This window comes from Streptomyces sp. TSRI0281, from assembly GCF_001905125.1.
GTDB lineage: Bacteria > Actinomycetota > Actinomycetes > Streptomycetales > Streptomycetaceae > Streptomyces.
Map to the genome: position 1 here is coordinate 451873 of NZ_LWLE01000034.1, position 56981 is coordinate 508853.

Here is a 56981-nt window from a genome sequence, read left to right on the forward strand (position 1 = left end):
CAGATGGTGTTCGACCTTGGCGTCCCGGACCCGGACACGGCACCCGAGCCGGAACCCCTGGAGACCGACGTCCTGTTCTGACCCCACCCCGCGAAGTGATCAGAGACCGGGCCTGAGCTGGGAGAACCACTCCGGGAAGTGATCACTGGGTTGGTCTATCATCCGCCGCTGCACTCAGCCGGATGATCTGCCATCGGGGTTCCCATGATCAATCTCGTAGAACTCGCCGTCCTCGCGTGCGCCGGATACCGGGGGACGCAGCTCCTCGTCCATGACTCGATCCTCGACCTGGTGCGCGACCGGGTCGAGGGCTGGTTCGGGAAGCGGCCCGAGTCCAAGGCCCGCGAGATGGTCGTGACGCTGATCTCCTGCGTCTACTGCACCGGCTGGTGGGTATCCGGCGCAGTCCTCGCCACGTACCTACTCGCAACCGACCGGTGGCACGACGCCCCACTCCTGGTCCACGGCCTGGAGTGGCTGGCCGTCGCCGGCGCCGCAGTCGCGATCAACCGCTGGGACGACTCCCTCAAGGACCACTGATGGCGCAACCCGGCCGCACGCTGACGGCCGCCGCGTCCCGGTACACCAGCCGGAAGATCCGAGGCGGAAAAGAGCACAAGACCCAGGGCTGGCAACTCAGGGCGTACGACATGTACCACCAGGTCCCCGAGGTCCGGTTCGCTGCCACCTGGATCGGTAGCGCGATGGCGGGTGCCCGCCTGTATGCGGGCACCCGCGACGACGACGGGTCGATCGACCAGGCACCGAAAGGGCACCGCGCCGCCGAGATCGTCGAACAGATCGCTGGCGGCAGCGACGGCCAGGGCAACATGCTCTCCGCCTTCGGGAAGCACCTGACGATCCCCGGCGAAGGGTGGATCGTCGTCCGCCCTAACAGTGAGGTGCTGTCGCCGTACGCCCCCGAGGACGGGCACGACTGGCGTGTCCTGTCCGTGAGGGAGGTCAAGCAGCAGGCCGGAAAGCTCGTCGCGGAGATCGATGGCGAGGACATCCCCATCGAGGAGGGCGACCCCGACGCCCTCGACACCGAGGGAGCCGTAGCGCTCCGCGTGTGGGAACCGGACCCCGAGCGCGCCATCGAGGCGGACAGCCCCGTGCGGTCGTCCCTGGACCTGCTGGAGGAACTGCTGCTCCTCAACTCCGCCGTGAAGGCCATCGCCCGGTCCCGGCTCACCGGGCGGGGGCTGCTCCTTATCCCCAAGGGCACGCGTTTCCCGACGAGCGGCGCGGCCGACGGCGCCGAGGACGATCTACTTGAGGTCTTCATGACGATCGCGGAGACCGCGATCCGTGACCCCGAGTCCGCCGCGGCGACCGTCCCGATCATCCTGGAGGTCCCCGCCGAGGCCATCGCCGACTTCAAGCACCTGTCGTTCGAGTCGACCTTCGACGAACTGGCGCTGAAACTCCGCGAGGAGGCTGTGCGCCGGTTCGCGGTCGGTCTGGATGTCCCCGCCGAGATCCTCCTCGGCCTGGGTGACGTCAACCACTGGGGCCAGTGGGCGCTCACCAGCGAGGCGATCCGTCTCGGGATCGAGCCGAAGCTCCGGACGCTGTGCCACGCCCTCACCCAGCAGTGGTTACGCCCACTCCTCGAAGCGGAGGGCATCGAGGACTGGCACCGTTGGCTCGTCTGGTTCGACACCTCCCCGCTCCGTGTCCGTACGAACAGGTCGGAGACCGCCTTGCAGGCACACGACAGGGGCGTGATCAGCGACGACGCTCTCCGCCGCGAGACAGGGTTCGACGACTCCGACGCCCCCTCGGAGCAGGAGATCGCCGACCGCAACAGCAGGAAGCAGCCCGCAGGCGAAGGCGCCGACCAGGCCGACGAGACGCCGCCGCCGAAGGTGGACCTGCCGGTCGACGAGAGCGAAGCACCGCCGGAAACGCTGCCCGCCTCGGCAGCCGGCCCCGCGGCACGCACCGGACTGCTGGATGCCGCCGACGTCCTGATCTGGAGCGCGCTCACCGCGGCCGGTAAGACCCTGAGGAACACCCCCGCCTGCCCGCGCTCCGAACGGGCCCGGTACCGGGACGTCGACCCAGCGACGATGCACACGCTGCTCCCGGTCGACTTCGACTCGACGACCAGGTGGCGGCTCCTCGACGGGGCGTGGGCCCGGGTCCCCGAGATCGCCCGCCGCCACCAGGTCGACCCGGAGTGCCTGACCGCGTCCCTCGACGACTACGTACGCGGCCTGATCGCCGCCGGGATCGGCCACGACTACGACCTGGTGTCCTCCGTCCTCGCCCCGTGCCTCGGGCTCGCCGCGTGAACCGGCCCCGCGGCCCTCAAGCCGCCCCCGTACACCGCTCGCCGTGGACGGCGTTCGTGCTCCACACCGACACCCCGGAAACCGGCTGGTGCACGGTCTGCAAGGCATGGACGCTCCTCACCGCCTGTCTGCTGCTCCTGACCCCTGACGGGGTGTCGGCGCTCGGTGCCCGCACCTGGTGCGAGGTGTGCGACGACCCCGACGTCCCGCTCCCTCCGAGGAGGATCGACCGTGCCTGACGACGGAGTGGTTCCGCTGGGGCACATTCGCGCCTCGCACCGGGTCCTGGGCTGGTGCTCGCTCTGCCCTGCGCACGATGCGCTGGACGAGCTGCTCGCCTGGCGCGACGACGCGTACACGGACCCGGCCGACGAGGCGAACCCGCCCATGGCCATCACCACCACGTACGGGGACTGCCGGGCGTGCGGTGCGGAGGAAACCGTCGTCACGTCCGTGGTGACCGTCCGGACCCGTACCGGGCGTCGCCAGGCCACCCAGTGGACGTACTGCCTGTACTGCGACGACGTTCCCAAGGAGGCTGCTGATGGGCAAGCGTGACGACCAGCTCGACCAGGAGGAAGCCGACTTCGGCCAGCTCGTCGCCCAGGTCCTCGTGGAGACGGCCGATCAGTTCGCCGCGTCCGTCGCCGACGCGACCGAGCTGGTCGCCGCGAGGTTCAGCGTCGGTCGGCTCGCCCGTATGTGGGGCAACCGCACCCGGAGCCTCGTGCGGCGGCTCTTGGGGACCGCCGAGACCGCCGCGGTGGCCGCAGCCGAGGACACCGGCACCACCCTCCCGGACGGGTGGGACGACCTGCCCGGCCGGTACGACGACGGGACCCTCCCCGACGGCATCGGCCAGTACGTCACCACGACGGAGCATCTGCTCCGGGCGGTCGGTGACCGGCTCGCCGACGCAGCCCGGAGGGAACTCGCCACCGGTGTCGAGGCCGGAGAGGGCATCGACCAGCTGCGGGACCGGCTGCGGGCGGCGTTCGCCCGGGACGGGGCGCAGCTCGGCCCCGGACGGGAGCAGCGGGTCGCACAGACCGAGGCGTCCCGGGCGTGGAACACCGCGACCTTTGCCGCCGCGCGGGCGGTGACAGGCCCGGACCGGCCCCTCGTGAAGCAGTGGGTCACCCGGCACGACGCGAAGGTCCGCGCCAGTCACAAGGCTGTCGACGGGCAACTCCAGTTCCTCAACGAGCCGTTCAGCGTCGCCGGGGTCTTGATGCAGACCCCCGGCGACCCGACAGCGCCAGCCGCGCAGGTCTGCAAGTGCCGGTGCCGCCTCGCAGTCGCCCCCGCAGAGCAGGGCGCCGCCTTCGAAGCGAAGACAGCAGTGCGCATTGACGTCTTGGAATCTGAGGAGAAGCGCGTGAACGATGCCCATGCCCCGTCCCTGACGGCCGCCGGAGGGCATACCGGCGCGATGATCGCGCTCGTCCCGTCCGTCGAAGACGCCGAGCGCCTGGCGCTCAGCGCCCCAGGTGCCGAGCCGGCCGACGAGCTGCACCTGACCCTCTTCTACCTCGGCGAGGGTGCCGACTGGCCGGAGGAGTACCGGACCGACCTGGTCGACAGCCTGCGCTCCCGGCTGAAGGATGGCTTTGACCGGCCGATCGCCGGGCGGGCCTTCGGCGCCAATCAGTGGAACGCGGACCGCGACGAACCGTGCTGGGTGTGGGCTGTGGGCGATGACCCGGACGTCGAGGGCCCGCCGCTGGAGTCCGCCCGCCTGGCCGCCATCTACGCGCTGGAGAACACGAGCCGTCAGCTGGCCCTCCCGGCCCAGCACAGCCCGTGGCAGGCGCACGTGAGCGCCGCGTACTCCAGCAGCCCGTCCCTGCTGACCGCGATGAACGAGCGGCTCGGCCCGATCACCTTCGACCGGGTCCGGGTCGCGTTCGCCGGCCAGTACACGGACATCCCGCTCGGCCCCGCCCCGCAGGAGGAACCGATGCCCACCGACGCCGAGGCGTTGAGCCCGCTGGAACCGCGCGCCTGGCACACCCCGGGCGACACGGCCCTGGTGTACGAGAACCTGGAGACCGGCGACGGCCGCGTGTTCCGGCCCGGGGCCCTGTACTGGGGTGCGGGCCCGTGGCCGCTCCAGTACGCCGACGAGATGCTCGGCGCCCACCAGGGAGCCGAACTGGCTGGCGCGATCCTCACCCTCGACCGCGACGGCGACCGTATCCCCGGCACCGGCGTCCTCTACCCGAGCCGCCCCGCCGGGGCCGACGCCCTGACCCTGCTGGAGGAGAAAGCCCCGCTCGGCGTCAGCGTCGACCTGGATGACGTGTCCGTGGAGTTCGTGAATCGGATTGTCACCGACGACGGCGCGGAGGAAGAGGGGGTGGTGATCCTCGCGGCTGCACTGCCGCACGCTTCCGTGCTGCGCCTCGGTGACGGCTCGTACTCCCTCACCGCGTCCTCGACGTCCGAGTGGATTTCTGCAGGGGCGTCGCTCTCCCAGACGGGGGCGCACGGGCGCATCCTCACCGGACCCGGCGGCCGGGTCGAGGCAGGCGCGGTGACCCGAGCCCTGACCCACCTCGGGCTGACGTCGACCGGTGCTCTGGTGACGGCGGCGGCCGGCGACCCCGACGACGAGGAGAACGGCACCGTCGTGCACCGCGAGTCGTCCGGCGACCTGCTGATGCGGGTGACCCGGGCGCGGGTGCGGGGCGCGACGCTCGTAGCGATGCCCGCGTACGACACCGCCCGCATCGTCCTCGTCGACGACCCGAACCCGGACCTGGCGGCCAGCAGCGACGACCAGGGCGACGAGGACCTGGCGGCCGGGGGCGGACCGTCCGCCGCTCACCTCCAGGTCGTGGCGTTCGTGAAGTCGTCCGCCGCACCGGTCGGTGCCCGCACCGTGTCCCGGGCGCTCGGCATGAAGATGGCGACCGCCCGAGGTCACCTGGCCCGTGCGGCGAAAGCCGGGCGGATCGTGCGGCTCGCCCCCGGCCTGTACGTCGGCCCCCAGCCCAAGAGCGATGAGGAACTGGAGGCGTCCGCGTCCGGCCAGCTCGACCTCCCGGTCGATGACGACCGCGACCGGCCATGGGACGGCGACGAGGCCAAGGCCCGCCTCCTGGAGCAGGCGACGCAGGACGGCACCGTGGACCCGGACCGGCTCGGTGCCGGGTTCCTGTGGCGCGACGACGACGCCGACCCCGCCACGGCCGGGGCGTACAAGCTGCCGTTCGCCGACGTCATCGGCGGGGAGCTGCGGACCGTCGCCGCCGGGGTGTACGCCGTCGCCGCGGCGCTCCAGGGAGCCCGGGGCGGTGTCGACATCCCCGAGGCGGATCTGGACGCGGTGAAGGAGCGGGTGGAGGCCCTGTACGGGCGGCTCGCGGACACCTTCGACGACCCGTCGATCATCCCGCCGTGGATGGACGACGACGGCGACCGCGACGGCGAAGACGACGATGGAGAGGAGACGGCGGCCATGAAGTCGCTCGTCGCGTCGGCGTGGGCCGCGATGCAGGATCTTCCGCCGATGCCCGCCGATTGGTTCCGCGAGCCGACCCCCGAGGAGTTGCCGACCGACTCCGGCGGCGTCCACTACGCGAACGGCCGCGTCTACGGGTGGGTGGCTCAACGCGGCGTGCCCCACGCTGCCTACCCCGGACGCAATCTGACGATCGAGAAGCTCGCCCGGGAAGGACTGGACTTCAGCCACTTCCTGCGGGCGCGGTTCCAGCTCGACGACGGCAGCTCCGTCAAGGTCGGCGCGATGACGATGAACGTCGGCCACGACGGAGACGGCGCGCAGTGCGACACCGCGGTGTGCCAGTTCGACAACTCCGGCACGGTCGGTGCGATCGTGACCGTCGGCATGAGCCGGGGCGGCCTCTGGTTCTCCGGCGCCGGGGCTCCCTGGCTGTCCGCCTGGGACCAGACGGTGTTCCGGGCGTGCCAGCCGAGCTATCACCTGCGAGGCAAGCGCGGTGGCGGCTGGGAACTCCGCGCCGTCCTCGACGTGCCCGTACCCGGGCACTCCTCGCCGCTCGTTGCGGCCGTGATCCAGCGGTCGAACCTCGCCCTGGCGGCGTCCGCCGCCGTCGTCGAGGACATGGAGGCCAGGCTCCGGACACTGTCCGGACAGGTCTCGGACACGGCCCCGGACACGTCCGGACAGGACGTGGACGCCGCCCCGTTCACCGCCGCTGAACTGCCCGGACATCGTCCGGACAGTGGTCCGGGCACGGCCCGGACAGTGCCCGGACAGCGTCCGCCGGTAAGCACCGAGGCCGACTCGCTCGCCTTGGCGCTCGTGTCCAGCGACACGTTCATCGACGGCCTCCTGGCGGCCATGGACCGCCGCCAGGAGCAGCGCGAAACCCTCGCCCGCGAGGAGACGGCGCGCCTCGCCGCGTCCGTCATCGCGCCCGCCCGAGCTGGCCTCACCACCGGCAAGACCACCCCCGTCATGGAAGGAGCAGTCTGATGGGCTGCGCTTGCGCGAAGAACCGCCAGAAGTTCGAGGTCGTCACCGAAGGGGGCGCTGGGAAGGTCGTATTCGGCCCGTCATCGGAAGCGACGTGCAAGGCCGTGTCCGGCCGGTACCCGGGCAGCATCGTCCGGGAAAAGGGTGCCGTCTCCAACACGAAGGCGGCCACGAAGTAGGCCCGGTGGGGCCCGCTTGGCGGGTCCACCCTCGGCCGGATCCGACGGGCAGCCACCACCCCCCATTCAACCCCCGAGTTGACATCCGATCAACCCTTGGGTTGAATGGGGGGTGGGTAGTCAACGACCGAGGGAAAGAAGGTCAGGTATGGGCGTGTTTCCTGCTTCCGAAACGGTGCCGGCGGTGTTGCGGCATGCCGAGGAACGGCGGGCGCAGCAGCGGCAGGCGGAGGCCGATCGGCGCGCTGTCGCGCTGGAGCGGTACGTCGGCGCGGTCGGCGGTCAGGCCGAGGCTGCGGAAGGGCTCGGGGTCAGCGTCCAGGCCGTTTCCAAGTCACTGGTCGCGGCGCGGCGTCGGGAGACGGGCGAGCCGCCGCTGGCCGGGCTTCTGGAGCTGGACCTGCTCAAGTGCGGGGCGCAAGTGCCGTCGATGCAGGAGTGGCGGGAGCTGGACCCCGGGCACCGGCGCGACGCGGCGGTGCGGGGTGCGCTGGTCTGGGGCGCTCTGGCCAGCACGCTGGGGCGGTTGCAGCGCGAAACCTTTGCAGCCGCCGAGTTCATCGCCGGGGTACACACCGGCCACCTCGACCCCGAGTTTCCCGAAGACGCGGCGGAACAGCCCTCCCTCGTGAGCGACGAGGACACGTTGGCCGCCGCGGAGGGGGGCGACCGGTCCCACGCGCTGACGTACGTGCTCAGCGATCTGGCGAGCACCCTGGAAAGCCGCGTACACGCCGCATGGCGGGCCCGGGACTGGTGGCAGGGGCAGGCCGATCAGCTCAACGAACTGACCGAGGACTGACACGACCGGCCGAATGTGAAATGAGTGAGATGGCCGATTCTTTGTGGCGAGAGGCCACAAGAACGATGAACCGCGCCGGTGTCGGCGCTCTGTATGAGCACCGCACCGATCACACGCAAGTCGTTGTGGTCGAGATCCACGAACCGACGGGCTACGTGCGGTGGCGACGGGCGAGCGGCCCCGGCTGGGGCGACCGCCACCGAAACCTGAAATGCGAGGACTTCCTGCGGGTATACAGGCTGAAAGAAACCGGCCGATGAGTGGCGAGAGGAACGGCACGGACGCCCGCGAAGTCCAGATGGCCCCGCACGTTCGAACCGCGAAGCGAGGCGAAGCGCCCGCTAAGATGCCACCCACGTAGTGCGACTGCTGGTTATGGGCCGGGTCTCCATCCATCTGGAGATCCGTCCATGGACTTCGAGCTTCCCGAAGACATCACTGCCCTCGACGACGACCAGCTCGCTGACGCTCTCGCCGGGGCCATCGCCGCGTTCGATGCGGGGTCTCGCGCCGAGACCATCACCACGAAAGATCTTGAGGGCCTGCGCTCCCTGAGCGACGGGGTCAAGGCGATCCGGGACGAGCAGACCGCCCGCCAGCAGGCCGCTGAGCAGGCCGCCGCCGAGATCGACGCCCTCGCCGCTTCCGTACGCGGTGACAGCATGGACGACACCACGGACACGGTGGCCCAGGTCGAGGAGACCGCGTCTGCCGAGCCCGAGCCGACCCCCGAGCCGGAGACCCCCGCGGTCACCGCGTCCGGCCGTCGCCCCGCGCTGAACCTGGCGTCCGTGCGCCGCCGGATGCCCCGCGTGCTGCCCCCGGACCCGAACCCGCGCCCCGAGATCACCGCTTCGGTCGACGTCCCCGGCTACTCGCCCGGACAGGCCCTCGACATGGAGGGCGTCACCGAGGGCATCATCCGCCGCGCGAACGCGCTCAAGACCGCCGGTGGCGGCGTCGGACTCACCGCCAGCTACCGGCTCCCCTTCCAGCCGGAGCTGATCGTCAACGACTCCAGCTCGGGCACCGAGGGCACCCGGGCGGTCGTCCTCGCCGGCGACCAGGCGCGGCTCAACGGCGGCGACCTGGTCGCGTCCGGCGGATGGTGCGCCCCGTCCGAGACCGTCTACGAGCTGACCGGGATGTCCTGCCCCGAGATGCTGTGGGACCTCCCGGAGATCCAGCTCGCCCGCGGTGGCCTGCGGTACTTCCCGATGCCGTCCCTCGACGTCGCGTCGATGACGTTCGTGCACACCGAGGCCGACGACATCAGCGGCGCCACCAAGGCTTGCTTCAAGATTCCGTGCCCGGACCCGGTGGAGGTGCGGTGTGAGGCGATCGGGGCGTGCCTGGAGGCCGGCATTCTGACGCAGCGCCACTTCCCGGAACTGGTGGCGTACTACCAGTCCCTTGCGATGGTCGCGCACGAGATCCGCATGAAGCAGGAGTTGTTCACGCAGGCCGTCGCCGCGTCGACCCCGGTCACGATCGCGGCCACGTTCGGCGCGTTCAGCGCCATGTTCGGGGCCGTCGCGCTCCAGGCCGCCGATATGACCGAGAAGCTGTCGCTCTGCGCGAACATCCAGGTGGAGGTCGTCTTCCCCTGGTGGTCGAAGAATCTCTTCTTGGCCGACATCGCCCGGCAGAACGGCGTCTCGGTCAGCGACATCGACGTGCAGAGCGTCGTCGCCGCGTTCGCCCAGCTCGGCATCAGCATCCAGTGGGCCCGCGGCCTGAACCCGGCCGTCCCGGACTCGATCGGCGGGCCCGACCCGGCGACCGCGTGGCCAGCCAGCATCCCCTTCCTGATCTACCCGGCCGGAACGTTCGAGGCCGGGCGCGGCGGCGAAATCTCGCTGGGCGTCATCCACGACAGCAGCAAGTTCCAGACGAACGACTACACCGCCTTGTTCACCGAGGAGTGCAGCGCGCTGATCGCCCGGAACGCGGAGGCGCGAGTCGTGACCGTGCCCGTCTGCGCGGACGGCCGTACCGGCCAGCAGCTCGGTATCGACTGCCCCATCGCCTGACCTGCCCCCTTCACACCCCGCATCGTGCCGGGGCCCGGCGACCTGACCCGGGCCCCGGTGCCCCATTTTGAACGGAGGTGAGCTGTGGCGGGCATGAGGAGATACGTCGAGGCCATCACGGGCGAGCCCCTTCCGCACGGCATCCTCGGTGCCTGCACCGATATCCGCGACGTCGAAGACACTCACGAACTCCTCGGGGTCGAGTGGCTGTCGCTGGGCTGCTGCCCCGTCAACGTCTGGCGGGACCCGTGCTTGGACGGCGAGTCGCCGGGCGACGAGTCACCGGGCGCACGCCCGCAGAAGGAGTTCTGTCGGCCAGCGACGGAGCACGCCGACCCGATCACCGTGTACGCCGGTGCCGAGTGCTCCACCATCGGGTGGACGTACGCGGAGGCCCGCGCCCACGCGGAGGCGTCGCTCGCCCTGGGGGAGCAGGAGGCCGTGGAGGCGGGTTTCTGGACGAGCACGCTGGCGATGACCGCCGTCGACCTGACCCCGGCTGCCGGGCCCGTGTCCGTCGCCCAGGGCGTCGCCGCCCTGGAAGGGTGTCTGGCCGAGTCCTACGGCGGGCGCGGTGTCCTCCACGTCCCCGCTGGGGCGGCGGCCCTCCTGGGCTGCTGCAACCTGCTGTCCGAGGACCCGGCTGGCAACCTGCGGACGCTGGCTGGGAACTGCGCCATCATCGGCGCCGGCTACAGCGCGATGAACTCCGGGCCGGGCGGGATCCCCGCCGATCCGGGCACCGCGTGGCTGTACATCACCGGCCCGGTCGTGATCCGCCGGGGCCCGGCTGAGACGGTCCCGGACCGGCCCCGCCCGTCCGTGAACACGAGGAACAACGACAGGCGCGTGTTGGTGGAGCGGACCTACGTCGTCGGCACGACCTGCACCGTATGTGCCGTACAGGTGGTGACTTGCACGTGAGGAAGCCCATGATCGAGGTCCAGCCGAACCCGGAGCAACGGCGCGCGTTCGCCGCGCACGCGGTCCTCCAGAAGCCGAAGTGGCGGACCGTCAGCCCCACGAGCTTTGCCGTCCCCGCGGACCTGTTCACCGCCCTCCCCGAGGAGCTGCTGATCGGCGCGGTCGTCGACGGCCACCGGTACGTCTCGCCCGACGAAGACGCCGCGCTCGGCAACCAGCCGTTCGCGAGACTGTTGGACTGCGGGAAGTGCTACGAGGAGGTCGGGGGAGAGGTCCACCCACACCCGGAGTGCCCCCTCGGTACGACGGCCGGCCTTGAGCTGGTGGGCGTCGCCACCGAGGCAGGGTTCCGGGAAGCCGTCCCTGGCGAGCCGGTGCCCGAGGTCCCCGCCGAGGCGTACGACGCGGACTCGGTGCCGCTCACCGCCGCTGACACCAGCGAGGCAGCGCCCTCCGGGGCACCGGAGGGTGTCTTCCCGTGTGGTAGCTGCGACCGCGACTTCACCACCGAGCGCGGGAGAGATACCCACGAGCGCATGAAGCACCCGGAGGCATGAGCCGTGCCCGTTGAGCCGATTCCCTGTGCTGCCCCAGAGACCGAGCCGCCGGTACCGCCGTGCTGCTCCCCGGGCCTGGCCTCCACTGGCCTGTGCCTCGCGGACGGGACACCGATCGCGGTCCTGGCCGTCACCGCGTGCGCGGACTGCGGCACCGATGCCGCCGCGCCGGAGGTTTCCGGCTGGCTGAACCTGCTGACCGGCACCTTCGCCGCTGGGCCGCCCCCGGTCGGCTCTGAGGCGTGCGTCGGTCAGCCGCAGCAGTTCGAGGTGGGCCAGTGGTGCGACCTCGACGCCGCGGGCGAGGTCATTGCCCCTGTCTTGGTGGAGTACGAGTACGACGACACCGGCCAGCTCATCGGCGTGCGGACCCTCACCCCGGCCGGTGACCCGTACGCCGTGGTCGGCACGCTGGGCATCTGCCCCGGTGCGGTCAACGACGTTGAGTACGTGGTCCTCTGCGACACGGGGACCGACGGCACCGTGACCGAGTTCCTGCGGCAGCTCACGCCGACCGGTGACGGCACCAGCAGCACATCGGACACCTTGCTCGACGGCACCACCGCTTATACCCCGGTCGGCCGCGTCGGCACCTGCGGGGGCTCCCTCGTCCCCTGCGGCACCGGCACCGGCGGCACGCCCGGGGTCTCCGGCCCGATCGTCTCGGGCAACGAGGAACTGTCCTCCGTCGCCCTGTCGCGGCCGATCAGCCCGGCGACCGAGCACGAGGTGCCCGGCATGGGCGCCCTCATCACCGGAGGCACCTGGCACCTGCCCGCGACGAAGTGCGGCGTCTCCACCAGCGGCCAGGACCACGGCCTCGGCGCTCTCCGTCTCCCGGCCGTGCCGCGCCCGCTCTGCGACGCGGGCACCGTCACGGTCACCATCCGGCTCAACTACGCCCAGGAAGGCCCTGACGCCGGTCAGGCATCCACGGGCGCCCTGTTCCTGATGTACCACCAGCCGGACGGCAGCGCGGTGCAGGCCGGAGGCCACGCGTTCCCCCAGAACACGCCCGCTGGGTCCTCCGGGACGAGGGAAGTCACGGCGACGATCCCCGCTGACCGCCTGGCGGTCGGGCAGGTGTACGCCGTCGTCAGTGCCGAGACCTGGCAGAAGAGTTTCAACGTCGCCGCGAAGTGCAAGGCGTGGACTTTCTCGGAGTGGTCTGCCGAGTTCGCCTACGACGTGACCGGATGCCCGGACCTCCCGCCCCCGCCCCTCGCACAGCTCGTCAAGGTCTGCCCGACAGACCCGATCCCGGTGACAGTGGAGCCGGGGAAGGACACCGAGGTCGCCGTCCTCTGCAACAACGACGAGGACGGCACGGTCACCCAGTTCCTGCGCGCCTACCAGGTCGACTCGGAGAGTGGCCAGGTCGGCGTCGTCGCCGACACGCTCCTGGACGGGACCACCCCGTTCGAGCCCCTTGGGCGGGTGGGCGTGTGCCCCCAGCCCTCCCGGGTCTGCGAGAGCCACCTCCTGTGTGACGTGGCCCCGCTGCCGGTCCAGGTCCCAGCCGGTGGGGGCACGACGGGCACCCTGCCCAACGGCGTCACATACACCCGAGCCGGCGGAACGTGGATGCTCGGTCAGCCCTGGTGGCTCATGAACCAGGCGACCCAGACGTGGACGTTCGACACGCTCGTGAGCGTCCAGTGGGGCGTTCAGATCCGCCGGAACATCGACTGCCTCGTCCTTCCCGAGGGCACTGAGGTGGTGGCCCTGGCCCCAGTCCATACGTACAACGCGGCGTCCCGGACCCTGTGCACCACGGCAGCGAGCAACAACACGTCGGTCTCCACGTTCCGGCATCCGAGCACGACAGAGCTCACCTTCAACGGCCCCGGCGTGGCCCCGTTCCTCGGGCGGATGATCGGGCTGGTCGACGTAGCCCCACCAACGATCCCCTTCCTGCGCACGACGTGCCGTGACAGCGAGGGCGACGTCCTCGACGTCACCGACACCACGCTGGACGGCACCACCGCCTACACCTCGACCGGCACCGTAGGTGTCTGCCACCCCCCGGAGGCTGAGCCGTGCGCCTCCACGGTGGAGACCCTGCGTCTGTGCGACCTCGACCCGACGGTCGAGCCCGGCGACGACGGGCGCCGCTGTGCCGTGCCGTTCCTCCGGCACCTGGTCCACGACTGCGCCGGCACCCTCGCCGAGACCCGCGACACCGCGATGGACGGCACCACGCCCTACACCCCGGTCGAGGTCGTGGACTGCGGAAGCGGCGGCGTGCCAGCACTGCGCGAACTGGTGTGGCCGCAGTCCGGGATCGCCGAAGACCCGGCGGGTACGGTCCAGCACGACTTCATCTACACGGTCACCAACCCGGAGACCGGCGAGGCCGCCCAGGTCCGGCTCCACGCCAGCAGCCCCGCCAGCGGCGCCTGTGGCGCCTACAATCCGGCCTCGCCCGTCTTCAACAACCCGACCACATACACCCTCACTCTGAGTTCAGCTGCTCAGGAGATGACGACGTTCCGCCTGGACCTCTTGGACTTCGACACCTTCGAGGGGGTCACTGGGCTGAACCCGCTCCCGTCCCGCGTCGAGGGCGACGTCACGTGGACCGGATCGACGATCAGAGCCAACGTCAGCAACACCACGGCCTACGTGTACTGGGACGCCCCGCCGCCCACGATCGCCTACCGGTACGGCAACACCGGCGGCGGCAACGCGTGCTCGGCTGTCCGCTTCCAAGGCACGACCCTCCTCCCTGACGGCTGCTGTGGCTGCGGCGACGGCACCGAGCCGTGCCGGGACACCTCCAGCACCCTTCTGTGCGACACCGCCGCGCAGGAGGCGCAGACGGTCTTCGACCCGTCCAGCCGACCAGGGGCGGACGGGTGGCAGGTCGTCAGCTACACGGGAGTTGACCCGGCAGTCCCCGCCGAGTCCGCGCTGCCGTACGACGCCCCGCACCCTGCCGGGAGCCCCGCCTTCATGGGGGCGCGGTCCGATCTCTACGCCGGGGCCGGACCGGGCTGGCCTGGGTACGACATCGCCCCGCACCGGTGGATCCTCCGCAAGGTCTTCGAGGCGCCGGAGGATGGCGTCGCGGTCGTCACGTCGGCAGGGTTCCGGGGCGACGGCGGGGCCCGAGTGCGGGTCAACGGCATCGACGCCGGCATGTATGGGCAGTGGAACCAGCCCGCCACCACCGGCACGGCACAGATGCCCGTCACGGCCGGGCCGAACGTTGTGGAGATCGAGGTCCGCGACGGGGCCGGCTCGAACTGGGTCCAGGGCCGCTTGGACATCGTCATGACCCGGACGGTGGAGTTCTTGCGCCGCCAGGTCACGGACTGCGAGACCGGCGCGGTCCTCTCGACCACGGACACCACCCTGGACGGCGAGCCGTACGAGGTGACCGGCGAGGTCGGCCAGTGCACCCCGGCCGCAGAGTGCTGCGAGCAGCCGCCGCCGGAGCTTCGGGTCGACGTCGAGGCCGACGTCATGTGCATCCGGGACGCGGGCGGAGACGTCACCGGGCAGGTCCTCGTGGAGCGGCTCTACGACGACCAGTCCGGAGATCGGACGGCGCAGCGCCTCACCGACCCGACCACCGGGAACGCGGTGGAACTCCCGGCGGGCGCCGAGCTGGTGCTCTGCCAGGAGCCCGCTTACCCGGATGTCGAGGCCCTCCAACTGTGCGACACCGTCGGCGAGGCCGACCCGGTGCCGTTCCTGCGGCACCTCGTCTACACCGGCGAGGCGACCGCCCCGACCGTCTTGGACACCCTGCTGGACGGCACGACGCCGTACACCGTGGCCGGGGCTGTGGGCGCCTGCGACAGCCCGTGTCGGGCGCACGTCGTGGAGGCGTGCCGGTGGGACGACACCGACGGCGACGGCGTCGGCGACGTCCGGTACGTCGAGCTGGTCTCGGTGGACGGCTGCACCGGCGTGCTCACCCCTGTCGGCACGTACTTGCCGGACATGACCGGGCCGTACGAGCCGGTTGCCCCGGTGGACGACGGGCCGGTGGCGGGTGCTCCAGCGGCGCGGGGCGTCCAGGCGCACCGGGTGCTGCTCCCGGCGGGGGCGAGCTGGGACGCGGCCACGGTGCCGCTGCTCCAGTCCGTCGCCGTCGTCGCGCACGGCACCGGGCAGGTCACCACGGTGGACGGGCCGAGCGCCCTGGCCGCTGGGGAGAGCATCGGATGGTCGGTTGCCCGGGACTCCGACGCCGGCCTCACCGGTCCGCTCACTGTGTCCGCGATCGATGGCCCGGTGGCCGTCGCCTGGACGCGGAGCGTGACGCTGTGAGCGGCACCACCGGCGGTATCGCCCTCCCCGGCCCGCCCGGAGCACCAGGAGAGCCGGGCGCTCCAGGAGGGCCGGGCGAGCAAGGCGCACCTGGAGCGCCTGGTGAACAGGGCCTGCCTGGCGAGCCGGGGGCTCCGGGCGGCCCCGGCGTCCGGGTGGAGCGCGTCCGCGCGGTCACCAACGCCACGGGGCAGGCAATCATTTCCTGGTCGCCGCCGTTCACCGCGCCGCCGGTCGTCACCCTCGCCGTGGAAGGGGGCGTCGGCTTCCGCGCGGTCCGGATCACCGCGAACAGCCCGGCCGGCACGACGGTCCAGGCCGACGGCGCCGCCGTCGTCGAGCTGCTCGGGATCTCCCTGCTGGCCGCTGCTCTTCCGGCGGTGGGCGTCACCGTCCATCTGATCGCCACCGACCCCCAGGAAGGGGGAGCCCCATGAGCTGCTGCGAGGAGCGCTCCTGCGACTGCGTCATCACTGCTGGCCCCGGCGCGACCGTCGACGGGGGCGGCTCCACCACCGACCCCTACGTCATCGGCGCGGTCGGCGGAGGCGGCGACCCGACCGTGATCCAGGCCGTCGACACCCCGACCGTCGACATGACCGTCACCGGCACCGGGACGACAGCGGACCCGGTCCAGGTGAGCGCCGCTGTCATCCTGGACCCGTCGCCGCCCGGCGGCGGTGACCAGCTGCTTCAGGCAGGCCCGGACGGGCTCTACCTGGAGTGCGAGCAGGTACGCGGCTGCATCAGCGCGGGGGACGGGGCCGCCTACGACCCGGACACCGGCGTCGTGTCCGCGCGGCCGTCGACCGACGCCGGGAACACTCTGGGCATCGGTACGGACGGCGGTCTCCTGGTCCCGCCCGGCGGCGCGGCCGAGCCGCTGGCGATCGGGTGTGGACTCCAGGGCGAGGGATCCACGGCCGCGCCCCTGGCCGCCTTCCCGATCGCGGGGGAGCAGCCGTGGGCGGATGACTGGGACTGCGACGCGGCGGCGAACTCGACGCTGAAGTGCGACCCGTCCAGCGGCGCGCTGTGGACGCCGCCGGAACACACCACTGCGGCGCTGACCCTCCAGCAGAACCACCCGATGGGCACACCGGCCATGCCCGCGACCGGCACCGTCGTCATCATCGACGCCACGGCGTGGTCGGAGGGCCGCTACGACCCGGACACCCTCAGCCTCTGCCGGGGCGTCTCCTTCAGCACGGAGTTCACGGGGCACGCCGAAATCTCCTGGACCGCGGGAGCCATCTTCGACGTCGCATACGCGGTATCGATCGACGGAGCCGGTGCCACCTCGCGGCTGATGTACAGCGAGCTGACCCCGCCCGGCCCCGCCGGACGCCGCAGGGTCACCTTCTCCACGGCTCAGGCCACCGTCCTGCCGCCGCACACCGGCTACGCGGTCCGCGTCTACCCGGCAATCCGGGTGACTGCTGGCACCGTGACGATCCACCAATGGATCACCGACACTCACCTGTTCGCCCTCACCCGCTAGGAGCCCTCGGTGCGCTACTACCTCTCCGACGACGGCGGCACCATGGCCGTCGACGGCGACACCACCGTCTTCCCCGTCGCGATCCCCGACGGCCACCGGGAGGTGACTGCCGAGGAGTACCACCAGGCGGCCGGCACGATCGCCGTCGCCCTGCCTGGGGACCAGAGCTGAGCGACCTCCCCGCACTCCTGACGGCTCGCCGCGCACCCGCCCGGCGAGCCGCTGCACTTTCCAGCCCCCCGCGCCGTGGGGGCGGCGGCTAGAATCGGAGCGCGCTGCTGGTTCTGGGCCGGGCCACCCATCTCATGGTGGAGGCCCATGTGACTGCCCCGCTTATCGCCAACGCGGACACCTTCCGCGTGACCCGCGTCAACGGCTGTGGCCGCCCGGTCTGCGGAGAAGACAACGCCTACGTCACTGACTGCTTTGCCTCCCTCGCGATGAACGCCAACATCGAAGAGGGCGAGGACACCAGCTTCAAGGGTGCCAACGGGCGGCAGTGCGGCTACAAAAAGGGCTGCCCGACCCTCAACGGCTACGACATCGAGCTGGTCTTCTACCAGGCATCGCCAGAGCTGATCGAGATCATGACCGGAAGTCCCGTCTTCTACGACCACGCCGGGCGCCCGATCGGTTGGGACGACTGCTCTATCGCCTGCCGCGCCGGGTTCGCCCTGGAATTGTGGGCGGACATCCTCGGAGAGGACGTGTGCCCGGAGGAGGAGACCGCCGAGGGCGCTTGGCAGTATTTCCTCATGCCCTGGGTCACCAACGGCATCATCGGCGACCTCGAACTCGGCTCCGAAGGCGTGAACTTCACCCTCACCGGATCGACCCGGGCCGGTGGCAAGTGGGGTGTCGGACCGTACGACGTGATGGCCCAGGACGCCGCAGGGACACCCGGCCCGATGCTGACGCCACTGGGCCAGAACTGTCACCGGCGCCCGTTCATCACGACGATCGCCCCGCCGGAGCCGTCCACGGAGTACCTGCCGGTCGAGGGCGACCTTTGCCTGGCCTCGTGACCGTGGGCGCTCCGCACATCGTGGTCCCCGTGCGGGAGGGGGGCGTCAACCGGCAGCTGCGCTATGCACTGCGGTCGTGGGCGGCCCACCTCCCGCACGGGCGGGTGTGGGTCGTCGGCTACCTCCCCCAGTGGGTGAAGACGGCCCGGCACCTGCCGCTGCACCAAGGCGGCACGAAGTACGAGAACACCACTGCGGCGGTCCGGAAAGCCTGTGAGAATCCGCTGGTGTCGGACCCCTTCCTGCTGTGCAACGACGACTTCTTCGTCATGCACAAGGTGAAGGAGATGCCGGTACTCCACCGCGGCCCGGTCCGTGAGGTCGAGGCGTACTACGCGGCGCGGGCGTCGGGGAAGTACCTGCGAGGGATGCGGGAGACGGCGGCGCTCCTGGGCGAGCACGGGCACCCGGACCCGCTGTCGTACGAGCTGCACGTCCCACTGGTCGTCGACAAGGCGCAGATGCTTCAGGCGCTCGACCTCGGCAGCCACCTGGACGTCGTGCACAAGCGGACCTTGTACGGGAACCTTGCCCAGCTCGGCGGGGAGCAGATCGCCGACGTGAAGATCTTGCACCGGGCGCCGACCGGATACGGGGCGCACAGCCCGTTCCTCTCGACGATGCCGGACTCCTTCGCGAACGGGCACGTCGGCCAGCACATCCGCAGGTGCTTCCCTGAGCCGTCCCTCTACGAGAGCTCGGGTAGGTACTGATGCCGCTCCAGATCGGGCCGTGCGAGCCCTGGCCGGTGGAACTGTGCTGCGAGGTGCCCGAGGGCATGGAGCAGGCCACGGTCGACCGGTGGACGCGCGTGGCTTCCCAGATCCTCTGGGGCCTGTCCGGCCGCCGGTGGGGGCCGTGCCCGGTCACCGTGCGCCCGTGCCGCCGTTCCTGCGCCGACATGGGCTTCCCCAGCTTCCAGGCCGGGACGAGCACGGGCCCGTGGATCCCGTACATCGGGACGGACGGGCAGTGGCGCAACGCCTCGACATGCGGCTGCAAGTCGGACTGCTCGTGCGGCGAGCTGTGCGAAGTCGACCTGCCGGGCCCCGTGTACGACGTCGTCGAGGTCCTGGTCGACGGCGAGGCCCTGGTGCCGGAGGCGTACCGGGTCGATGCCCCCGGCCGGCTCGTCCGTACGGACGGAGAGTGCTGGCCGGACTGCCAGGCGATGGAGCTGCCTCCGACCGAGGAAGGCACGTTCGCCGTGACGTACCGGTGGGGGCTTCCCCTCGACGACGCCGCGATTGCCGCCGTTTCCGAGCTGACGTGCCACCTCCTCAAGGGCTGCGCCCCCGCGGGCTCCTGCGGCTGCAAGGTCAACCGGAACCTGACCCGGATCTCCCGCCAGGGCATGGAGATGGAGATGCCGGACCCGATGCTCCTCTACCGGGACGGCTTCACCGGCCTCCCCCTCGCGGACATGTGGATCAGCATGGTGAACCCGTACCGGATGACGAGCCCGTCACGGGTCTACAGCCCGGACTACAAGCGGCCCCGGGTGACGACATGGCCCTGACGCCCTTGGTGATCCACGACCTGACCGAAGCGGTACTCGGCTGCGTGTGCGTCGCCCTCGACACCACCGCGGCGACGGTCGACGGTCAGCCCGGGTGTCCGTCGTGCCGGACCTGCGTAGTCCCGGGAGCGGTCGCGTGGGACTCGTGCGACGACCCGTGCAGCGAGACGGCGACGGGCGGGCAGCTCACCGTGTCCGTCGCACGGCTATACGCCTCGTCGGACGTCGCTTTCCCGGCGGAGTCCAGCAGCGTGCAGGGCGTACGCGGCTGCATGCCGCCACCGATGACCGCGGTGGAACTCGCGGTGACCCTGCTCCGATGCGCGCCGACGTTCACCGAGCACGGATGCCCGCCAACGTGCGAGGAGTTGTCGGCCGCGTCTCGGGTGCTGCACATCGACATGGTGACGGTCTACAACGCGCTGCTGTGCTGTCTGCCGGGGACGGAACAGCGGCGGCGTGGACGACGGTTCGTGATGGGGGCTCAGCGGACCATCGGGCCGCAAGGCGGCTGTGTCGGCCTGGAGCAGCGGGTCACCGTTGCTCTACCTGGGTGCGCGCCCTGCCCTGATGGGGAGTCGCCGTGATGAGCCGTGGGTGGCATCGGCGGGGGTGAAGTGCTCCGCTGCCACGCTGTTCGGCGTCCGCGTCAGGTGAGCAAGCGATCTCAGCACATCGAGAATTCCCTCACCGGAACGGATCGTTACCAGAGCGATATATTGGCCTTGATTGATCTTGCTTCTTGAGTCGGCGGGGGAGTTCCCGCCCGGGAACTTGTTCTGCAGTAAGGAAAGTTCCTCTACCCCCTGCTCTGTGCAGGCCAGGGGTGCGCGGCTCTATCTGGCGCTGGAGGGCCCACCCTGTAATGCGCTGACCTGCGCTTATCTGGGATTGGGATCGCTAGACGTTCGGGCGTGATTCCGTCAAGCTGGCCTGGCGTTCGGGTAATCCGACCCGGCGTCAAGTGCGGCCCGCCAAACGTTTCCTGATGCTGTGGTAGGGATCAAGGAACCGCCCGGCGGGCCAGAAGGGATAACGCATGGGCATCCTCCGCTTCTTTATTAAGTATGCACGTCTCGAATTCTTGCCACTCGCTACGTCCGTCGTAGTCGGCGTGGTGTTCCTCGGTCTGATGCTGGCGCTCTGCGGACCGATCGTCTGGCTGCTGCCGGTCGAGTTGGCCGAGGTGCTCGCCGGGGCGATCGCCACCTTCCTCGCGACGACCCTGCTCGGTGTCGTCGCCCTGGTGGTCCAGCGTCGCCGCTGAATGAACCGAGCCCCCCGTCAGCTTCCGCGTGACGGGGGGCTTGGCGCTCCAGCAGAAGCTGGCGCACCTGGGGCTCAGGGTAGTCGGCTGCTTGCCGAGCGTTAGGTCGATACTGTCTCCTGACGCAGCTGGTTCTGGGCCGGGCGCTCACCGTGGCGCAGCCAGGCTGCGCCCCCTCCCCGGAGGAAGTCTCCCGTGAGCGTGGAAGTGAACATCGACAGCCGGTTCATCGAGCGGGCGCTGCGTCGGCCCGGGGGGATCGGGGAGCGACTGCTGCGACGCCGGGCCGCCCCGGTCGTCAGGAGGGCCGAGCAGCTCGCCCCGGGCAGCATGGCCCGGGGCATCACCCTGCGGGTCGAGGGCACCGGCCGGGAGATGCAGGCCATCATCACCTCGACCCACCCGGCGTCCCTGTACGTCATCAACGGCACCCGCCCCCACGTCATCCGGCCGAGGCGAGCGCGGGCGTTGCGGTTTCAGGCTGGCGGGCGCACCGTGTTCGCGGCCCGGGTCAACCACCCAGGGAACGCCGCGAACAACTTCCTCGCCCGCGCGGTGCGCGAGGCGTTGTGAGTCACGTCGGCTGTTCGGGATCCGGCGCGAGCTCCATCAAATCGTTGTAGAAGTAGTAGCAGCTCATGATGAAGTCCTCGGCGGCGCGAGGGGACACCTGCGTGCCCATCGCGGCTTGGCGTTGAAGGTCATCCAGTTGCTCGAAATACATCAACGCCGGTCCGGACAGGCCGAAGGGCCGAAGGCGCTGTAGGACATCTCTCAGAGCCCTGGCTTCCTTGTCGCGGACGTACACGTCGAAACTGGCGACCGCACGGGAAGCACCGGCCTGGATGATGGCTGACCGCAGGAATAGCCAGGCTTCTGTGACTGCGGAAGCAGGCGACCGGCCGGCGAGGGTCATTGCGGACGTGAACGGACCAAAATCTGCCCTGGTGTCTCTGATTGCGGTGGCTGAGAGGGGCTCGGTCAGCTCGTGCCGCTGCCGTGAGTCCGGCCCTTGATCTGGGTCCACTTCATGTGTCTGCTCGGGTTCGGTGGAGGAGTCGGGGGGAAGCGCGGGACGAGTGTCCGCCAGTTCTTCGACCTGTTCTCGGACCGTGCGAGCGTCCTCTGCGAATTCGATCGCGCCTGCGACTGTGTCGAGCCGGATCATGCGCCTCATGGCCTCATGGATGTGGCTCCTTAGCCCCCACACCAGCGTGATCGTCACCAGGGGCCACACCAGGGCCTTGACGTATTCGAGGACCAGCTTCGCGATCTCCACATTGCGACAGTGCCAGCGACCCGGACCCCTTAGTGAGCGTCCGGTGTTGCTGTGGCGGAGATGAGACGTCCGGGGCGCAGCTGCCCCGGACGCGTGGAGCGTGGACGCGCTGGGTCAGAAGCCTCCGCCGGAGTCGCAGGAGAGGACGAGTCTCCGGAGTCGTAGGACGACGAGCCTCCGCCGCAGTTGCTCGACGATGAGTAGTGCTCGCTGCTGATGTACGTGCTCAGAGTGTGGTCGACGGGCGGGACCGGGGACTGAACCGGCGTGGCCGGGCCGGTCGACGGGCGGCCTTCTTGGACTTCTTGAAGGGGTTCATGGGCGGTTCATTCCGTCCCCCTGTGTCTGACATGCGTGATTTGAGCTATCGATCGAGGGCGGTCCGCTCGGCTACCCTGCTGCCGCCGCTGGTTTTGGGCCGGGCACCGCGCACCACCCCCGGGAGCCACCATGGCCAACAAGAGCTTCGCCATCAACACGAAGCCGCACGTCGCCGAGATCGGCGATGACCTGGAGCTGGCCTTCGAGCCGGAGGTCATGGGCGATGAGTTCATGGACGCCTACCAGAAGCTCCGCGACACCCAGCAGCAGAGCGGCGTGAACCTGGACGACCTGTCGGGGGTCGACGGGAAGGACCTGCGGAGGGTCACCCGGGCGGTGCGGGTGTTCCTCGGCGGGCTCATGCTGCCGTCGTCCGCCGCCCTGCTGCTGCGCCTGGACGTGATCGTGGCCGACGAGGTGGTGGAGTCCTTCGAGGACCTGGACGCAGCCCTGGCCCGGGCGGAGGAGCTGGAGGGCGCGCGCGTTGTGGACGGGCTGCGACTGCCGGACCGTGTGCTGCTGGAGCTGGTGGATTGGGTCATCGAGCTGTACTCGGGGGGTCAGCGCCCTCCTACACAGTCAGCCGACTCCTCGACAGCGTCGCGGCCGGCTGGGACTCGTGGGACGGCCACCTCGCGCTCCGGGGGGTCGACCCGCGCACCTGGACGCTGAGGCGCCTGCTCAACGCCGCTGAGGCGCAGATGTACCAGGTGGCAGCTGACGACGCGGAGCGGGCCCGTATCCAGGCCAAGTTGTACGCCGCGCCCAAGGGTGCCCCGGCGGCCCGTCAGGTTCCGCGAGGGGGAGGGGCGTCCCGGGCGGAAGCGGAGGCGCTGATGGCCCGTATGGAGGCAGAGGACGCCGCTTTCGGCAGCGGCCGGTAGGCGTGCCGATACCCTGACCTCGTCGCTGGTTCTGGGCCGGGCAACCAACTCTCCCGAGTGGGGTTGCCGTGGCCGACGACGTCGACGGCTCTGCACGCATCCGGATCACCCTGGACGACTCCGGGGCGGTCGCGGAAGCACGTGCGCTCGGCGTCCGCATCAAGGGTGCTCTGGAGCGCGGGATGCGCGGCTTCGGCCGCGACCTCCAGCGCACCCTTCGGTCGCTCAGCGTCGAGGTGCGCGTCGAGCCGGACATGCGGCGCTTCGACGCGCAGCTCCTCGCCGGGCTCCGCGGCCTGGAGAGCATCAACATCCCGGTCGCCCCGGACGCGGCGCTCTTCATGGAGCGGCTGCGCGCGGCTCTGGCGGGCGAGGAGGTTCAGGTCCGGGTCGTCCCGGACCTGAGCGACTTCGACGCCCGGCTGCGCGCGCACAACCTCCCGACTCTCACCGCCCGGGTCGACGCGGACGCCGGGCCGTTCCGCAGCGTCCTGGGTGGCTTGGTATCGGCGGCCTCCGGCGTCGGGTCGGCCCTCGCCGGGGCACTGCGGTTCGCGGCCGTCGGGTCGGCCGCCTTGTCCGCCGCGGCCGGTATCTCCTCGTTCGTCGCCTCGCTGGCCCCCGCGATCGGGATCATCGCCGCGCTGCCGGCGGCGATCGGCGGGATGCTGCTGGTCACCAACTCCCTGAAGCTGGCCCTGCTGGGGGTCGGTGAGGCATTCGGGGCGGCGCTCGGGGACGACCCGAAGAAGTTCGAGGAGGCCCTTGAGGGGCTGTCCCCGGCCGCGCAGGCGGCGGCCCGTGAGCTCCGGGCACTGCGGCCGGAGCTCGTCGAGCTGAAGAACACCGTCCAGGACGCGTTCTTCGCCCCGCTGGAGGGGCAGATCACGGCCGTCGCCGAGGCGCTGGCCGGTCCGCTCAAGCGGGGTATGGCCGGCATCGCAGGCCAGTTCGGTACGGCCGCGTCGGAGGTCACAAAGTTCCTGTCCTCGACGCAGGGCATCGCGTCCGTCGAGCAGATCGTCGCGGGGACGACGGCCGCGGCGAAGGGACTGGCCGGGTCCCTGGCCCCGGTCGTTGCGGGTTTCACCCAGGTCGCCGGTGCCGTATCGGAGGCGTTCGGCGCCAGGCTCGGCGACGCGATCGGCGGTCTCGGCGAGCGGTTCGGGGCGTTCCTCACGACGGCCGCGACCGGAGGGCAGGCCGTCGCCTGGGTAGAGGGGGCTCTCGGCGTCTTCAGGGAGTTGGGTGCGCTCGTCGTCCAGATCGGCGGGATCATCGGGGACGTCTTCGGGGCTCTGGCCGCCGGGGGCGGTGGGCAGCTGACTGGGCTGGCCACGATCTTCGAGTCCGTCCGAGCGGCGATCCAGCCGCTGCTACCGCTGATCACCCAGCTCGCGATCACCGCCAACTCGATCCTGGGCAACGCCCTTTCGGTCCTCGCGGCGGCGCTGGGGCCGATCATCACGGCCCTCGCGAACACGCTGATGCCGCTGCTGCCGCCCCTCACGGCAGCCTTCGACGCTCTCGCCGCCGGGCTCGGCCCGATCGCCGCGCAGCTCGGCGGCGCGATCGGGGGCGCGATCTCCGCCCTCCTGCCGCCGCTGCTCCAGCTCGTCCCGGTGCTCACCGGCGCGATCCTGCCAGCGTTCGGTCAGCTCGTGACGACCGTCGCGCCGCTGATCACACAGCTTGCCGGGAGTCTGGCCCCCGTGCTCACCCAAGTCGGCGGGCTGATTGCCACCGTTTTCGCTGCGGCTCTGAAGATCGTGACACCGCTGCTCCCGCCGATCGTCACCCTCGTCTCGAACCTCCTCACCGCGCTGGCCCCGCTGATCGGCGTCATCACGACCGTTGCGGCGGCGCTCGGTGACGCGCTCGGGCAGGCCGCGGTTTCGCTGGTCCCGCTCCTGGACTCCGTGGGGACAGCGGTCAGTGACATCGTCACCGCTCTGGCCCCACTGATCGCTCAGATGCTGGGCAACCTGCTGCCGGTACTGCCGCCGCTCATCGCAGCGTTCGACGCGCTGGTCCAGGCGCTCGTCCCGCTCCTGCCGCCGTTCGCGGGCCTGGTCCAGGCGCTCGTCCCGCTGCTGTCGCTCGTCGCTCAGCTCAACGGGGTGATCCTGGGCGCCGCAGCGTCCTTCGCGAGCTGGCTGATCATCAACACCGTCGTCCCGGTGATCACCAAGCTTGTCGGGATCATCACCGGGGCGGTCGGCGCGCTCACCGGAGTGATCAACTTCTTCACTGAGCTGCCCGGCAAGATTGTCAGCGCACTGTCCTCCTTCGGGTCGACCGTCGCCACGTTTTTCACCGGCCTCTGGACGTCCATCACCACCGGGGTGTCCACTGGGATCACTGCTGTGGTCGGCTTCTTCACCGCGTTGCCGGGCCGGATCCTTGCCGCCCTGGCAGCGCTTCCCGGACTGCTCCTCGACACGTTCATCAACGCGATGGCCGGTATCGGTATCGCCCTGCTCACCGCCGTCGCCGCGATCATCTTCATCTTCACCGAGCTGCCGAACCGGATCGGGAACGCCTTGCTGTCGCTGGGCGCAGCAGTCGGCTCGGCGTTCGTCTCCGCCTTCACCGCGACGAAGGCCGCGATCACCGGCTTCATCAGCTCGGCCGTGGCGTTCTTCGCCGCGCTCCCCGGCCGTATCGGCGCCGTGCTCGCCGCGATTCCCGGCCGGGTCGTCTCAGTGTTCAACTCGGCCAAGGCGTCGGCCACCGCGACTATCAGCTCGTTCGTCAGCTCGGCCGTGACGTTCTTCTCTGGGCTGCCGGGGAAGGTCGTGGCGGCTCTGTCGAGCCTGGGCAGCCGCATCGGCGGTGCGTTCAAGTCCGCCTACGGTGCAGCGCGGAGCGCGGTCAGTTCGCTGATCTCGGGCATTGTGTCGCTGTTCTCCTCCCTGCCGGGGCGCATCGTGGCGTCGCTCGGAGACATCGGGTCCGAGATCATCGGCAAGATCAAGGGCGGGCTGCCGTCCAGCGTGCGGGGGCTGCTGCCGTTCGCTGACGGCGGGATCGTTAACCGCCCCACGGCCGCGCTCATCGGGGAGGCGGGCCGGGAGGTCGTCATCCCACTCACCCGGCCGCAGCGGGCCCGGCAGCTTGCCGAGCAGTCCGGCCTGCTGGACCTCCTCGGCCCGCTCCGGGCCTCGGCTGCCGACGCGCCCGGGCGTCCTGCCACCGCGGCCCGGTCCGTCACGAACAACTGGAACATCTATGAGGCCGGGGACGCGCGGACGACCGCGCACCGGGTCTTCACCCGCATGGCACTGGAAGGGGCCTTCTGATGCTGGAGTGGTACCTCGACCTCGGGGGGACGGAGATCGCCAACCACGCCCGACTGGCGGCCTACCTGGAGACGGTGGGCAGTCCACTGGACACGGCCTCGCCGTGCGGGTGTGAGACCTTCGATGCGGTCCTCGTCGGCGACGAGCCGTATACGACGCCGGAGGAGGACGGGGCGCCGTGGTACGACCCGGACGTCCCGCAGTCCGCAGACCTCGCGGGCCTGATGGTGCTCAGCGTCGACGGGCTGGACATCCACCCGGTGCGGCGCACGGTGACGTCGGCGGTAACCGGCGGCGCGGCCCTGGGCGCGGCCCGGGTCGAAGCCCGCACCCTTACCGTCACCGCCGTGCTGCTCGGCGCGACCTGCTGCGCCGTGGAGTACGGGCTGCGGTGGCTCGGCCAGGCGCTCGCCGGGGGAACCGGGAGGGGGTGCGGCGGCGGGGGCTGCGGCGGAGACTCCCTGACGCTGTTCAACTGCTGCCCCGCCGAGTTCGAGGAGCCGCAGGCGTTCGCGGACGCGCACCGGCGCACCCTGCGCCGGGTGGCCCTGGTCTCCCCGCCGGAGGTCATCTCCCGAACCGGCAGCGGCGGGTGCTCCGGCAGAGGCGGGTGCAGCATCGGCGCGGACATGCTGACCGTGGAGTTCGTGCTGACGGCTGCCACCCCGTGGATGTGGACGGACCCGGTGCCGGTGCTGGAAGTGCCGGTGCCGACGGACGACGGCACTGAGTGCATCATCTGGTGCGTCCATGACCCTGATGCCCCACCACCGGTACCTCCCGTGTGCTGGGAGCCGGGCGACAGCTGCCCGTCCGGGGCGGTCGTCGCGGACCTGACGGATCGCGAGTGCCCGGTGTCCTGGCCGGCGCTGGAGACCCACCGCGTCGCCCCGTGCGAGAAGACGTGCCGACTCGCGGACTGCGAGGAGGTGGGGGCGCTGTGTTCAGACCCGCTGTGCAGGACGCCAACGCCCCCAGTTCCGCCCCCGCCCGCGACCTGCTTCTGCCACGCCGTGGCTGTGAATCAGGAGTGGTACGGACTCGACCTCACGGGACGGCCGACCGCGTTCGGGGCAGTACCGATCATTGAGGTGTTCGCCGGAGCGCGGGATCTGCGCCGGGTAACGGTCACTCTGTTCGAGCGCACGGCCGACATGGACGGCCTGACATGCGAGGAGGCCGCAGAGGCAGCCCGCTGCACGCCGCACTCGGTGTACGAGGTCGCTTACGTACCGGCGGGCGGCACGGTCACCGTGGACGGGCAGGTCGGAAGGGCGACCGTGGAGTGCGGGGGCCAATGCGAGGGATCGTCCGACGTGTACGGGCGGGACGGCGGGCCGCTGACGGTGCCGATGCTGATGGCCGGCCGGTACTGCGTCGAGATCGCCGCGGATGCCCTGGTGACGGCCGCCGACGACGCCACGGTGTCCATCTCCGTGTCCGGTCGCGAGTACTAGGGGGACAGGATGCCAGTCGGATGCGGCACGCACCAGGCGCTCATCGTGGACCGGGGCGGGGCGGTGGTGTCTACGGCAAACACCCTTGTCGAGGTGGAGTGGACGAGGGTGCTGGACGACACGTCACAGGCCCGCATTGTCGTCCACCCGGACGCGGATTGCTGTGGGTCACTGGCTCAGGTCAGGGCCTGGAGACACAAGCTGTGCCTGTTCCGGGACGGCCACCCGGTGTGGGAGGGGCCGATCCTCGCGCCGAAGTGGAAGGCCGACGGTGTGGAGATTCGGGCCTACGACATCACTGCGTGGCTGGACCGCAGGGTGCCGCACTCCGACGTCCAGTTCGTGGACCGGGAGCTTGCGGAGATCGCGGAGTGGCTTATCCACGACGGATTCGCGCCGGATGACCCGGGCCACAGCGTGGAGATCGTCGAGCCCACCCGTATTCGCGGCCGCAGGGAGTACGAGGTGGATGTCGGGCAGACCGGGGACCACCTGCGTGACCTCGCGGACACCGGCCTGGACTTCACGGCCGTGGGCTCGCGCATCCTGCTGCTTCCGGAGGCATTCGCTGGCCGCGTCGGGTCCCTGACCGATGGAGATTTCCCGGCCGGTCTGTCAGTCGCGGAGGACGGGGCCGCTCTCGCGACCCGGTGGGTGGTCCACGGCAAGGACGGCGTCAAGGGCGTTGCCGGCGGACTCGATCCGTACTACGGGCTGCTGGAGCAAGCAGTTGAGGAGACCTCGGTACTGGACGACGCCTCGGCGACCGGCGCGGCCAAGTCCAGGCTAAGCGCGAATCTGCCCGCCCCGGTGTTCCTGGACTCCCAGCAGACGACGCTGTCGCCCGACGCTGCGGTCGACGTGCCGACACTGGTCCCCGGCTGGTGCGTGGACGTGACGACGACCGCGACCTGCCGGACCATCTCCCAGGCCCTGAAGATCGTGTCCGTCAAGGTCACCGAGGACGGCGACGGGGAAACTGTCGGCGTCCAGCTCACCCCGGCAGGAGGATGACGTGGCCGCACGAGGAACAGCAGCACACCGCAACCCCGGCAACCCGCTGAGCGGGATGCTGAGGGACCTCAATCGCCGGGCCCGCACCAGCACTTCGCAACAGGGTCGTAGGCCAGCGGGACCCCCGGGGGAGCCTGGCGAGCGCGGACCGGCTGGGAAGCCCGGGGCGCCCGGCACGGTGGTCCTGGCCGCCGTGATCGTGACGGGGGACGACGGGCGGGCGGTGTGGGTGTACGGGCGGGAGCTGGTCGCGCCGCCGGTCCTCGGCGCCGTACCAGTCGACTGCGGGCGGGACGGGACAACGGTCACTGTCGCAGTCGAGGAGGCCACTACTAAGCGGGCCGTGGTCCGCATCTGGAGGTCCCGGCCGCTCCTCGGGCTGGGCCTGCTGCCGTCCGTACCGGCCGGGCCCGACATCGCGGTGCACATGACCGCGACCTCGGTGACGGCTCCGGATACTCTCGTATAGCCGCTGGTTTTGGGCCGGGCTCACACGTCTTCTCCGTGAGGTGAGTCATGGCATCCGTCTGCGCGTGCGGCGACTATTTCAACGTGTCCCCGGAAGGCGAGCTGTGCCTGAATCCCGGCACGATGGGCCTTCGCGAGACCCTCTACTTCCGTACACCGGGGACCGCCCAGTTCCGAAAGGGGGACTACCCGTGGCTCGCCCGAATCCGGGTGCGAGTCCAGGCGGCCGGTGGCGGCTCCGGCGGTGCGGACTCCAGCGCCAACGGCAGCATTCCTCGCCCCGGCGCGGGCGGCGGCGGATACAGCGAGAGCCTGTTCAAGGTAGGCGAGATCGGCGCCGTCGAATCCATTGTCGTTGGCGAAGGCGGAGCAGGCGGCGCCGGGAACAACCCGGGCGACGACGGCGGGGGGTCCAGCTTCGCCGGGGTCGTCACCACGTTCGGAGGACCCGGCGGCAGCGCGAACACGGCCAGCGGCGACACCAATGTCACCGCCAACGCGATTCTGGGAGCCGCCACCGGTACGGGACAACTCGCGATCGGTGGCGGCGCCGGTGAGGGCGCTCTCCGTATCAGTGCCTCGCAGGGCCTGTCCGGCAGGGGAGGAGACTCGCACCTCGGTTTTGGCGGGTACGGACGCAGTACCACCGGACCGGGCGGTGCACCCCGTGGTTACGGGGGCGGTGCCGGTGGCGCGTTCTCGTACGACGGCCCCGCAGAGTCCGGAGGCAAAGGCGGCAACGGCCTCGTCATCGTTGAGTTGTATGGGTAGACGCGCGGTCCGCCTCTGTTCGGACACGGTCCGGACGGTGTCCGAACAGGTCGCGGCCCTGCGCCCCTCGTGGCCGGACATGGTGCGGACACGACTTCGATCATTGTCCGGACAGTGTCCGGAGACCGACTTTCATCCTGGAGGTACCCATGTCTGCCCCCGCTCCGACCGTGGGCCGCACCGTGCACTACGTGTCGCACGGCACGCCCGTACGCAGCGACGGATCGCAGGAATTCCCGCCGTCGTGCCGCGCGGCCATCGTCACCGAGATCGACCCGGAGGACCCCGGCCGCGTCGGGCTTGCCGTCCTCAATCCAACCGGCCAGTTTTTCCACCCGCTGTCGGCCGGTGGGTGTGTGCGCGCCGACGAGGGGCGGGTCGGTGGCTCCTGGCATTGGCCGGAGGGTGTGTGATGGCCACACCGATGACTCCGACCCAGTGGCTCAGGGCGCTGCGCGCGGAAGGCGTCACCTGCATCGTGGAGATGCCCGGGTGGCGCACCAATAGTCGCAACCACAAAGGGCCTTGGGGTCCGGTACACGCAGCGATGATTCACCACACCGCAGGGGAGGGGCCGGGTCTCTCACGCCTCTGCTTCACCGGCACACCGCAGCTCCCCGGGCCGCTGTGCCACGACTACCTCGACCGCGCTGGGCGCCTGTATCTAGTCGGGTCCGGGCGTGCCAATCACGCGGGGACGGTCGCGCAGAATGCCTTCACAGCGGTGTTGAACGGGCGCGCGGCGCACCCGGCGCCGGACGCGGCCGAGCCGATCGATGGCAACCGGCACTCCTACGGGCTGGAGTGCGAGAACTCCGGTGCTCTCGGCCGGGAGTGGACGCCCGCTCAATACGACGTCGCCGTAAGGGTCCAGGCGGCGCGCTGCCGACACCATGGCTGGTCCGCGAACAGTGTGTGGGCCCACCGGGAGGCGACGCGGCGCAAGCCGGTCGACCCGCGGCTGAACATGGGCGCTCTCCGGGCCGCCGTCGCCGCGCGCCTGGCCCACCCCGCCAATTGGAATCCCAACGACGCGAAGGACGACGACATGCCGAGGCGATCAAACCCCAAGGTCAAGCCGGTGAAGCGCCGGCCGGGCGGGCAGTGGCTGACGGTACCGCTCTCCGGCGGGCTGGTGACCGGCCCCGCCGACTACTCCGGCACCGTGTTCCTGCGGCTGTCCGGTGTGCCGGCTGGGGCCCCGATCCAGACCCGCTACGTCGAGACGACGTCCGGGAAGCGGTCCAAGAACGGTCCAGCCGTCGAGCACGTGGGCACCGAAGGGGACACCTTCATCGCGGTTACCAACGGTGGCGGTCACGTCGACTCCGCCGCGGTGCTCAGTGTCGAATACATCGTGTTCGACGACGCGGACACTCACACCCTGGTGTCCGGCCAGGCCCAGGTCCTCTACTGGAAGTAGGTCGACAGTGACCGACGAGCCGAACCGCGGCCTGGCCCTGGAGCTGGAGCGGCTGCGTGGGACCCTGGGCGAAGGGCTCGCCGAGATCAAGGGAAGTCTTGCCCTCCTGGTGCACCGGACAGACCGCGTCGACCAGGAGTTGGCCGATCAGCGCACGACCCTCACCGCGCTGGAGTCGCGGGTCGACGGTGCGGAGTCGGCGATATCGGCGCAGGGGGACCATCCGGCCCGGCTGGCTGCCGTCGAGCGGCTCGTGTGGATTGGGGTCGGTGCGGCTGCGGTCCTGGGCACGGTTGGTGGCTGGGTCGCCGGGGCCCTGATCTGAGCGTCCGGACTACGGGATGCCGAGCTCGGTGTCCGGGCGGCAGTGGGTGCACGGGGGTACGCGGTCGGCGTGCTCGGTGAGGGCTGCCATCGCCTGCTCTCGGGTGATGGCACGGTGGCGGTCCGGGAGCATGTAGCAGTGCCCGGCGTGGATCATGACAGGTTTCGCGCCGGAGCCGATGCCCACCTCGACCACGTAGTCGGGCAGGGGCGGTTTGGCCCGCTCGCCCTGCTCCTTCTCGGCGACGCGGCGCCTCTCGGCGGCGATCCACCGATCCGTCTTATCGAGCTGCTGTTCCTGGAATCGCCTCAGGAAGAGCAGCGCCTCCAGACGTGCAATAGTTTCGGACATATGTTCGAGTCTAGTCGGTGGGCAGGCGCTGGCCAGTGCAACCCATGGCGAGCCTGGAACGGACAGCGTGCCCGGACCGTGCCCGGACCATGTCCGTGCAGGTGGGGGCCGGTGTCCGGGATGGGGCTCCGCTTCGGGCGGATGGAGCACGAGCTGCATCCGAACGGCGCCGGTTCGCTCCGTGGCGCGGTCGACGAAGCGAACCGGCGGCTGGCGCACCTGTGCCCCGACCCGGATACGCCGGGCCGGCGGCCAACGGCCGGTTCCTGAGACTGGGCGTCCCGGCCTCACGGCCCCGGGGCGCCCGCTTTTGCCGGTTTGCCTGCGCTCGGCATGTTGATGGTGGACACTGATGATCCGCGCGGTTTCTCCCAAGCAGCCGTGCGACTCGGCCCCTTCATGGCGCCGCTGACGAGCCCGGTCGCGCTCCCTCCCCCGTGAGTGCGGCCGGGCTCGACACCGTCTCGGAAGGATGTCTGACCCCGGGCGTACCGTGAGGAATGTCCAGTAAGCTCTTGCTGCTGCTTCAGGGCCCGCAGAGGTGCCCCGCTCGTCATCGACGAGCGGGGCACCTTCGTGTCCGGGTCAGGAGTGAGCGAGCTGCCAGGTGCGGGCCTGCTCGTCGAGCTGGAGCGCCGCGCTGACACCGCGGCGCTCGAAGATGGCGAGCTGGCGGCGGATCCCGGCGACCTGCTTGACGGCGCGGTCGGAGTAGACCCCTTCGAAACCGCTGACAGCCCTTTCCCAGGTGCGGCAGGCCATTTCCAGGTGGCCCTGGGCCGCCTGCTCCCGGCCCTGCGCGGCGAGCGACAGGGCGGTGATGCGGGACAGGCCTCCGCCGTTGGCGCTGCCGTAGCTGCGCGCGGCGGCGGCGTACTGCTTCTCCGCGTTGGGGTGGTCGCGGAGGGCTCGGAAGATCTTCGCCGCGTGGGTGTCAACGGCCGCACGGGGCTTGCCGGACAGGGTGAGCCAGTACGGCATCTCGTCGCCCTCGCCCCGGATCGCGAGATCCTGAGCGCGGCGGACCTCGGAGACGGCTTCCGCACCCCGGTCGGCGTGCGCGAGGGCGCGTGCGCGGCAGATGACGAGCATCGACATAATCCCAGGCTCGGCGCGGTTCTTGGCCACATCGAGGGCGGCGTCGGCCAGGCCGAGGGTGTGGTCCGGCTGGCCGATGTCCAGGCCATTGTGGGCCATGATTCGCAGGACCCACGCCTGGTGGAGCGGGTTCTCGGCCTCGCGGGCCAGGCCGAGGGTCTGGAGGTAGTAGCGCTGGGCGAGGCCGTGCTCACCGGCGTCGTACGCTTTCCAACCTGCGAGGAAGGTGAATGCCGCGGCGGCCGTGAGCGCTTCGCTCCGGATGCTCTCCTGAGTGAACCGGCCCTGGGTGAGGCCGGTGACGTCCGTGCGGAGGTACTGCACCATTGCGGGGCGGCCGTGCCGCCCGCCCTGGCGCTCGTCGATCGCAGTGAACGCGGTGAGCATGGACCGGACGGCGTCGATATCAGCCGCCCCGACCTTCTGCCCGGTGGTACCAGTGGTTGATGGGTGGCGTGCTTCGGCGGCGTCGGCGGCGCCGAGCGGGAGAGCCGCCCCGGCGACGCTGTAGGCCGCCCCTGTCAAGAACTTTCTGCGATTGATGTCTGCCTCCCCGATTCGCCGTACGATGTCCACAGGATCGGGTCCGATGCCCAACCCAAGCCGGGTATCGGGCCCGTTGCCGTGCCCGAGGTCCTCCCAGCCGAAGTCCGATGGCGTGAGGTGCCGCCCGAGGCGGCGGGACAGGGCTTCCGCAATGTATGCGGCTGTCGGCGGGGAGGGCGGCCGCCCGGCGACCCAGTGGGCCACGGCGGAGGGGTTCGTCCGCAGGGTGTCGCCGGCTTCGGCCGCGATGCTGCGGATGTCGGCGGCGATCTGGCCGTACGTCAGGCCAGCCTCTTCTAGGGCGAGTCGAAGTCCTTCATTGCGCACACGTGTACTCGTCACGGTGGGTGCACCCTCCCAAGCAGGGCGTTAAACCCGGTAAACGCCTCGAGCGTTGACCGGTGCTATCCATCCCAAGGTAACTCCCGGTTGCATGACGTGAGTCACATCAATCCGTATTGCCGCTTGGGGGCATGGATGAAGGACACGAAAGGGTCGTCGGCTTCGCTGGCGACCTCCAGCGAAAGAACGCTTGCCGGAGATCACTGGCTGTTGCACGTGGCCCCGGACATCCGTGAAGGCATCGACAGCTGGGAGGCCGAGGGCGCCAAATGGTTTTGCCCTGGCGTGCTGTTCGGCGCGATCGCCATCCCTGCGGGGTTGATGCACAACGACATCCTCGACGGGGCGGTGGTGAGGATGACTGAGACCGCCCGAGCTGTCTCCTCGGCTCGGACAGTTTCCCGAGCCTCCAGGGCCGGCGGGAAGGGGGCCATCGCCATGGTGGAGACCGGAGCGGGCTATCTGCCCGCGTACGCCGAGACGCTGCCGAGGTCCGCCGGATGTGTTGGTGATGCCCGGCGGCTGGTCGCGCTGGCCCTCGACGTGTGGGGTCTCGACGAGATCCGGGACGCCGCCGAACTCGTTGTCAGCGAACTGATGACGAACGCCGTCCTGCACGCGGCCCGGGACTCGGTCCGCGTGACCGTGACGCATCTCGGAGAGGGCCGGGTCCAGGTCGTGGTGACCGACATGTCGAAGGAACTCCCGACGTACCGGGTCGCCGATGCCGACCAGAAGTCCGGGCGCGGCCTGGGGATCGTGGACGCGCTGAGCGTCGGCCGGTGGGGCGTCGCCCCGGTGCGCTGGGGGAAGAGAGTGTGGGCCGTTCTGGGCCCGGTTGAGGTAGGGCTCGGTGAGTGAGCGCACGCAGCAGCTCCTCTACTGGACGTCCCTGGCCGCGCTTCTCGCGGCTCTCTATCTCGGCATCACGAGCAACTGAACGCGCCGATGCGCTGGTTGCGATATCGAGCTGCGCCCCGAGCGCGCGGCCGACACCCAACACGACCCCAGAACGGAGCAAATGATGACGCTGACCACGAGCGGGGACACGGTGGTGAACGCGGACCCGCTGTACGCGGCAAGCCGGCGGACCATCGCCCTCGCGGCCGAGGACATGTGGCCGGGGAGAGGCGCTGTCCTCGGTCCGCAGTGCCCGAGCGTTACCTCCTACGTCTGCCAGGTCACGGTCGACGGCGAGACGCACTTTGCGAAGTACGGGTGGCTGAGCGCCTCCCTGGTGTCCGTCCTGCGCGGCGCCAAGGGGATGTGGGAAGAAGTGCAAGAGGCACAGCACCTGTACGTCAGGAGCGCCGACCTGGTGACGTTGAGGGAGCACCAGCACCTCAGGTTTCTTCACCAGCTCGACCGGCCCCGGGTCTGCGATACAGAGGGGGTCCGGGCTGGGGTCCTGTTCACTCGGGCGGTGCCGGGGACGACGGTCGCCGAGGAGCTGACGGTCCGACCCTGGGACACGGGCGCCTTACTGGACTCGGTGCTGCTGTCGCTGAAGACCCTGCACGGGCCGGAGGGGGCGCAGTATCTGCGTGGGGCGTGGCCGATCACCGAGCGGTCGATAACGGACGTGTTCCTGCGCAAGTTCAAAGGCCCGACCGCAGCCCGGTACATCGCTGGCCTCGGCAGGGACAGCGGGCTTCCGGAGGACGAGCGCCTGGCGGTCGTCGACCTGGTCGCGAACGGGGCCCGTCGACTGCTGCGGCTCGCGGCTGCGATCAGCCCACGGCACAAGATCGCTGTGTTCGGGGACCTCAAGCCCGAGCACGTCTACCTCGCCGGCCACCGGCTGACGTTCATCGACCCGGCGCTTCACTGGGCGGCTGGACCGCAGCCAGATATCGCGAAGCTCTGCGGGCGGTCGCTCCTGCTGGCCCTGTGCCACCACGAGCTGCGAACCGAACAGCAGATCACAGAGGGCGTATGGGCGACGCTGGGCCGCTTCTTCGCGCACCGGCCGAAGGCCGAGCGGCTTGAGCAGATCCGGGAGGTCATGGTCCTCTCACTGATGGACCTGCTGAACATTTTGAGCACCTGCCTGAGCGCCCCGGCGGACCTCCCGCTGACGGCCAGCCAGCGGGCGCTGGTGTCTTACGGGCGCCGAATCGCGACGGTCATCGAGCGGGTGAGTGGCCTTCTCATTGGGTCGATGTCTGGGCTCGGCCTGCTGGACGCGGTTTTCGCCGAGGTCGAGAACACCACGTGGGACCTGCGGTGACGGGCCCGGTGGTGGGCGTCGTCGGGGCGGGTGCGGTCGGGCAGGTACTCACGGCCGGGCTGGTGTCCATAGCGCTGTCCGACAGGCTCCTCGTCGTTACCAGGCGGCTGGAGCAGGCGCACGGCTTGGCCGCCGACCTCCAGGACCTCGGGGCGGCCGTCGGGTCGCTGACACGGGTCGAGGCGGCCGACGCCGCCGATCTCCACGCCTGCGACGCCGTGGTGATCGCCCTCCGCGTGAGCTTCACGAACACCGCGGCACAGGACATCCGCCGTGGTGGTGCTGCTGCGAATGCACCCGCGCTCGATAGCCTGGCCCGCAGTCTGCGCGGGTACGGCGGCAGCGTCCTCGTCGTCACGAACCCGGTGGACCTGATGTCCCGCCGCTTCGCCGAGGCATCCGGGTGTGCCCGGGTGTACGGGGTCGGATCGGGCCTGGACTCGGCCCGCTACCGGCTTCTCCTGGCCCGGTACGCCCAGGTCTCCCCGGACCGAGTGCACGGCCACGTCATCGGCGAGCACGGCGACCAGGCCGTCCCCTGCGCCTCGACCACGACCGTCAACGACCGTCCCGCCGACGTCCCGATCCGCGAGGTCACGGACGACCTCCAGGCCCGGCCGGCGTTGATCCGGGACGGCATCGGCCGCACCCGCTGCGGGCCTGCCGGTGCCGTACTGTCCGCGCTCCGCAAGGTCCTCGGCCTGGTCGACGGGGTCGAGGAGCTGTCCGTGCCGTACGGCGACGTCTGGCTCGGCATCCCCATGCGCTTCACCGGCGGCACGGCCGTGCCCTGTCTGCCGCCCCTCACCCGTTTCGAGCGCCTGCGTCTGGACTCTGCTGCCAGCAGTCTCCGCGACGCCTACACCCGATTGCCCTCCCTCTCCGAAAGGATCCCCTCGTGATCAGTGCTACCCGGCTTGAGGCCGCCACCGCGGTCGTCACCGTGCAAAGCAACAGCCCGGAGGTGACCAACTGGGCCCAGCGGTACTTCGGCCCGTGGTGGAACGCCACCTCCGTGGACCCGACGACGGTGTGCGCCGGGGCCGTCGTCTCCGCTGACGTCGACCGCGACCAGTACGAAGAGCTGACCCACCTCGTCCACGACGGCCGCGACACCAAGGGGGTCGACTACGCGAAGAACCTGCTGCTGCTGGCCCGTGATGGCGAGGACATCATCGCGACGTCGCCGGACGAGTGGATCGCGTACCGCAGTACCCCGGCCACTGGCCGCCTCGTTCTCGTCGGCGCCCACTCGATGACGCTCGCCCTGGCCGCCGCGCGTCTCGCCCGCGAGTCCGTCCGGGGGCAGCTCCTGCGAGATGGGTGGGCAGTGCTTCACTCCTCCGCCGTCGTCCGGCCAGCCGACGGGGCGACGCTGCTTGCCTTCGGCGACAAGGGGGCCGGGAAGACGACGACGGCGCTGCTCCTCGCCTCGAACGGCTGGCAGCTCCTCGCCAACGACCGGGTGCTTGTTCGGCCGACCGGCGAGCGTGACGTCGAGGTCGTGCCGTGGCCGTCGGCCGCCGCGCTCGGCCTCGGCCTGGTCCAGGCGCTCGGCTGGGACGTCGGCGCACGCGAGCACCTGCGGGCCGGCGGAAGCTTTCATCCGACGCAGCACCAGTCGGTGACGGAGGCGCTCCTCGGTGGTGACTTCACGCCGCTGTGGGAGACCGCCGAGCGGAAGCGGGAGCGGAAGGTCCAGGTGTTCCCGGACCAGTTCCCCGCCCTCTTCGGCGTGCAGCTCGCCGACGGCGGCCGCGCAGCTGGCCTCCTCTTCCCCCAGGTCGACGCCGATGCGGCACCGGGTGTCGTCGACGGCACCCGGACGCTCGCCGAGGCGGACTTCATGTCGGGGAAGGCGGAGGACCGGTACCCGGACGTCTTCGAGCTGGCGCAGGGCGTGGACGGTGGCGGCCGGGCGAGCGCCCGTGCGGAAGTCGCGGACCGTCTCGCCGCGCTGCCCCACCGGGCCGTCCGGTTGAGCCACGACGTCCCGGCGAGCGCCGCCGTGCTGGGCAAGGTCGCCGCGACGATCTGACTCGGCCTCAGCGGGCCGCCGGCGAGAAGCCGAGCGGCGGATACCGGAAATCACCGGCGCGCTGTTCCCGGAACCTCGATCATCAATACCGTCCGTCACACCAGCACTACCAGAGGAGGGGTCGAGTTGGTACAGAAGCCGAACTGGCGCACCAGCAGCTACACCAAGACCGGCAACTGTGTCGAGGTCGCCGACAACGCGAAGGTCGTACTGATCAGAGACACGAAAAACCGTAAGGCAGGCACGCTGAGCATGCCGACGGGCCCGTGGAAAGCCTTCGTGGAGTTCTCGAAGAACGCCCTGTAGCGCAGCTCCTTCGGGGCTGGCCCGGTCCGGGCTAGGCGGACGCAGGAGCACGGGGCCACGAATCGGTGGACCCGCACCGCCGGTCATCCTAGCCCGGGTCGCAGACGCGATCCGGAGCCATCCCAGACGGGACGAGACCGCACATCCAGCCTATTTCGGCGCACTGTTGACCGCGGCAGCGGCCTCGGTACGGTGCGCGCCACATCTCACAGGAGGTTCCGATGACCCGACACCTGCGTAAGGTCGGCACCAACAGCGGCAACGACGGATGCCCGACCCTGTACGAAGTGGCCGGAGACAGGTTCGTCGTCCAGGGCGACCGCGTCACCGACCCTGGCGAACTCGCCCAGCTCGACAATTTCACCGAGGCTGAAGGGGCGGTCGCTGTGCCCCGGGAGCTGCTCGCGAACTTCGGCCCGAAGGAACCGGTCCGCGTGCCGCAGATGATCAGCTTCGAGGACTTCGGCGGCATGTTCGCCAAGGTCAAGCACTCCGCGTGGAGGCTGGAGTCCCGCCTCCGGTACGCGTCCGACGAGGACACGGACACCTACCGCCAGTTCGCTGCCGGCGAGCCCGTGACGTGGGACCTTGAGGACCCGTGGTGCACCAACCGCCGCGAGCAGACCGCACGGGGCGTGCGGTTCGAGCGGGTGCGGATCCTGGATGAGCCGTCGACGCCGGGACAGCTGTACCTCCTGGACAACGCCCGCCGGAACACCGCGGTCGGCGAGGACATCCGCATCCTGCCCCGGTCGCAGGCCGAGGAACTGCACTTGCCGGTGGAAGATTTCTGGATCTTCGACAGCCGCGTCGTTGCGCTGCTGCTCCACGACGGCGAGGACAACCTCCTCGGCGTTGAGCTGATCACGAACCCAGTCGAGGTGCTGCGGTACGCGCAGGTCCGCGAGGCGGCCTGGCACCATGCCGTCCCGCACGACCAGGCGCAGCGGTAGCTTCGACATGTGAGCACGGACTATCAGCAGGCCCGGGAATCCCTCGGCACGCGGCTTCGAGAACTGCGTGCCGGGGTCACGGGCCGGGAGCTGGCCGCGCGGCTGGGGTGGACGCAGTCCAAGGTTTCCAAGATCGAGACCGGGCGGCAGACCGCGACCGCCGAGGACCTGACGGCGTGGGCCGAGGCGACCGGGCACCCGGCGGTCGCCGGTGAACTCCTGTCTCGGCTAGAGGGGCTGGAGTCCCACACCCGGTCGTGGCGTCGGCAGCTTCGGGCCGGGCACCGTCCGGTCCAGGACGCCCTGCTGGTGGAGTACGAGCGCTCGACCGTGTTGCGGGCCTGGCAGAGCTCCATGGTGGTCGGCCTGCTCCAGACTCCGGACTACGCCCGCTCCGTGTTCACCCGCTTCGCCGACCTGCACCGGTCTCCTCGGGACATAGACGATGCGGTGCGCGCGCGGATGCGTAGGCAGGAGCTGCTGTACCAGCCCGGCCGGGTGTTCCACATCATCATGTGGGAGGCCGCGCTGCACGCCGGGGTGTGCCCACCTGCCGTGCTCGCCGCGCAGTTGGACCGGCTCGTCGGCATCCTCGGCCTGGACACTGTGCGCCTCGGGATCGTCCCGTACGGCGCCCAGGTCGCCGTCCCGCCCGGCAACAGCTTCTGGCTGTACGACGACCGTCTGACGATCGTGGAGGACTGGCACGCGGAGCTGTGGCTCGACGACCCGGACAGCGTGAACGTGTACAAGCGGGTGTGGGACGCGCTCAACGCGGCGGCCGTGTACGGGTCGACGGCGCACCGGCTGATCAGCAGGGCGCGGGCACAGGTAGACCGCCCGTGAGCATCACCGAGAATCACTGATCGGGCCCGGCGAATAATCGAGAATCAGACTCTCCGCTGATTCTCGGTGCTCCCTACGGTTCAGATCATGGCCCCACGAACCCGTCACGCGGGCACGGATTGGCTTGCCACCTGCGCCCCGGACCCCGCTTTTGTGCGACGCCGGTGGGCAGGTGCCCAGCTCGCTCCGATACCCGTAGGCCGCTCCTGGCTGGTCGCCGAGACGACCCTGACCCGGACGATGGACGCGATGGAGCGCGTCGGATCTGACCGCCTGGGCCCCGTGCTCGTCCACCCCGAGGCCGACCTTGCGTGGTGGCTGGTCCCGCTCGACGGGGACCAGGAGCTCGCCGACGTCGGAGTCCTGACCATCCGTACTGAGCCGTGGACGCTGCTGTGTCCGCCGGCTCACGAGTATCTGAACGGCTGCGGATGGCTGGAGAACCCTGACGGTTCGGGCCGACTGACCGATCCGGCCGCTCTGGGCGCCGCGTTCGGTCCGGGCGGGCCGCTGCGCCTGCCGGTCTCTGAGTTCGTGTGAGAAGCCCGGCGGCTGAACTCCGCTTAAGGGAAGGATAGGTGTGATCGTGACCACTGGAGCCGAACGGCTCGTCCCTGCCGAGGACCGCCACCAGGCGAGCACCCGGCAGAAGCCGCTTCCGAAGGTCATCGAACTGACCATGGATCAGCAGCAGGGTACGCACTGCGTGTGGTGCGCGGCGCCGCTCGGCACCGATCTGGGTGTCGACCTCGGCGAACAGCGGGTCCGGCCCCCAACCGGTGCCACGTACTTGTGGTTCCCCCGCGAATGCGTGGATGCCCTCGCTTGCTCCGGGCGGAAGGCGGGCCAGTGATGGCGTCGATAGGGAGGCAGATCGCGGTCCGTCCCTCGGACCGTGCGTATCAGACGTATCTCGGGCACACCCTGTCGTGCGAGGACTGCCGTGCGGGGGAGAGGTGCGCGACCGTCATACGGCTCGGCCGGGCCTGGCGGAAGGAACGCCGATGACTTCCCGGGGCGAGGCTTGGGACCCCGAGCGCGGGCCTACGGTCCTGCGGCGGGGCGCCCCGACGCGAACGCCCACCCGCCCCACAGCTCGGATTGCCGCCCGACGACGCACAGCAAGGCCCAGCTGCGACGGCTGCTTGATGGCGTGCTGCGCGAGTACCCGGTGACCCGGTGAGCTGAACCCATTGCTCCAACAGCTCCCGCCCCGCCAAACGTGCGAGGGCGGGCCCAGCAACGATAGGAACCTACCCATGGACAGCGAGTTCGTTCCCACCCCGCCCGCGACTGAGGAACAAGGCCAGGGGTGTGCCGCATGCGGCACCACGAAGGGCACCTGCCGCGATCCCCGCCGCCACGGGGTCATGTGATGTCGGTTCGGGTTGCCTCGACCGAGGCGGAGAAGGACACGTTCCGGTGCGTGCCCGTGATCCTGAGCCTGTTCGGTGTCCGGGCGCGCTCTGACGGGCGTACGGGGCGTGCGGCTTGGCGGGTCCTCTCCCGGGAGCATCCCGTGCTCGTCTGGTTGCTGGTGGTGTACTGCGCGTGCCTCGTCCTCCTGGCGGTCGCGCCTGGTGGTGCCCTGTGACGGGGCAGATGGGCCATCAGGTACCGATTGACGTGGCCGCCATGGAGCGCACCTGCGACATCGCCGAAGGCGTCGCAACCCGTGCCCTTGCCGGGCATGCGATCCCGACGGATGAGCAGGTGGATGCTCTGCGGGGTCTCTTGCATGGGCATCTGCGGCTCCTGGCGGAGGAAGTGCGCGTTCAAGGTTCTATGGGTCTCCCGTGCCTCGTGGCCGCCGTGCTCACCCTCGTAGAGGGACTGGTGGACGCACCTGAGCATCGTGGCGTTCTGGACCTTCTGGCGCCGCCCGCTGCCATCCGACTCCTTCTCACCCTGTGTGTGACCCCCGTGCGGCACTGACCGTGCGTCCCGGACCGACTGTTGCCCCGGCACGAATGTGCCCGGTGTTGGGGCAGCAGTGGCGTGGCGCCTGACCACTTCCGCCCTTGACTCGTGCGGGTCCAGGGGGCAACCCATGAACGGAGACTGCCATGAGTGCACGTCCCATCCGGCAGGCCGCGCAAGCGGCGTCCTGCTACTTCCGTACGACCGTGGACCACCCCTACCGCAAGGCGCTCATCCAGGTGTGCGAGCCGTGCAACGAGCGGTGCGCGCACTGCTTTGTTTCCGCTACGAAGCGCGGCGACTACATGCGGCTGAATCAGGTGCGGGAGCGCCTGATCCCCCAACTCCACGAGGCCCGGGTCAACCGGGTCACGCTGACCGGCGGTGAGCCGGCCATGCACCCGGACCTCCTGGAGATCACGGCCGCGTTCCGTGACGTCGGCATGGGCGTGGGCCTGTGCACGAACGCGACGATGGTGACGGATGAGCAGATCCGCGCCCTGGCCGCGCTGGACGTCCACATGAACGTGTCGCTGGACGGGTTCTCGGCGGACAGCCACGGGAAGTTCCGGGGGCGCCCGCAGGGCTTCGAGGAGACCGTGGAGACCGTGCGCCGCTTCGGGAAGGCGGGCATCCTCCAGGGGCTGCTGTGCACGCCGAACAACCTCGCGGAGGATGACGAGTACCGGCAGCTGTGCGAGTTCGCCCGGGACATGGGGGCGACGTACGTCCTGATGAACCCGCTCGGCCCGATGGGCCGCGGTGCGAACTCGCAGAAGAAGCTGCGTCGGCCGGACGACCATATGCGGGAGATCCACCACCTGACGATGCCCTTCGCGGATGAGGGCCTGGACATGGTGCACATCCGGTTCCCCAACGAGGACAAGCCGTTGGCCGGTTGTGAGGCCGGGACCATCATCTACGTGTTCACGAAGGGGGAGGTGACCGTCTGCCCCTACCTGGTGTTCGCGGCCAGGACCCAGGTGTCCCAGCACCCGGACACCGACTTCATCGTGGGCAACGTGTGGGAGCACGAGGACATCGGCGCCCGGCTGGACGCCTACCGGTTCCACGACCGGTGGACGCTCGGCGCGAACACGACCTGCGGCGGGTGCTCCATGAACGCGGAGTGCGGGAAGGGCTGCCCGGCCGCAGTGGTAGCCGCGGGTGAACGCATCGGGGCCGTGGATAGTGAGCAATGCCCGGTGGTGCCCCCGCAGACCCGTGTCCTGCCCGTGGTCGGTGTGTCGTGACCAGACGCCGAGGGCTGTTGGTGGTGGTCGAGGGGCCGGGCGGCGTCGGAAAGTCCACGGTGACCGCCCTCGTCGCGCGGCTGCTGCGCGACGAGGGCCGGACGGTGCTGGCAACCAGGGAGCCGACAGACACCTCTCTGGGTGACCTCGCGCGGCACGGTACGGACGAGTACCAGGGCACGGCCATGGCCTGCCTGATCGCCGCCGACCGGTACAAGCACGGCGAAGTGATCCGTCCGGCGCTGGAGCGCGGGGACATCGTGGTCTGCGACCGGTACGTGGCCAGCAGCCTGGCACTCCAGTGCATGGACGGCGTCGACCGCGAGTTCGTGTGGCTGCTCAACACCGGCGTGATCCAGCCGGACCTGGTCATCATGATGGGCGGCAACCCGGACGCGATCGAGGCCCGGCTCACGGCCCGAGGAGCTCACTCCCGGTACGAGCGGGCCGAGGGCTCCAGCCGCGTCGAGTGTGCCTACTTCATAGAGGCCGGTAAGTTCCTCCGGGACAAGGGGCACCGCGTCCTGGACGTGGATGCCACGGGAGTGGATGCCGAGGACGTCGCCCTGCGAGTCGTGGCCGCTGTCACCCGATTGTTGAAGGACCAGAATGACCCTGAGCGTGTTCACGTTCAACCTCGGCAACCCGTCCCGGGTGCGCGCGGAGCGTCAGCTCCGGTACCTGTGGGTGAGGCCGGAGCCGGTGCTGGTGCTGACGGAGACAGCGCGCAGTGCGGGGTGTGAGTTCCTGGCCGAGGCATTCCAGGGCGCTGGGTACCACGTGACGTTCCCTCGTCCCGTCAAAGGGACCAGGGAGCGGGGCGTGATGGTGGTGTCCCGGCTCCCTGCCCGGCCGCTGACGCTCCCGGTGGAGTACCTGCCTCACCGGGTCGCAGGAGTGACCGTCGAGACCGGCACAGGGCCGCTGGACGTCGTCGGGGTCTATGTGCCGTCGAGGGATGCCACCGAGGCCAAGGTGACCAGGAAGCGGACGTTCCTGGATGGCCTGGCCGCAGCGCTGCCGTCCGGGGCGACCGGGCAGCGGCTGGTGATCGGGGACCTGAACATCCTGGAGCCGGACCACGTGCCGAAGTACCGCACGTTCCGGACCTGGGAGTACGAGTTCTACACCGGGCTCGGGGAGGCCGGTTACCAGGACGCGTTCCGGCTGGTGGCCCCGAACGCCCTGGAGTACTCGTGGGTCGGGCGCACCGGGGACGGTTACAGGTACGACCACGCCCACGTTTCGGGGCCGCTCGCCGGCCGTGTCGAGGGCTGCCGGTATGTGCATGAGCCGCGGACCGATGAGGGCCGGCTGACGGACCACTCGGCGCTGACGGTGGCCCTGGACCTGGAGCCGGTGGCCCGGCTGACGGTGACCGACGCGGACCGTATGCCCGACCTGGTCGGGGCCCTGTTCTAACCGTGTACGAGGAGGAGAAGCGCGTGACAACGATGGATGAGACGTGGGACGGCGTGCAGCGGCTGCGCGGCTGGCTGGATGAGTCGCCGGGTCAGGCCGCGGCCGGTGACGTGCGGGTGCTGCGTGTCCTGAAGATCGGGGAGGAGTTCGGGGAGGTGGCCCAGGCATTGACGGGGGTGCTCGGCGCGAACCCGCGTAAGGGCGAATCCCATACGTGGCAGGACGTTGAGAAGGAGTTGAGCGATGTCATCGTGACGGCCATGGTGGCGCTGTCTACGATCACGTCCGACGCCCCGAAGGCGCTGGACGCGCGGGTCCAGCAGCTCGTGGACCGGGTACTGCCGTCGAGCTGACCCCGGACATGCGACTGCCCCGGCACCAGGAGAGTGGTGGCCGGGGCAGTCGCCTGTCTACCGCCCGAGGGGGGCAGGCGGCAGGCGCGGGGGCGTTCTGACCGTTAGTTGTGGTGGTGAGCGCACCGAGAGGCCTTCGATGTGGGTGTTTTGGGCGGTACGTCCCGACGTACCGCCCACGATCGGGTGATGTTGGCGCCTCAGGCGATGAGTTTCCTGGCTGCGCCTAGTCACTGCATAAGCCTCGGGGCTTAAATACGTAGTGTTTCGGCCAATCGACCGAAGTGCCGTCATGACTCGCCGCACCCGGAAGGGGGCGGCGGTGGCGGTTCTGTCCATGCTCCGCAAGCTTCGATGGAACCGCAGGTAGGCCCGGCAGGAGACTGCCGGGCCTGCTGTGTTTCGGGGTCCACCCTGGAGCGTGTTCCCTTCCGTGTTCCCGTGGGAACACGACTGCGCGAGGATCCGGGGCGTAGCGTGAGAATGCGGGAAGATGCGGGAGGATTCTCACAGGTCAGAGGATCGTCGCAGGTCAGAGGGGGTATCGGCTCCGGTTCGAGTCCGGCTCCGGGCACCATCACCGCTGTCGGTGGGCGCGTCGGCCGGCCCGGGGAATCGCGTCGGTCGACCCGGAGAATACTTCAGCGATCAACTTTCATAAAGATCCTCCCTTGGCACTAGGGTGATTCCTTTGCCCACCCATTACTCTTGTCGCGAGGCCATGCAGTGTGGCCATGGAGGAGAGCAATGAGGAGCAGCAACCCGGTCTTCTCGCGACGGGGGTTCAGCCGCGACAACGGTTCCGCAGGCTTCAACGCGGCGCCGCAGGCCGGGGCCCCCGCGACGGGAACCAGTCCGTACGCACAGGGCACCGCCGCCAACCCGTACGCGACGAACCCCTACGCGCAGCAGGACGTCCAGTACGGCGCCCCGCAGGCGCCCGCGCGCTCCGGCGCGATGACGATCGACGACGTCGTCACCCGTACGGCGATGACGCTGGGCACCGTCGTGCTCACCGCCGCGCTCTCCTGGGCGCTGCTGCCGGTCGACGAGGCGAACCTCGGCAAGTCCTACGGCATCGCCATCGGCGCCGCCCTCGTGGCGTTCGTCCTGTCGCTCGTCCAGTCCTTCAAGCGCAAGCCGGTCCCGGCGCTGATCCTCGCGTACGCCGCGTTCGAGGGTGTCTTCCTCGGTGTGATCTCCAGCGCCGTGAGCACCTACATCGGCCCCGGCACGGTGATGCAGGCGGTGATGGGCACCATGTGTGTCTTCGCCGGTGTGCTCATCGCGTACAAGATGCGCTGGATCCGTGTCACCCGCCGGTTCTACGGCTTCGTGATGGCCGCCGCCATGGGCTTCGTGCTCCTGATGATGGTCAACCTGCTGTTCTCCGTGTTCGGCGGCGGCGAGGGCCTCGGCTTCCGCAGCGGCGGCCTCGGCATCCTCTTCGGTGTCATCGGCATCATCCTCGGCGCGTGCTTCCTGGCCCTGGACTTCAAGCAGGTCGAGGACGGCGTCGCGTTCGGCGCACCGCGCGAGGAGTCCTGGCTGGCGGCCTTCGGCCTCACCATGACCCTGGTGTGGATCTACCTGGAGATGCTGCGTCTGCTCTCCATCCTCAACGGGGACGACTGACCGCAGGGGACGCGGAGGGCCGGTACGACGGCCCGCACCACGACCCGCGCAACGGAACGGCCCGCAGGCTCACCGCCTGCGGGCCGTTCCGTTTTCCCTGATGTCGTACGCCTACAGAAGCTTGCGGGCGGCCCGTCTCAGGTCGTACTCGTGAATGATCGCCTTGGCGTGGCCGTAGGCGAGTTCATGCTCGCCGCGCAGCCGGCTGACCTTCTCCTCGAACCGCAGGAGCGAGGGGCCTTCGTCGACGGTGCGGAGCCAGTCGGAGATCTCACGACCGGTGCATTGAGGGATCCGGGAGAGCGTGCGATGGGTTTCCTCGGAGAAGGCAGGGGACATCGGCGCCTCCGACGCAGTGCGCGTTGCTGGTCTTCCCGACACCGCGCCTGAGCGTTCGCCCGTTGGCAACCATGCTGCGCGGGCGCGTAGGGTCGGGCAGGTGCTCGATACGACGCCTCTGATCACCGCCGTGGACCGATTCGCCGACCGTCTGCGGGCCGCCCCGCAGAGCCGGCTCCAGCGCGGCGCGGCCGCCGAGGCGCTGGCCGCGGCCAGGGAACTGGCCGTACGGGCCCAGCGCATCGAGCACCCCGACCGGGAGCCGCACATCGTGCCGGACGCCGGGATGTTCGCCGTCGGCGACCAACTCACCGTCGCGGGGCGCGATCTGGCGGTGGCACTGGTAACGGCCCCGTCCGTGGAGCTGGACGAGGCCGTGCGATGCGTGGAGCAGGCGGCGGCGCGGGCTTTCGCGTAGGGGGAGACCCGCGCCCGTGGGGGGCGTACCGCGGAGCGGCTAGAACGAGGCGATGACGCGGTCGGCGAGGATGTAGACGTTGTCCTCACCGCAGGAGAACGTCAGCGCGTAGGCGCCGGAGACGCCGGAGCCGCCCAGCAGCACCGGCCGCCGGCCCGCCCGCAGTGCGTCGGCGAGACGTTCCGCCGTCTCGCGGTGGCCCGGGGTCATACAGAGCGTGGTGCCGTCGGCGAAGACGTACACATCGAGCGTGCCGAGCGGGCCGGGGCGTACGTCGGTGAGCTCCGTGGCCGTGTCGGCCAGCTCCTCAAGACGGCTCACGGTCCGCTCGTGGTCGGTGACCACAGGTGTCTGTACGGGGACGAAGTCGGGGTGCGAGGGGTGGCGGCGGCGTGCGGCGGCCAGCTCGGGGGAGTCCTCGGCGAACTCCGCGTACTCGGCGATCTCGGGCAGATCGATGAGTTCGGCGGGCTCGTGCTCGTACTCGTGCTCGGCCGAGGTCCGCTCGCTCAGCGACGCCAGCTCCTCCAGCGCCTCGGTGGCTTCCAGGTCCAGCGCGTCGAGACCGGCGAAGTCCGCCTGGCGGGGGAAGAAGAAGGGGGAGTCGTCGCCGAGCGTGTTCAGACCGCCCAGCAGGGACGGGGCGTCGGCGGCGTCACGGGCTTCCTGGGCGGCCCAGAAGGCCCGCGCCTCGGCCAGCTCCCGCTCCCGCTCCTCGGCGAGCGCTTCGGTGACGGCCGCGCGTATCTCCTCGGCCGGAGTGAGGGTGCTGCGGCTCTGCGGTGGCACGGACGCGCTGTGTATCCGGCCTTCGGCCAGCTCCGTACGCAGGGCCGCGACCTGCTTGCGCAGCCCGTGAGCGGCGTGCAGGGCGGCGGCGCCGACGGCCGTGGCAGCGGCGGTGGTCAGCAACAGGGCAAATGACATAGCGCTCACTGACTACTCCCGGTTTCAATCGATCCCCCGACTTCCTACATCAGCTTGGCCCGTACCCGCGCGTGCTGTCAGTGCATTACGTCACGAAATGGACAGGTCTTTTGGCCTGGGGTTTACCCCCATAACAGCCGTGACCTGCGGAAATGGCTCTCCCCCGGGACGCAGATCACATCCTGGGGGAGATTCGGTCACGGTCGGGGCTCGGCCCGGTTCAACAGCCCGCTTCCGAGGGAGAGGGGAGGGCTCGGCTCAGCCGGTGACTGTCAGCTCAGCTCAGCTCGGCCGCTGGCTGCGGCTCGGCTCAGCCGCTCGCTGTTCTTGGTCGCGTTCGCTTCGCCTGCGCTGCGGGCAGGTGCCGCCCTCGTGCCTCGGGCGACCCCTACCCTCCGCTGCGGCTCAGCTCAGCCGCTTGCTGTTCTTGGTCGCGTTCGCTTCGCCTGCGCTGCGGGCAGGTGCCGCCCTCGTGCCTCGGGCGACCCCTACCCTCCGCTGCGGCTCAGCTCAGCCGCTCGATGACCATGGCCATTCCCTGGCCGCCGCCCACGCACATGGTCTCCAGGCCGAACTGCTTGTCGTGGAACTGGAGGCTGTTGATCAGCGTGCCGGTGATCCGGGCGCCGGTCATGCCGAACGGGTGGCCGACCGCGATGGCTCCGCCGTTGACGTTGACCTTGTCCAGCGGCAGGCCGAGGTCCCGGTAGGACGGGATGACCTGGGCGGCGAAGGCCTCGTTGATCTCGGCCAGGTCGATGTCGCCGATGGTCAGCCCGGCACGCTTCAGCGCCTGCTTGCTGGCCTCGACCGGGCCGTAGCCCATGATCTCGGGGGACAGACCGGAGACGCCGGTCGACACGATCCGGGCCAGCGGGGTCAGGCCCAGCTCGCGCGCCTTGGTGTCGGACATGATCACGAGAGCGGCGGCGCCGTCGTTGAGCGGGCAGCAGTTGGCCGCGGTGACCAGGCCGTCGGGGCGGAAGACCGGCTTCAGGCCCTGCACGCCCTCCAGGGTGACGCCCGCACGCGGTCCGTCGTCCCGGGAGACGACCGTGCCGTCCGGGGTGGTGACCGGGGTGATCTCGCGCTGCCAGAAGCCGTTCTTGATGGCCTCCTCGGCGAGGTTCTGCGACCGTACGCCGAACTCGTCCATGTCCTGGCGCGTGACGCCCTTGATCCGGGCCAGGTTCTCCGCGGTCTGCCCCATCGCGATGTACGCGTCCGGGGCGAGACCCTCCTCGCGCGGGTCCTGCCAGCTCGCACCGGACTCCTCGGCGCGGGCGGCCGTGCGGGCCTCGGCGTCGGCGAAGAACGGGTTGTGCGTGTCCGGCAGGCTGTCGGAGTTGCCCTTCACGAAGCGGGACACCATCTCGACACCCGCCGAGACGAAGACGTCGCCCTCGCCCGCCTTGATGGCGTGCAGCGCCATGCGGCTGGTCTGGAGCGAGGACGAGCAGTACCGGGTGACCGTACAGCCGGGAAGATGGTCCATCCCCATCTGTACGGCGATGATGCGGCCCAGGTTGTTGCCCTGCTCGCCGCCGGGGAGACCGCAGCCGAGCATCAGGTCGTCGATGTCCCTCGGGTCCAGCTCGGGAACCTTGGCCAGCGCGGTCCGGATGATGGTCGCGGTCAGGTCGTCCGCGCGCAGGTCCTTCAGGGACCCCTTGAAGGCCCGGCCGATCGGCGAACGGGCAGCAGAGACGATCACGGCTTCGGGCATCACGCGGCTCCATGAGGGCTGGAAGGCTGGCTGGCTGTGTGGACTGGCGGAACTGTCTTGGAAGTTACCCGGACGTATCGCCGAGGTCACCCGGCAGGCCATGTGACGCCGGACTCTTTTCTAAGCGCTCGCTCAGGTCTGGCCGGGGGCGGCGCTCCGCGTGCGGCCGCCCCCGTCCCGCGCGGCTACGCGTGCCGGTGCGCGGTGTCCGGGTGGGGGTCCGGGCGGGGGTGCGGGTGCGGCTCCGTGGCCGCGGGCAGACGCCGCCGCCTGCGGTGCTTGAGGAGGGCCCAGGGCGCCCGCGCCCCCGTGACCTCCGTACCGGCCTCCATGGCCGCCTGGGAGGCCGCCTTGGCCACCGGCAGCATGTCCTCGCGCCGCGACCCGTCGAGGTGATCGGTCTCCGGCCACAGCCCCAGCACCGCGCACAGGGTGGGCAGGACCGCCATGGCCGCGGTCGCGTACCCCTCCGCCGAGGGGTGGTAGTTGTCCGGGCCGAACAGCTCCCGCGGGTTCGCCTCGAACTCCGGGCCCAGCAGGTCGCCCAGCGACACCGTGCGCCCGCCCTGTTCCACCGAGCCGATGGTCTGTGCGGCGGCCAGCTGCCGGCTCACCCGCCGGGCCAGCCAGCGCAGCGGCTGGTAGACCGGCTCGATCGTGCCCAGGTCCGGGCAGGTCCCGACCACCACCTCCGCGCCCGCCGTCCGCAGCCTGCGCACGGCGGTGGTCAGACACCGCACCGACTGGGTGGCGGGCATCCGGTGGGTGACATCGTTCGCCCCGATCATGATCACGCAGACGTCCGGCGTACGGGCCGGGTCGGACAGGAGCAGCGAGACCTGCCGCTCCAGATCGTCGGACCTCGCCCCCGGCAGTGCCACGTTCCGCAGATCCACCGGACGCTCGGCCACTGCGGCCAGCCCCGAGGCGAGCAGCGCCCCCGGGGTCTGCCCGGCCCGGCGCACCCCCTGCCCGGCCGCCGTCGAATCACCGAGCAGCCCGAACCACAACGGGTCCGAAGGCCCGGCGAACGCCACCCCGTACCGCCCGTCCGCGCTCGGCGGAACCGGCGCCGTACCGCCGCCGACCTGCCGCTTGGCGAGCTGCACCTCGGCCAGCATCACGCCCACGGCCGCGGCGCCGATCAGTCCGATGCTGCCGCCGCCGTAGGCCGCACCCGCCGCGATGCGCCGTGCCACCCTTGCTCTCGACACAGTCCGGTCCACCTCCTCCTCGCCGTACACGTACCTACCTGCCCCGTGGAGGGCGGCGTCCAATCGCTTCACCCAATCTCGGCCCCGTACGCATACTCTGGGCCGGACCATCTCGGAGACCCCGGAGTACACGGTGCAATTCCACGATTCGATGATCAGTCTTGTCGGCAACACCCCGCTGGTGAGGCTGCGCAACGTCACGACAGGTATCCAGGCGACGGTCCTGGCGAAGGTCGAGTACTTCAATCCCGGCGGGTCCGTGAAGGACCGCATCGCGCTGCGCATGATCGAGGCGGCCGAGGCGAGCGGGCAGCTGCAGCCCGGCGGCACGATCGTCGAGCCGACCAGTGGCAACACGGGCGTCGGCCTCGCCATCGTCGCCCAGCAGAAGGGGTACAAGTGCATCTTCGTCTGCCCGGACAAGGTGTCCACGGACAAGATCAACGTGCTGCGGGCGTACGGCGCGGAGGTCGTCGTCTGCCCCACGGCCGTTGACCCCGAGCACCCGGACTCGTACTACAACGTCTCCGACCGCCTGGTCCGCGAGACGCCGGGAGCCTGGAAGCCCGACCAGTACTCCAACCCCAACAACCCGCGCTCGCACTACGAGACCACCGGTCCCGAGCTGTGGACGCAGACGGAGGGGAGGATCACGCACTTCGTCGCGGGCGTCGGCACCGGCGGCACGATCACCGGCACCGGCCGCTATCTCAAGGAGATCAGCGACGGCGGCGTGAAGGTCATCGGCGCGGACCCGGAGGGCTCGGTCTACTCCGGCGGTTCGGGACGCCCGTACCTGGTCGAGGGCGTCGGCGAGGACTTCTGGCCGACGGCGTACGACCGCACCGTCACCGACGAGATCGTCGCGGTGTCCGACAAGGACTCCTTCCAGATGACCCGTCGCCTCGCCAAGGAGGAGGGCCTGCTGGTCGGCGGCTCCTGCGGCATGGCGGTCGTGGCGGCGCTGGAGGTCGCGCGGCGGCTGGGCCCGGACGACGTCGTCGTCGTCCTGCTGCCCGACAGCGGCCGCGGCTACCTGAGCAAGATCTTCAACGACGAGTGGATGGCCGACTACGGCTTCCTCGACGACACGGGCCCCTCCGCCCGCGTCGGCGCCGTCCTGGACTACAAGGACGGCCCGCTGCCGACCCTCGTCCACATGCACCCGGAGGAGACGGTCGGCGAGGCCATCGACGTGCTGCGCGAGTACGGCGTCTCCCAGATGCCGATCGTGAAGCCGGGCGCCGGCCACCCGGACGTGATGGCCGCCGAGGTCATCGGCTCGGTCGTGGAACGGCAGCTGCTGGACGCGCTGTTCACCCAGCGTGCCTCGCTCACCGACCCGCTGGAGAAGCACATGTCGGCCCCGCTGCCGCAGGTCGGCTCGGGTGAACCGGTCGAGGACCTGATGGCCGCCCTCAGCGGTGCCGACGGGGCGGACGCGGCGATCGTGCTGGTCGAGGGCAAGCCGAAGGGCGTCGTCAGCCGGCAGGACCTGCTGGCGTTCCTGGCGAAGGACGCGGGCGCGAAGCCGTGACGGGCTGAATCGGAGCCGTGAGCAGATACGCGGAGCCGGGACGCGGGGGCACGGAGCGGGGGCGCGGAGCCGCGACGCCGTGACGAGGTGAGCCGGGCCTTCGCGAAAACGGTACGAGCGCGTCACGTCCGCGCAGCACCGGCTTAACACGACTCCGGCAGATTGGTGGGTGTCGGCAGGGAAACCCGCCGGCACCCCATACGGCGACATGGATGACGGAGCGGCTCCCGGACCTCCACCGTCGCCAGGACGCGGGCACCCGGCCCTGACCCGGACCGCGTCCCTCGCGGGGACCGCCGTCGTCCCGCCCCCCGGGCAACCGGGGGTGCGGCGGTCCCCGCGGCATATGCGTGTCCGGGCCGGACAGCCGCCACAGCCCTCTGTATGTCGTGCGGAATGTCCTGCGGACCGGACAGCCGTCCACCTGATGGGCGGGCCGGGCAGCCGCCTCAGTCGTCCCACTCGGACTTCGGCCGCCGGTCGGCCTGCCCGAACAGCCCGCCGCCGCGCGCCGCGTGGACCGTGTTCACACCGACGATCCCGAGCCAGGCCACGACGAGCCCCTTGATGCCCGCGTTGGCGACGCCGATCGCGGAGAGCGGGATGGCCAGGACCAGCGAGATCACCCCGAAACCGAAGCGCTCGCCGAAGTTCTCCACCGGCCGGGGCGATCGGGTGCCCCGGGCCGTGGACATCTGCCGCTCGGCGAGCTGACGCCGCACCTGACGGTCGAGCGTGGTGTCGAGGCGCTGCTCGACCTTCTCCAGGAACGAGTCGATGAGCGCGGACTCGTACTCCGGCCCCAGTTCGCTGCGGGCCTGGAGGGTGGCGTCGAGCTCCTTCTTGAGCTCGTGGTCGCGGGCTTCCATGCTCCTCACGGTACGAAGCCGGAGGGGGCCCGCGCAGTAGGGCTAGCCCCCCTGTTGGGCCTGGCTGTCGGGCACCGCGCCGCGTTCCGCCCGCGGCCCGAAGCCCCTCGGCCCGGTGACCCGGCGGCCTGTATCCGGTGACCCAGCGGCCTGTATATGGACATGCAGCCCGCCGACTGGCTGAATGGATGCGTCGGTGGCGGACTCCGGAGGGGACACCATGAGCGGGAGCAGCCCCGCTGCGCGGTTGCAGCGGCTCTTCGAGGGGCACCGGCTCACGCCCACCCAACGGCGTATCGCGCACTGCATGGTGCGCCGGGCCGCCGACGCGCCGTTCCTGTCCAGCGTCGAACTGGCCGAACTGGCCGGAGTGAGCCAGCCGTCCGTCACCCGGTTCGCGGTCGCGCTCGGGTTCGACGGGTATCCGGCGCTGCGCAGACACCTCCGTGAGGTCGCGCCCGCCGACGGGCAGCGGGCCGACGCCGAGGACACGTACAACGAGTACCAGCAGGCCGTCCGGGCCGAGATCGAGAACCTGCGCCAGCTGTCCGAACTGCTCGCCGACCCCGGGCCCGTGGAGCGGGCGGGACAGCTGCTGGCCGGGTCGTGCCCCCTGCCCGTGCTCGGGCTGCGGGCCGCGTCCTCGCAGGCGCGCGGCTTCGGGTACTTCGCCGCCAAGGTGCACCCCGACGTCCGGGTGCTCGACGAGGGCGGCAGCACCCTGTACGACCGGATCGACTCCGCCCGCCGGGCGGGGGCCTCCGCACTGATGTGCTTCGCGCTGCCGCGCCACCCCAAGGAGGTCGTGGACGCGCTCGCGTACGCCCAGGGGCGCGGGCTGACCGTGGTGACCGTCGCGGACTCGGCGTTCGCCCCGGTGGCCGGGTACAGCGATCTGCTGATTCCGGCGGCGGTCGGCTCCGGGCTCGCCTTCGACACCGTGTGTGCGCCGATGCTGCTGGGGCGCGTGCTGCTGGAGGCGATGTGCGACGGGCTGCCGGACGCGCAGGCGCGCCTGGAGGAGTTCGACGCGCGGGCCGTGGCGCGCGGGCTGTTCGTGGAGTAGCGCCGGGGAGCGGCCCGCCATGGAGCGGCTCGCGGCCGTCCGCGTGCCCATGATCGCGCTCGCGCCCGTGGCCCGCCCGGGTTCTCAGACGTCACTCATCTACAGCCATTAATCTCCGCGCCCAGAAGCACACAGTCAGGCGCGGAGAGGGGTACGGACATGGGGCGCGGAGCGCAGTCTTTGGCACGGGTGGCCGTGATCGTACGGGCCGGAGCCGCACCGCTGTGGTGGCCCGGACTGCTGGCCGCCGCGGTCGGGGCACTCCTGCCGGGGCTCACCGGGCGCCGCATCGGTCTCCTGGCCGGAGCCGCGCTGTTCCTCGTCACCGCGGCCGTCGTCGTCCTGGTGCGCGGCGGGCGGTACGCGGAACTGGCCCGGGGCGCCACCCGCGCCGGGCGCACCGACTTCCTCCAGGACCGGGCCGTGGCCGTACGCAACTGGCGGCGCGGGCACCGGTGGTGGCTGGTCGCGGCGTTCGTGGCGGCACTCGCTGCCGGGCTGGTGCTGCCCGGGGCCGGGGGTCTCCTGCTCGCCGGGGCGGGCGCCGGTCTCTGGATCAAGGCCGTACGGATCGGTCGGCGCGAGCAGCGGGACGACGTCCTGTACTGGGTGCGCACCGACTGGGTGGAGCGCGGACGGCCCGCGGGCAGGCGGGTGAAGGGGTACCGGACAACGGGGCCGGTGGCGGGGGACGCCGCGCCGGGCGGGGCGCGGCGCCGCCGCTGAGTTCTCCGGTGCCGGGCGGCCGGGGTCAGACCTCCAGGTCCGCCTCGATGCGCTTCAGCTGGTGGCGGGCCATCGCCAGGTTGGCGCGGCCGGAGTCCAGCACCAGATAGAGGAACAGGCCGTTGCTGCCGCGGGCCTTGAGCAGCCGGATCAGGTGGTACTGCCCGCCGAGGGTGATCAGTATGTCCTCGATCTCGTCCTTGATGCCCAGGTGCTCCATGGTGCGGAGCTTGGCGCGCACGACATCGGTGTTGCCCGCGGCCGCGACCTCCAGATTGAAGTCCTTGCTGCCGCCGAGGGTGCCCAGGGCCATGCCGCTGGTGTAGTCGACGAGTGCGACACCGAGGGCGCCCTCGATGGACGCCATCGCTTGCTGGAGTGACGTTTCGGTGTTGGCCATGAGTGCTCGTTCCCTTTCCCTGGCCGGTCGGGGCGACCGGTTCCGGTTTCTCTGACGGGCTGTGCGACGGGGGTGCGACGAATCGTGCGACGGGGTGTGCGACAGGTTTCGCCGCGGGTTTCATGAGGTCTGGTGAGGTCTGGTGAGGGGCTGTCCCGGTGGATTCGGCGGGGGCCGTCGCTACGTGGGGCGCTGCGGCAGCGTGCCGCTCCGGTCGGTACCCGCGCTCGGGGCGCGGGTCGTCGGGGGCACGGGGCGGGCGGAGTGTTCGAGGGCGGCGTCGACGAGTTCGCCGATACGGACGCCCGCCCGGCGGCCCTCCAGATGGAGCCGGCCGACGTTGATGCGGTCCTCGGCCAGCAGCGTGAG

General features: G+C 70.4%; 60 protein-coding genes (2 of these 60 only partly in view). 50 read left to right on the plus strand and 10 right to left on the minus strand.

Going from position 1 to position 56981, the window contains the following annotated elements; translation table 11 throughout:
* From A6A29_RS34090 to A6A29_RS34190, 22 genes are all read left to right on the plus strand, one after another.
* Nucleotides 1-81: the 3' end of a hypothetical protein gene (locus tag A6A29_RS34090; protein ID WP_143197134.1), read on the plus strand. 186 nt of this gene lie to the left of the window's left edge; 81 of the gene's 267 nt are visible here — the last part of the coding sequence; the start codon falls outside the window, past its left edge; it ends in the stop codon at nucleotides 79-81.
* 123 nt (nucleotides 82-204) lie between these two features.
* Nucleotides 205-540 carry a DUF1360 domain-containing protein gene (locus tag A6A29_RS34095; RefSeq protein WP_073726270.1) on the plus strand — a complete coding sequence of 112 codons (336 nt, stop codon included), beginning with the start codon at nucleotides 205-207 and terminating at the stop codon, nucleotides 538-540.
* Complete coding sequence (locus tag A6A29_RS34100; protein WP_073726272.1) at nucleotides 540-2300, plus strand: hypothetical protein; 1761 nt, start codon at nucleotides 540-542, stop codon at nucleotides 2298-2300. The genes A6A29_RS34095 and A6A29_RS34100 overlap by 1 nt, the downstream gene beginning before the upstream one ends.
* Nucleotides 2301-2356: 56 nt before the next feature.
* On the plus strand, nucleotides 2357-2539 hold the full coding sequence (locus tag A6A29_RS34105) for a hypothetical protein (RefSeq protein WP_073726274.1): 183 nt from the start codon (nucleotides 2357-2359) through the stop codon (nucleotides 2537-2539).
* Nucleotides 2532-2858 (plus strand): hypothetical protein, encoded by a 327-nt coding sequence (locus A6A29_RS34110; protein ID WP_073726276.1) that lies wholly within the window; start codon nucleotides 2532-2534, stop codon nucleotides 2856-2858. The genes A6A29_RS34105 and A6A29_RS34110 overlap by 8 nt, the downstream gene beginning before the upstream one ends.
* Nucleotides 2845-6765 carry a phage minor head protein gene (locus tag A6A29_RS34115; RefSeq protein ID WP_073726278.1) on the plus strand — a complete coding sequence of 1307 codons (3921 nt, stop codon included), beginning with the start codon at nucleotides 2845-2847 and terminating at the stop codon, nucleotides 6763-6765. Before A6A29_RS34110 ends, A6A29_RS34115 begins: the two co-directional genes overlap by 14 nt.
* Entirely contained in the window at nucleotides 6765-6944 is a 180-nt protein-coding gene (locus A6A29_RS34120; RefSeq protein WP_073726280.1) for a hypothetical protein, read from the plus strand. Before A6A29_RS34115 ends, A6A29_RS34120 begins: the two co-directional genes overlap by 1 nt.
* Nucleotides 6945-7092: 148 nt before the next feature.
* Nucleotides 7093-7746 carry a hypothetical protein gene (locus A6A29_RS34125; protein WP_073726282.1) on the plus strand — a complete coding sequence of 218 codons (654 nt, stop codon included), beginning with the start codon at nucleotides 7093-7095 and terminating at the stop codon, nucleotides 7744-7746.
* 29 nt (nucleotides 7747-7775) lie between these two features.
* A complete protein-coding gene (locus A6A29_RS34130) occupies nucleotides 7776-8006 on the plus strand; it encodes a hypothetical protein (protein ID WP_143197135.1) in 231 nt (76 codons plus the stop codon).
* 150 nt (nucleotides 8007-8156) lie between these two features.
* Nucleotides 8157-9779, plus strand: a complete 1623-nt coding sequence (locus A6A29_RS34135; protein WP_073726286.1) for a major capsid protein — start codon at nucleotides 8157-8159, stop codon at nucleotides 9777-9779.
* Between the two features lie 93 nt (nucleotides 9780-9872).
* Nucleotides 9873-10703 carry a cupin gene (locus A6A29_RS34140; RefSeq protein ID WP_073726578.1) on the plus strand — a complete coding sequence of 277 codons (831 nt, stop codon included), beginning with the start codon at nucleotides 9873-9875 and terminating at the stop codon, nucleotides 10701-10703.
* Nucleotides 10700-11260 carry a hypothetical protein gene (locus A6A29_RS34145; protein WP_198953470.1) on the plus strand — a complete coding sequence of 187 codons (561 nt, stop codon included), beginning with the start codon at nucleotides 10700-10702 and terminating at the stop codon, nucleotides 11258-11260. The genes A6A29_RS34140 and A6A29_RS34145 overlap by 4 nt, the downstream gene beginning before the upstream one ends.
* Before the next feature lie 3 nt (nucleotides 11261-11263).
* Nucleotides 11264-15541 carry a hypothetical protein gene (locus A6A29_RS34150; RefSeq protein ID WP_073726290.1) on the plus strand — a complete coding sequence of 1426 codons (4278 nt, stop codon included), beginning with the start codon at nucleotides 11264-11266 and terminating at the stop codon, nucleotides 15539-15541.
* On the plus strand, nucleotides 15538-15978 hold the full coding sequence (locus A6A29_RS44530; RefSeq protein WP_107468380.1) for a hypothetical protein: 441 nt from the start codon (nucleotides 15538-15540) through the stop codon (nucleotides 15976-15978). The genes A6A29_RS34150 and A6A29_RS44530 overlap by 4 nt, the downstream gene beginning before the upstream one ends.
* Nucleotides 15975-17042, plus strand: a complete 1068-nt coding sequence (locus A6A29_RS34160) for a hypothetical protein (protein ID WP_073726294.1) — start codon at nucleotides 15975-15977, stop codon at nucleotides 17040-17042. The genes A6A29_RS44530 and A6A29_RS34160 overlap by 4 nt, the downstream gene beginning before the upstream one ends.
* A 9-nt stretch (nucleotides 17043-17051) precedes the next feature.
* Entirely contained in the window at nucleotides 17052-17213 is a 162-nt protein-coding gene (locus A6A29_RS45575) for a hypothetical protein (RefSeq protein ID WP_158074498.1), read from the plus strand.
* A 149-nt stretch (nucleotides 17214-17362) separates the two neighbouring features.
* Complete coding sequence (locus tag A6A29_RS34165; RefSeq protein WP_073726580.1) at nucleotides 17363-18067, plus strand: hypothetical protein; 705 nt, start codon at nucleotides 17363-17365, stop codon at nucleotides 18065-18067.
* Nucleotides 18064-18780 carry a hypothetical protein gene (locus A6A29_RS34170; protein WP_241838756.1) on the plus strand — a complete coding sequence of 239 codons (717 nt, stop codon included), beginning with the start codon at nucleotides 18064-18066 and terminating at the stop codon, nucleotides 18778-18780. Before A6A29_RS34165 ends, A6A29_RS34170 begins: the two co-directional genes overlap by 4 nt.
* Nucleotides 18780-19586: a hypothetical protein gene (locus A6A29_RS34175; protein WP_073726296.1), complete on the plus strand. Its 807-nt coding sequence runs from the start codon at nucleotides 18780-18782 to the stop codon at nucleotides 19584-19586. The genes A6A29_RS34170 and A6A29_RS34175 overlap by 1 nt, the downstream gene beginning before the upstream one ends.
* On the plus strand, nucleotides 19577-20173 hold the full coding sequence (locus tag A6A29_RS34180) for a hypothetical protein (RefSeq protein ID WP_073726298.1): 597 nt from the start codon (nucleotides 19577-19579) through the stop codon (nucleotides 20171-20173). Before A6A29_RS34175 ends, A6A29_RS34180 begins: the two co-directional genes overlap by 10 nt.
* Nucleotides 20174-20670: 497 nt before the next feature.
* On the plus strand, nucleotides 20671-20853 hold the full coding sequence (locus A6A29_RS45580; protein WP_206745378.1) for a hypothetical protein: 183 nt from the start codon (nucleotides 20671-20673) through the stop codon (nucleotides 20851-20853).
* A gap of 195 nt (nucleotides 20854-21048) precedes the next feature.
* Nucleotides 21049-21426, plus strand: coding sequence for a hypothetical protein (locus tag A6A29_RS34190; RefSeq protein ID WP_073726302.1), 378 nt, complete (start codon nucleotides 21049-21051; stop codon nucleotides 21424-21426).
* A gap of 1 nt (nucleotide 21427) precedes the next feature.
* On the opposite strand, the gene A6A29_RS34195 is transcribed toward A6A29_RS34190, so the two are convergent.
* On the minus strand, nucleotides 21428-22132 hold the full coding sequence (locus A6A29_RS34195) for a hypothetical protein (protein WP_073726304.1): 705 nt from the start codon (nucleotides 22130-22132) through the stop codon (nucleotides 21428-21430).
* Between the two features lie 450 nt (nucleotides 22133-22582).
* On the opposite strand from A6A29_RS34195, the gene A6A29_RS34200 reads away from it, so the two are divergent.
* From A6A29_RS34200 to A6A29_RS46025, 10 genes are all read left to right on the plus strand, one after another.
* A complete protein-coding gene (locus A6A29_RS34200; RefSeq protein ID WP_073726306.1) occupies nucleotides 22583-23125 on the plus strand; it encodes a hypothetical protein in 543 nt (180 codons plus the stop codon).
* Between the two features lie 38 nt (nucleotides 23126-23163).
* Nucleotides 23164-23337, plus strand: a complete 174-nt coding sequence (locus A6A29_RS34205) for a hypothetical protein (protein ID WP_385727957.1) — start codon at nucleotides 23164-23166, stop codon at nucleotides 23335-23337.
* A gap of 68 nt (nucleotides 23338-23405) precedes the next feature.
* Nucleotides 23406-26639: a phage tail protein gene (locus A6A29_RS34210; RefSeq protein WP_073726308.1), complete on the plus strand. Its 3234-nt coding sequence runs from the start codon at nucleotides 23406-23408 to the stop codon at nucleotides 26637-26639.
* Nucleotides 26639-28096 carry a hypothetical protein gene (locus tag A6A29_RS34215; protein WP_073726310.1) on the plus strand — a complete coding sequence of 486 codons (1458 nt, stop codon included), beginning with the start codon at nucleotides 26639-26641 and terminating at the stop codon, nucleotides 28094-28096. Before A6A29_RS34210 ends, A6A29_RS34215 begins: the two co-directional genes overlap by 1 nt.
* 9 nt (nucleotides 28097-28105) lie before the next feature.
* Nucleotides 28106-29110, plus strand: a complete 1005-nt coding sequence (locus A6A29_RS34220) for a hypothetical protein (protein WP_073726312.1) — start codon at nucleotides 28106-28108, stop codon at nucleotides 29108-29110.
* A gap of 193 nt (nucleotides 29111-29303) precedes the next feature.
* Nucleotides 29304-29579 carry a hypothetical protein gene (locus A6A29_RS34225; RefSeq protein WP_143197136.1) on the plus strand — a complete coding sequence of 92 codons (276 nt, stop codon included), beginning with the start codon at nucleotides 29304-29306 and terminating at the stop codon, nucleotides 29577-29579.
* Nucleotides 29580-29626: 47 nt separating this feature from the next.
* Nucleotides 29627-30349, plus strand: a complete 723-nt coding sequence (locus A6A29_RS34230; RefSeq protein WP_073726316.1) for a glycine-rich domain-containing protein — start codon at nucleotides 29627-29629, stop codon at nucleotides 30347-30349.
* A gap of 149 nt (nucleotides 30350-30498) precedes the next feature.
* Nucleotides 30499-30762 carry a hypothetical protein gene (locus A6A29_RS34235; protein ID WP_073726318.1) on the plus strand — a complete coding sequence of 88 codons (264 nt, stop codon included), beginning with the start codon at nucleotides 30499-30501 and terminating at the stop codon, nucleotides 30760-30762.
* Nucleotides 30763-30833: 71 nt separating this feature from the next.
* Nucleotides 30834-31772: a peptidoglycan recognition protein family protein gene (locus A6A29_RS34240; RefSeq protein WP_274535854.1), complete on the plus strand. Its 939-nt coding sequence runs from the start codon at nucleotides 30834-30836 to the stop codon at nucleotides 31770-31772.
* Nucleotides 31773-31779: 7 nt separating this feature from the next.
* A complete protein-coding gene (locus tag A6A29_RS46025; RefSeq protein ID WP_073726322.1) occupies nucleotides 31780-32097 on the plus strand; it encodes a hypothetical protein in 318 nt (105 codons plus the stop codon).
* A gap of 9 nt (nucleotides 32098-32106) precedes the next feature.
* Here the strand turns inward: A6A29_RS46025 and A6A29_RS34250 are convergent, their stop codons facing one another.
* Together A6A29_RS34250 and A6A29_RS34255 are read right to left on the minus strand one after the other, a co-directional pair.
* The gene (locus tag A6A29_RS34250; protein ID WP_073726324.1) at nucleotides 32107-32448 is read right to left on the minus strand and encodes a DUF6233 domain-containing protein; all 342 of its coding nucleotides are present in this window, start codon (nucleotides 32446-32448) and stop codon (nucleotides 32107-32109) included.
* A gap of 585 nt (nucleotides 32449-33033) precedes the next feature.
* Nucleotides 33034-34434, minus strand: a complete 1401-nt coding sequence (locus tag A6A29_RS34255; RefSeq protein ID WP_073726326.1) for a hypothetical protein — start codon at nucleotides 34432-34434, stop codon at nucleotides 33034-33036.
* A 438-nt stretch (nucleotides 34435-34872) separates the two neighbouring features.
* Between A6A29_RS34255 and A6A29_RS34260 the strand changes: the two genes are divergently transcribed.
* The 14 genes from A6A29_RS34260 to A6A29_RS34335 all read left to right on the plus strand — a co-directional run bounded on the left by A6A29_RS34260 (nucleotide 34873) and on the right by A6A29_RS34335 (nucleotide 47390).
* Nucleotides 34873-35295, plus strand: a complete 423-nt coding sequence (locus A6A29_RS34260) for an ATP-binding protein (RefSeq protein WP_073726586.1) — start codon at nucleotides 34873-34875, stop codon at nucleotides 35293-35295.
* A gap of 163 nt (nucleotides 35296-35458) precedes the next feature.
* Nucleotides 35459-36664, plus strand: a complete 1206-nt coding sequence (locus A6A29_RS34265; protein ID WP_143197137.1) for a hypothetical protein — start codon at nucleotides 35459-35461, stop codon at nucleotides 36662-36664.
* Nucleotides 36649-37566 carry a lactate/malate family dehydrogenase gene (locus A6A29_RS34270; protein WP_073726330.1) on the plus strand — a complete coding sequence of 306 codons (918 nt, stop codon included), beginning with the start codon at nucleotides 36649-36651 and terminating at the stop codon, nucleotides 37564-37566. The genes A6A29_RS34265 and A6A29_RS34270 overlap by 16 nt, the downstream gene beginning before the upstream one ends.
* Nucleotides 37563-38702: a hypothetical protein gene (locus A6A29_RS34275; RefSeq protein WP_073726332.1), complete on the plus strand. Its 1140-nt coding sequence runs from the start codon at nucleotides 37563-37565 to the stop codon at nucleotides 38700-38702. Before A6A29_RS34270 ends, A6A29_RS34275 begins: the two co-directional genes overlap by 4 nt.
* A 126-nt stretch (nucleotides 38703-38828) precedes the next feature.
* The gene (locus A6A29_RS34280; RefSeq protein ID WP_073726334.1) at nucleotides 38829-39008 is read left to right on the plus strand and encodes a DUF397 domain-containing protein; all 180 of its coding nucleotides are present in this window, start codon (nucleotides 38829-38831) and stop codon (nucleotides 39006-39008) included.
* Nucleotides 39009-39229: 221 nt separating this feature from the next.
* On the plus strand, nucleotides 39230-39961 hold the full coding sequence (locus A6A29_RS34285) for a DUF6879 family protein (protein ID WP_073726336.1): 732 nt from the start codon (nucleotides 39230-39232) through the stop codon (nucleotides 39959-39961).
* 9 nt (nucleotides 39962-39970) lie between these two features.
* Nucleotides 39971-40807, plus strand: a complete 837-nt coding sequence (locus A6A29_RS34290) for a helix-turn-helix domain-containing protein (RefSeq protein ID WP_073726338.1) — start codon at nucleotides 39971-39973, stop codon at nucleotides 40805-40807.
* Between the two features lie 87 nt (nucleotides 40808-40894).
* On the plus strand, nucleotides 40895-41347 hold the full coding sequence (locus A6A29_RS34295) for a hypothetical protein (RefSeq protein WP_073726340.1): 453 nt from the start codon (nucleotides 40895-40897) through the stop codon (nucleotides 41345-41347).
* A 46-nt stretch (nucleotides 41348-41393) separates the two neighbouring features.
* Complete coding sequence (locus A6A29_RS34300) at nucleotides 41394-41660, plus strand: hypothetical protein (RefSeq protein ID WP_241838759.1); 267 nt, start codon at nucleotides 41394-41396, stop codon at nucleotides 41658-41660.
* Nucleotides 41661-42873: 1213 nt separating this feature from the next.
* Nucleotides 42874-43980, plus strand: a complete 1107-nt coding sequence (locus tag A6A29_RS34315; RefSeq protein WP_073726347.1) for a radical SAM protein — start codon at nucleotides 42874-42876, stop codon at nucleotides 43978-43980.
* A complete protein-coding gene (gene tmk, locus A6A29_RS34320; protein ID WP_073726349.1) occupies nucleotides 43977-44723 on the plus strand; it encodes a dTMP kinase in 747 nt (248 codons plus the stop codon). The genes A6A29_RS34315 and tmk overlap by 4 nt, the downstream gene beginning before the upstream one ends.
* Entirely contained in the window at nucleotides 44689-45402 is a 714-nt protein-coding gene (locus A6A29_RS34325; protein ID WP_338012912.1) for an endonuclease/exonuclease/phosphatase family protein, read from the plus strand. The genes tmk and A6A29_RS34325 overlap by 35 nt, the downstream gene beginning before the upstream one ends.
* 2 nt (nucleotides 45403-45404) lie before the next feature.
* On the plus strand, nucleotides 45405-45755 hold the full coding sequence (locus A6A29_RS34330; RefSeq protein ID WP_443333366.1) for a MazG-like family protein: 351 nt from the start codon (nucleotides 45405-45407) through the stop codon (nucleotides 45753-45755).
* 747 nt (nucleotides 45756-46502) lie between these two features.
* Complete coding sequence (locus A6A29_RS34335) at nucleotides 46503-47390, plus strand: Bax inhibitor-1/YccA family protein (RefSeq protein ID WP_073726353.1); 888 nt, start codon at nucleotides 46503-46505, stop codon at nucleotides 47388-47390.
* 111 nt (nucleotides 47391-47501) lie between these two features.
* On the opposite strand, the gene A6A29_RS34340 is transcribed toward A6A29_RS34335, so the two are convergent.
* A complete protein-coding gene (locus A6A29_RS34340) occupies nucleotides 47502-47729 on the minus strand; it encodes a DUF4287 domain-containing protein (RefSeq protein ID WP_073726355.1) in 228 nt (75 codons plus the stop codon).
* Nucleotides 47730-47829: 100 nt separating this feature from the next.
* Between A6A29_RS34340 and A6A29_RS34345 the strand changes: the two genes are divergently transcribed.
* Nucleotides 47830-48147, plus strand: a complete 318-nt coding sequence (locus tag A6A29_RS34345) for a hypothetical protein (RefSeq protein ID WP_073726357.1) — start codon at nucleotides 47830-47832, stop codon at nucleotides 48145-48147.
* A gap of 39 nt (nucleotides 48148-48186) precedes the next feature.
* On the opposite strand, the gene A6A29_RS34350 is transcribed toward A6A29_RS34345, so the two are convergent.
* The 3 genes from A6A29_RS34350 to A6A29_RS34360 all read right to left on the minus strand — a co-directional run bounded on the left by A6A29_RS34350 (nucleotide 48187) and on the right by A6A29_RS34360 (nucleotide 51999).
* The gene (locus A6A29_RS34350) at nucleotides 48187-49074 is read right to left on the minus strand and encodes a hypothetical protein (protein ID WP_241838760.1); all 888 of its coding nucleotides are present in this window, start codon (nucleotides 49072-49074) and stop codon (nucleotides 48187-48189) included.
* Nucleotides 49075-49579: 505 nt separating this feature from the next.
* On the minus strand, nucleotides 49580-50800 hold the full coding sequence (locus A6A29_RS34355; RefSeq protein ID WP_073726362.1) for an acetyl-CoA C-acetyltransferase: 1221 nt from the start codon (nucleotides 50798-50800) through the stop codon (nucleotides 49580-49582).
* Nucleotides 50801-50985: 185 nt separating this feature from the next.
* The gene (locus A6A29_RS34360) at nucleotides 50986-51999 is read right to left on the minus strand and encodes an SGNH/GDSL hydrolase family protein (protein ID WP_073726364.1); all 1014 of its coding nucleotides are present in this window, start codon (nucleotides 51997-51999) and stop codon (nucleotides 50986-50988) included.
* 148 nt (nucleotides 52000-52147) lie between these two features.
* On the opposite strand from A6A29_RS34360, the gene A6A29_RS34365 reads away from it, so the two are divergent.
* Nucleotides 52148-53551, plus strand: coding sequence for a cystathionine beta-synthase (locus A6A29_RS34365; RefSeq protein ID WP_073726366.1), 1404 nt, complete (start codon nucleotides 52148-52150; stop codon nucleotides 53549-53551).
* A gap of 449 nt (nucleotides 53552-54000) precedes the next feature.
* Here A6A29_RS34365 and A6A29_RS34370 read toward each other — a convergent pair whose 3' ends face one another.
* Nucleotides 54001-54420, minus strand: a complete 420-nt coding sequence (locus tag A6A29_RS34370; protein ID WP_073726368.1) for a hypothetical protein — start codon at nucleotides 54418-54420, stop codon at nucleotides 54001-54003.
* A gap of 220 nt (nucleotides 54421-54640) precedes the next feature.
* Here A6A29_RS34370 and A6A29_RS34375 point away from each other — a divergent pair, with 220 nt between their 5' ends.
* Nucleotides 54641-55486, plus strand: coding sequence for a MurR/RpiR family transcriptional regulator (locus A6A29_RS34375; protein ID WP_073726593.1), 846 nt, complete (start codon nucleotides 54641-54643; stop codon nucleotides 55484-55486).
* A gap of 159 nt (nucleotides 55487-55645) precedes the next feature.
* Complete coding sequence (locus A6A29_RS34380; protein WP_198953472.1) at nucleotides 55646-56212, plus strand: hypothetical protein; 567 nt, start codon at nucleotides 55646-55648, stop codon at nucleotides 56210-56212.
* Between the two features lie 25 nt (nucleotides 56213-56237).
* On the opposite strand, the gene A6A29_RS34385 is transcribed toward A6A29_RS34380, so the two are convergent.
* The gene (locus A6A29_RS34385) at nucleotides 56238-56612 is read right to left on the minus strand and encodes a hypothetical protein (RefSeq protein ID WP_073726372.1); all 375 of its coding nucleotides are present in this window, start codon (nucleotides 56610-56612) and stop codon (nucleotides 56238-56240) included.
* A gap of 180 nt (nucleotides 56613-56792) precedes the next feature.
* Nucleotides 56793-56981, minus strand: the 3' end of a protein-coding gene (locus A6A29_RS34390) for a roadblock/LC7 domain-containing protein (RefSeq protein WP_073726374.1). The gene runs 282 nt beyond the window's last position; 189 of the gene's 471 nt are visible here — the last part of the coding sequence; the start codon falls outside the window, past its right edge; it ends in the stop codon at nucleotides 56793-56795.

Coding starts and splice junctions, on each gene's coding strand:
- A6A29_RS34095 (WP_073726270.1), top strand. CDS start 205: ATGATCAATCTCGTAGAACTCGCCGTCCTCGCGTGCGCCGGATACCGG.
- A6A29_RS34235 (WP_073726318.1), top strand. CDS start 30,499: ATGTCTGCCCCCGCTCCGACCGTGGGCCGCACCGTGCACTACGTGTCG.
- A6A29_RS34260 (WP_073726586.1), top strand. CDS start 34,873: ATGGTGGAGACCGGAGCGGGCTATCTGCCCGCGTACGCCGAGACGCTG.
- A6A29_RS34135 (WP_073726286.1), top strand. CDS start 8,157: ATGGACTTCGAGCTTCCCGAAGACATCACTGCCCTCGACGACGACCAG.
- A6A29_RS34340 (WP_073726355.1), bottom strand. CDS start 47,729: ATGTCCCCTGCCTTCTCCGAGGAAACCCATCGCACGCTCTCCCGGATC.
- A6A29_RS34115 (WP_073726278.1), top strand. CDS start 2,845: ATGGGCAAGCGTGACGACCAGCTCGACCAGGAGGAAGCCGACTTCGGC.
- A6A29_RS34295 (WP_073726340.1), top strand. CDS start 40,895: ATGGCCCCACGAACCCGTCACGCGGGCACGGATTGGCTTGCCACCTGC.
- A6A29_RS34335 (WP_073726353.1), top strand. CDS start 46,503: ATGAGGAGCAGCAACCCGGTCTTCTCGCGACGGGGGTTCAGCCGCGAC.
- A6A29_RS34380 (WP_198953472.1), top strand. CDS start 55,646: ATGGGGCGCGGAGCGCAGTCTTTGGCACGGGTGGCCGTGATCGTACGG.
- A6A29_RS34240 (WP_274535854.1), top strand. CDS start 30,834: ATGCCCGGGTGGCGCACCAATAGTCGCAACCACAAAGGGCCTTGGGGT.
- A6A29_RS34200 (WP_073726306.1), top strand. CDS start 22,583: ATGGCCAACAAGAGCTTCGCCATCAACACGAAGCCGCACGTCGCCGAG.
- A6A29_RS34120 (WP_073726280.1), top strand. CDS start 6,765: ATGGGCTGCGCTTGCGCGAAGAACCGCCAGAAGTTCGAGGTCGTCACC.
- A6A29_RS34375 (WP_073726593.1), top strand. CDS start 54,641: ATGAGCGGGAGCAGCCCCGCTGCGCGGTTGCAGCGGCTCTTCGAGGGG.
- A6A29_RS34130 (WP_143197135.1), top strand. CDS start 7,776: ATGGCCGATTCTTTGTGGCGAGAGGCCACAAGAACGATGAACCGCGCC.
- A6A29_RS34250 (WP_073726324.1), bottom strand. CDS start 32,448: ATGTCCGAAACTATTGCACGTCTGGAGGCGCTGCTCTTCCTGAGGCGA.
- A6A29_RS34355 (WP_073726362.1), bottom strand. CDS start 50,800: ATGCCCGAAGCCGTGATCGTCTCTGCTGCCCGTTCGCCGATCGGCCGG.
- A6A29_RS34175 (WP_073726296.1), top strand. CDS start 18,780: ATGCCGCTCCAGATCGGGCCGTGCGAGCCCTGGCCGGTGGAACTGTGC.
- A6A29_RS34100 (WP_073726272.1), top strand. CDS start 540: ATGGCGCAACCCGGCCGCACGCTGACGGCCGCCGCGTCCCGGTACACC.
- A6A29_RS34350 (WP_241838760.1), bottom strand. CDS start 49,074: ATGTCATTTGCCCTGTTGCTGACCACCGCCGCTGCCACGGCCGTCGGC.
- A6A29_RS34220 (WP_073726312.1), top strand. CDS start 28,106: ATGCCAGTCGGATGCGGCACGCACCAGGCGCTCATCGTGGACCGGGGC.
- A6A29_RS34160 (WP_073726294.1), top strand. CDS start 15,975: ATGAGCTGCTGCGAGGAGCGCTCCTGCGACTGCGTCATCACTGCTGGC.
- A6A29_RS34180 (WP_073726298.1), top strand. CDS start 19,577: ATGGCCCTGACGCCCTTGGTGATCCACGACCTGACCGAAGCGGTACTC.
- A6A29_RS34265 (WP_143197137.1), top strand. CDS start 35,459: ATGACGCTGACCACGAGCGGGGACACGGTGGTGAACGCGGACCCGCTG.
- A6A29_RS34125 (WP_073726282.1), top strand. CDS start 7,093: ATGGGCGTGTTTCCTGCTTCCGAAACGGTGCCGGCGGTGTTGCGGCAT.
- A6A29_RS34215 (WP_073726310.1), top strand. CDS start 26,639: ATGCTGGAGTGGTACCTCGACCTCGGGGGGACGGAGATCGCCAACCAC.
- A6A29_RS34315 (WP_073726347.1), top strand. CDS start 42,874: ATGAGTGCACGTCCCATCCGGCAGGCCGCGCAAGCGGCGTCCTGCTAC.
- A6A29_RS34230 (WP_073726316.1), top strand. CDS start 29,627: ATGGCATCCGTCTGCGCGTGCGGCGACTATTTCAACGTGTCCCCGGAA.
- A6A29_RS34385 (WP_073726372.1), bottom strand. CDS start 56,612: ATGGCCAACACCGAAACGTCACTCCAGCAAGCGATGGCGTCCATCGAG.
- A6A29_RS34370 (WP_073726368.1), bottom strand. CDS start 54,420: ATGGAAGCCCGCGACCACGAGCTCAAGAAGGAGCTCGACGCCACCCTC.
- A6A29_RS34140 (WP_073726578.1), top strand. CDS start 9,873: ATGAGGAGATACGTCGAGGCCATCACGGGCGAGCCCCTTCCGCACGGC.
- A6A29_RS34285 (WP_073726336.1), top strand. CDS start 39,230: ATGACCCGACACCTGCGTAAGGTCGGCACCAACAGCGGCAACGACGGA.